Here is a 54,643-nt window from a genome sequence, read left to right on the forward strand (position 1 = left end):
CTCGGCGTGCCCACCAACTGGACCGCTTACGAGGACATCGCCGAGTTCTTCAGCGAGCATGTCGGTGAGATCGACGGTCAAAAGGTTTATGGACACATGGACTATGGACGCCGCGATCCCTCGCTTGGTTGGCGATTCCACGACTCCTGGCTATCCATGGCCGGGATGGGTAGCCCTGGGGTACCGTTCGGCAACCCGGTGGACGACTGGGGCATCCGGGTCGACGAGCAGAGCCGTCCGGTAGGCGCCAGTGTCAGCCGCGGTGGTGCGACCAACTCGCCGGCTGCGGTGTTCGCAGTGACCAAGATGGTCGAATGGTTGCGTGACTATGCGCCCCCCGAAGCCCAGGGTATGACCTTCGGCGAGGCTGGACCTGTGCCGGCGCAGGGCAATATCGCGCAACAGATGTTCTGGTATACCGCATTTACCGCCGATATGGTCAGCCCCGATGTAGCGGTTACCGACGAAGAGGGTAACCCCAAGTGGCGCATGGCGCCGTCGCCGGTTGGCCCCTACTGGGAAGATGGCATGAAGGTCGGCTATCAAGACGTGGGGTCCTGGACCTTCTTCAAATCGACTCCGGAAGATCGCCGTACCGCAGCTTGGTTGTTTGCCCAGTTCACCACAGCCAAGACGGTGTCACTGGAGAAGCTGATCGCTGGCCTGACGCCGATTCGCCGCTCAGACATCTTCTCGGACGAGATGACCGAAATGGCACCCAAGTTGGGCGGATTGGTAGAGTTCTACCGCAGCCCCAACGAGTCCAATTGGACACCCACCGGCACCAACGTGCCTGACTATCCGCGAATGGCACCGCTGTGGTGGCAGAACCTGGCACCTGCCGTTAGCGGTGACATCACTCCCCAAGAAGCACTGGATAACCTGGCCGGCGATCTCGACAACATCATGATGCGCCTGGCCCGGGCCAAGGTCTTCGAAACCTATTCGCCGGCACTCAATGGAGAGGAAAGTGCGGAGTACTGGCTGTCAAAACCCGGAGCACCCAAGGCCAAGCTCGACAACGAGATGCCGCAGGGTACCACCGTTCCCTACGACCAGATGATGGAAGAATGGATGGCTGCCGGTACGCGCTGATGACGACGGGGCGGGTCGTTCGGCCCGCCCCGCATGTCTTCTGCCGTTAACGAAAATACCGGCTGCCCGAACGGGATCGAGGCCCCGCTCGGAATGCACCGAGCGGGGCCTTTGCTTTGGAAGAGGCACACATGCAACTCCGTCAGAACAATCTTCGCAAGCTTTCCGGCAGGACCTTCGATGTCATGATCGTCGGTGGCGGCATCAATGGGGCGGCCTCGGCAGCGGCGCTAGCGGGCAAGGGCGTCAGCGTGGCGTTGATCGACCGCGGCGATTTCGCAAGCTGTACCAGTATGCATTCATCGAACCTGGTTTGGGGCGGCATCAAGTACATGGAAAGCTATGATTTCGCCTTGGTGCGCAAGTTGTGCAAGAGCCGCAATCATCTCATCAAAAGTTATCCCTCCACGGTGCAGGAGATCCGCTTCCTGACCACCGTGAGCAAGGGGTTTCGTTACTCCCCGCGCTATCTATGGGCTGGTACCTGGTTGTATTGGTTGATGGGCGGCGGGTTCACCCGTAGGCCCCGATTCCTATCGCCGTCGCAGATCGAGGCCATGGAAGAGATCGTCGATACCGATGGGTGCGTGGGGGGCTTTGAGTATTCCGACGCTTACCTGCATGACAACGATGCGCGCTTTGTCTTCAACTTCATCCGTAGTGCCCTCGATCACGGTTGCGTAGCCGCCAATTACGTCGAATCCGGGGGTGCGCAGTTTGAAGAGGGCGAATGGGTCACCCAGGCTCGGAATGTGATGGATGGCTCGACCTTCGAGATCCGTTCCAAGGTATTGATCAACGCTGCAGGGCCATACGTGGACGAACACAATGCGCTGACCGGGCAGAGTACCTCGCATCAGCACGTCTACTCCAAGGGCATCCACCTGATCGTACCCCAACTCACCAAGAGCAAGCGAGTACTGGCGTTTTTCGCTGATGATGGGCGCTTGTTCTTCGTCATTCCCATGGGACGCCGCACCTGCATCGGTACCACCGATACTCGCATGGAAGGCCCGGAAGTCCATGTCACCGACGACGATATCCGCTTCGTGCTGGATAACATCAACAAGCGCTTGAGCCTCACTCGACCACTCGGAAAAGAAGACATCATCGCCACCCGTTGCGGTGTCAGACCGTTGGTGGTCAATGCCCGCTCGAGTGAAAATCGCGACTTCCTGCAACTCTCGCGTAAACATGCCATCGATAGGGATGCCGCTTCGGCGCATCTGAGTATTTTTGGTGGCAAACTCACCGACTGTCTCAATGTCGGCGATGAGATCGTTGACGAGGTACGCCGGTTCGGTATCGCCATCCCTTACCCGAACTATCGTTGGCATGGAGAGTCCCCCCGGCAGGTGCGCGATGAATTTTTCCATCAGGCGCACTTGATGGACCTGGACAGCCTGACCTCGGAACACGCCTCCGAAAAGCTAAGTGCCCGATTGTGGCGGCGTTATGGCGCTCGGGCTCTCGATATGCTGGAAGAGATTCGTGAGGACCCGCGCCAGGCGGAAGTGCTGATACGCGGCACTGAATACTTACGTTGCGAGATTCGTCAGGCCGAGCGCCGCGAGATGATCACCAAGCTGGAGGATTTTCTGCGTCGCCGATCGAAAATCGCCCAAGTGGTGCGTCTCGAGGACATTCGCCATTCGCCAGGATTGAGGGAGGCCTGCGATATCCTGTTTGGTGATCTTGCGCGGGACAAGCTGGAAGAGTACTTCGCCACCTTGGGCGAGTCATACGACTCGGATGTTCTCAGTACCACTTCCCATGCCGATAATCCGGCGCATTCCGAGACCTTGAGGTGGGAGTGACGATGCTTGGTGTGATGACTCAGGTGTGCCGGTAGCGGTAGTGGATCGCTTCATCCTTGCGCGGCCCCTCGATATGCCAGTTCAGGTCGAAACCGTTGGTGAGTGGCGTGAGCCGTGCCGAGTAGCGATCATCGCCGCACAAGTGCGCATCGTGGCTTACCAGCGTAGATGAGGCTTCGTCCTCGATGAGGTCGAATAGCCATACCGCGTGCTCGGCGCCGCGACGTTCGTGAAAGAGTCGCAGGCAGTTTGGCTCCACCTCCCAGCGGTAGACATTGGTGAAAGGCACCGCTCGGGAGTGACCTTCGGGAATGAAGTGGCCTCGTTCATGGAAACGTATGGTGTTGCCACGAATGACTGCTTTCACCGTCCCCTTGCCCTGACCCGACCAGGCGCAGCGTGAATTCGGTCCTGACTGGGACGTGAATTCCAGATGCTGAATTGTCGTCAAAAGGGGGACCAAGCGTATAATCGCCGTCAACGTTGCGTCTCTCACTGGAGTTTACCATGGGCTATCTGATTGGCGTCACGGCGCTATGGGCTTTCTCGTTCTCGCTGATCGGTGTCTATTTGTCTGGACAGGTGGATAGCTATTTCGCAGTGCTGATGCGCATTGCCCTGGCGGCGCTGCTGTTCCTGCCCTTCCTGCGCCCAGGGAGGTTGAGTCATGTCCATAAGCTGGCCTTGATGGGGATCGGAGCGATCCAGCTTGGGCTGATGTATGTCTTCTTTTATCAGTCGTTTCTGCTTCTCTCGGTACCCGAGGTGCTGTTGTTCACCATTTTTACCCCGCTCTACGTAACGCTGATCGACGATGCCATGGCGGGTCGCTTCACGCCATTTTACCTGCTAACGGCCGCGATTGCCGTAGGGGGTGCAGCGGTGATTCGTTACCAAGGTGTTGATAGTGGCTTTTGGCTTGGCTTCCTGGTGGTGCAGGGCGCCAATGTCTGTTTCGCTCTCGGCCAGGTCGCCTATCGTTATCTCGCTGCAAGACTGCCCAAGGACCTCCCGCACCGCAGTGTGTTCGGCTGGTTCTATCTGGGTGCCCTGGCGCTGGCGGTCTTTGCTTTCGGTCTGTTCGGCAACCCACATATGCTGCCTACCACCAGTGTGCAGTGGGGGGTCTTGGCTTGGCTGGGGCTAGCGGCCTCTGGCTTGGGATACTTCCTATGGAACAAGGGGGCAACCCAAGTGGATGCCGGAGCGCTGGCGATCATGAACAATGCATTGATTCCGGCAGGGTTGCTGGTCAACCTGTTGATCTGGAACCGCGATGCCGACTTGCCACGATTGGCTTTGGGCGGAGCGATCATTGTCGTTTCATTGCTGGTCAATGAGTGGTGGGCCAAGCGGCGCCAGGTGGCGTCCCCGGTTTGAGCAATCACCCCGTGGTTTGCCCGGAAGCGGGCGACCCCGCATAATGACCAGCCTCGACGGGAAAGGCTGAGTCCATGACATCCTTCAAGAATATCGGGCTGATTGGCCGGTTGGGCAGCGCCAAGGTCGTCGACACGCTCAAGCGGCTGATTCGCTTCCTTGATACGAGTGGCTATCACGTCATCATCGAGGACCGTACTGCCACTGTACTGCTGGACCATGGCCAGCAGGAGGCTAGTCGTCGCATGCTCGGCGAGATTTGCGATCTGGTGGTCGTGGTCGGCGGTGATGGAAGCCTTCTGGGGGCTGCCCGGGCTCTGTGCCGCACCGGTACGCCCGTGCTGGGAGTCAATCGTGGGCGTCTGGGTTTTCTTACCGATATCTCTCCCGATGAGTTGGAAGAGAAGGTCGGTGAGGTATTGGCCGGTCACTACGAAATCGAAGAGCGTTTTCTGCTCGATGCCGAGGTTTTCCGCGATAACGCGCTGGTGGGAACTGCCGAGGCGCTCAACGATGTCGTCGTCCACCCCGGTAAGGCAGTGCGGATGATCGAGTTCGAGCTTTTCATCGACGGACAGTTCGTCTACAGCCAACGCAGCGATGGTCTGATCATCGCTACTCCCACCGGTTCTACCGCTTATGCTCTATCGGGTGGCGGCCCTATCGTGCATCCGCGTATCGACGCCATCACACTAGTGCCAATGTTTCCGCACACCCTCTCGAGCCGGCCTATCGTTGTCGATGCCAGTAGTGAGATTCGTATCCATATTGGAGAGACCAACGAAGCCTATCCGCATGTCAGTTGTGATGGTCAGACCAAAGTGGTATCTAAGCCTGATGATATTCTCTATGTACGTCGCAAGCCCCAGCGCCTGAAGCTGCTGCATCCCTACGGCCACAACTTCTATGAAGTCTGTCGCAGCAAGCTCGGCTGGAGCAGTCGATTGGGAGAGTGAGGTGACGATCCGCTCTGATATCGAAGGCTACGATCTGATAGGCGATGTACACGGCTGCGGTGCCACTCTGGCGACATTGCTCGAGAAACTTGGCTATTACCAGCGTGGAGGGGTATACCAGCACCCTCGTCGCAAGGCGATCTTCCTTGGTGACCTGATCGACCGTGGACCACGCATCCGCTTGGCGGTGACTATCGTCAGGCGCATGGTCGAGTCGGGAGAAGCGCAGATCGTAATGGGCAATCACGAATACAATGCCTTGGCCTATTGCCATCGCGCTGAAAATGACGATGCCCACGAGTGGTTGCGTGACCATACCCCGCGACACAATCGCATTATCAAGGAAACGTTGGAACAGTACCGTGAACATCCCGCCGAATGGGACGAAACACTAGCCTGGTTCATGGAGATACCGCTGTTCATCGAGCAGGATGGCCTGCGGGTGGTGCATGCCTGCTGGGATCAATCGCTGATCGATGAGTTTCGACGCCATTATCCCGATGCGCGCATGACCGAGACCTTTCTACAGCAGTCGGTCGAACCGGGCAGTTTCGCCTTCAAAGTGCTCGACCGCTTGACGCGAGGCAGCCACATTTCATTGCCAGACGATATTGCGATCCATTCCGGTGATGGTTTCACCCGTCGCAGCTTTCGTGCTCACTTCTGGGCACGCAATCCCCGGACTTATGGTGATGTGGTATTCCAGCCCGATAACCTCCCTGGCGATCTGGAACTGCGCCCGTTGAGTGAAACGGAACGTGCCCGGTTGAGCTATTACGGCCCTGACGAGCCGCCGCTGTTCATTGGCCACTACTGGTGTGAGGGGATTCCCGCCTTGCCGGCACCCAATATCGCTTGTCTCGATTACAGTGCCGTCAAGTTCGGGCGCCTGGTGGCGTATCGCTGGCATGGTGAGTCGCGGTTGGATGCCAACCACTTCGTATGGGTTCGTGTGCCGCGGGCGGAACAGGTTAGGCCAAACCCCTGGGAGGTCGATTTCGATTAGACTTTGCGGCTGCGGCTGCGGGTTGCAGTAATGAGTAGGCGCTTCGGTTTGAGGGCCGATGATGGTTGTTTCGTGCAAAGACAAAATATTACATAGTTTTACACATCGCGCATGAACTTGCGGATGCTGTCGCCGTCAGAGTAGGTGTTCCCTTGAATGATCCCTTGCTCTTATCCGGCGGCCCCCTCCGCCGGATTTTTCTTTTCAAGGGACTTTTTTATCTAAGGGAGATGCCATGTACAAGGTGCTCATGCTGCCTCGCGACATCGACACCCGCCCTTTGCGACAGGCGTTGTGGGCACATCGCATTGGCCATCGTTTTACCGAGGATGAAGAGGGCTACACATTATGGCTGGCCGACCCCGGTCAGCATGAGGAACTGTTGCAACTGTTGGAGCGCTGGCAGCGTGGTGAGCCTTTGATGCCAAGGGGGCAGCAGGGTCGCCGCAAGCTGGCGGCATTACCTTTGGCGAAACCCTTCTTAGCTGCACCCGTCACTGCCACGCTGTTGGCGATGTGCCTGGTAGTATTTGCCTTGATAGCGGTATTTGGCGATCTGGTCATTGCCCTTATGACCATCGTACCTATCGCTGTGGTCAATGGCAGCCTAGTGCTCGGTAACTTGGGAGAGGCCATGACCTCCGGTCAAGTATGGCGGTTGTTCACGCCGGCGCTGCTGCATTTTGGCTGGATGCACCTGATTTTCAATATGTTGTGGCTATGGTATTTCGGTCGTCAGATCGAAGCGATCCAAGGCAGCCGTCGCATGCTGTTGATTGTGCTGATTACCGCCGTGGGGGCCAACCTGGCGCAATATACCACTGGCACGGTACTGTTCGGTGGTATGTCCGGCGTCGATTTCGCGCTGCTTGGTTACGTTTGGCTGATGTCCCGCCGGGCCCCGCAAAGCGGCTTCTTCGTACCGCAGATGCTAGTGGTGTTCATGCTTGGCTGGATGGTCTTCACCATGACCGACTTTGCCGGTGTAGTGGGGTTTGGCAATGTCGCCAACGAGGCGCATCTGGGCGGTTTGGTCGTGGGCCTTGCCATGGGCTGGTATTATTCGGGGCGCGAGCGGCGACAACTTTGAGGATCGAGAATGAGTGACATGACCTTCGATAAGATGATCCGGCATATGACGCCGGATATCTACGCAAGCCTCAAGCAGGCAGTGGCGTTGCGCAAGTGGCCGGATGGCCGCATGTTGAACCCCGAGCAGGTTGAGCTGTGCCTGGAGGCCGTGATCAAGTATGAGTTCGAGCATAAGGTGGCACCGGAGCAGCGTGTCGGCTATTTGGAGCAGGCGGGGTGCGGCAGCGAGAGCGATGAGGGAGACAGCATCAAGTGGGTGAACTGATCGGCGTCGCAGCGGAATGCTGTGGCAATCTGCGCAAGATGGCCATCGAGCCCGGTCAAGGCGATGCACCAGCTCACTATACCCTGCTAGCTGGTGAGCACCGATTGGATCTCAATGCGCGCCTGGGGCAATCCCTGGGGTTGACCTGGACCTCCGCGATCGCTTGCACCCACTGTGGCCGCGCTACCAAGAAGAGCTTCGCACAAGGTTATTGCTACCCCTGTTTCAAGACGCTTGCGCAGTGTGATACGTGTATCGTCAAGCCAGAAACCTGCCATTTCTTTGCCGGAACCTGTCGCGAGCCGCAGTGGGCCGAACAGCACTGTTTTCAACCCCATGTGGTTTATCTGGCTAATTCCTCGGGGCTCAAGGTTGGCATCACGCGCAAGAGTCAGCTTCCCACCCGTTGGCTGGATCAGGGCGCTATTCAGGCCCTTCCGATCCTCGAAGTCGATACCCGCCAGCAGTCGGGATTCGTCGAGGTATTGTTCAAGGAAGAGGTTTCCGACCGGACCAACTGGCGTGCGATGCTCAAGGGGGAGGTCGAACCGTTGGATCTGATTGCTGAGCGCAACCGGTTGCTGGCGCGTTTGGAAGGCGGGCTGGCCAGATTGCGCGAGCGCTTCGGTGCCGATGCCATTCACGAACTCGATGCCACCCCGGTTGAGCTCGAATACCCGGTACTGGAGTATCCGCGCAAGATCGTCTCGCACAATTTTGACAAGGCACCGGATGTCACCGGCACCTTGCTGGGTCTCAAGGGTCAATATCTGATCTTCGACTCCGGCGTGATCAACTTGCGCAAATTTACCGGTTACGAAGTCGAAGTGAATTAGGCTATCCAAGCCAGTGAAGACGGTGATCTCCATCCATCGTCAACGTTGGGCTTTCTGGCCCATTCACCTGGTTCAGGGTCTCCTGTAGCCAGCGTGCCTCGTCTTCGCTGGCATACTCCAAAGTGAAGCGCCGTCGACGTAGTGGCGTCATCCACAAGGCGGCCGGTTCATTTCGGTCCAACTGCCAGCGACAGAAGAACATTAGTGCCAGGTCCGCATGGAATGTCTCGTGACCGCTGATGCCCTCGTAGTCGTTGATCAGGTCGCCGCAGCCGTAAAGAATCGGTTTGCCGTGATAGAGCTCCATTCCTTTTGGGTGATGGGATGAGTGGCCATGGATGATATCGGCGCCTGCATCGATCAGCCGTTGAGCCAAGTAGCGGTGGTCGGCGGGGATCTCGTAGCCCCAGTTGCCGCCCCAATGCACAGAGATCAGTGCGATATCGCCATTGTGTTTCTCGGCCGTAATGCGTTGTGCCAGTGCCTCGACATCTTCCTCGGACTCACTGTCCAGTAGGTACACTCCCGCACGGGATGTCTTGGCTCGCCACTCCGGGGGGATACCGCTGTCGGCCAGGCCGAAGCTCCAGACCAGCATCCGACCGCCGCCAGTGAGCGGTAGCTTCGCCGGCCGCGAGGCATCGGCCAAGGTGTTGGCGGCACCGGAATACGCGATGCCATTGTCCTCTAGGGTGGTGAGGGTTTCCTTGAGCCCCCCATAGTGCCAGTCGAGCACATGGTTGTTGGCCAGTGCGCAGCATTGGATGCCCGCTGCCGTCAGACAAGGCGCATTGTTCGGGTGCATGCGGTAATTGATGCCTTTGTTCGGCCAAGGCGTGTCGTGGCGGGTGATAGCGGTTTCCAGATTGATCAAACGTATCTCAGGTTGGAATCGCTCCAGTTCTTCCAGCGCAGCGCCCCAGATATAGTCGAAAGACACATGACGTGAGATCGTGCCGTTGGCATGTTCTGCCAGCCCTACATAGTCACGGGCATCGCGGACATAGGGCTCGTAGAGTTCGGGACTGCTGGTGTGGGGCAGAATCTGGTCGACGCCGCGTCCCATCATGACATCGCCGCACAGCGACAACGTTACACTCTCAGCGATCTCCTTCACATCGACGTTCACGGTGACTCTCCTTGCGGGCAAGGTGACACCCGCATTGACATCACGATCTACCTGTCAGTACAGACGATAGCTTGATCTATCTCATATTCAGTGTGGTATCAGCCGCTATGCTGGAACAACGTATTTCCTAAGCATTTGCTCAACTGGTCGAAATGTGTCGGCGGTCATGCATCGAGGATGTGAGAGATAGCCATGAGTGATGATATGCGGGCGATGCTGTTTGAGAAGGTGGGTTCACCCTTGAGCATGCAGCGAATCCCCCGACCTAGGCCTGGCCCTGGCGAGGTATCGATCCAGGTCGAGGCGTGCGCTGTCTGCCGCACCGACCTACACGTGGTGGATGGCGAACTGCCCGATCCCCGGTTACCGCTAGTGCCGGGGCACGAAATCGTTGGCAAGATCGTGGTGCTAGGCGAGGGCGTGGAGCGCTTTGCAACAGGCGAGCGGGTCGGGGTGCCATGGTTAGGCTGGACCTGCGGTACCTGCGAGCATTGCCTGGCCGGACGTGAGAATCTGTGTGCGCAGGCGCAATTCACTGGTTATACCCGTGACGGTGGCTATGCAGAATATTGCGTCGCTGATGCCCGCTACTGTTTTCCTGTTGTCGGCTATTCCGCCGAGGCGGCCGCTCCCTTGTTGTGTGCCGGCTTGATCGGCTATCGCGCCTACCGTATGGCGGGTGACGGCATTCACCGGTTGGGGCTTTATGGTTTCGGGGCTGCCGCACACATTCTCGCCCAAGTGAGTGTTGCCAATGGGCAGGAACTCTATGCCTTCACACGCCCCGGCGATATCCAGGCCCAGGATTTTGCACGCCGCCTGGGTGCGGTATGGGCGGGTGATGCTGATCAGACACCGCCGGTGAATCTGGATGCCGCCATTATCTTCGCTCCCGTGGGGGAACTGATTCCCACCGCGCTATCGCATGTCCGTCCCGGTGGCGTGGTGGTGTGTGGTGGGATCCACATGTCGGATATCCCGTCCTTTCCCTATCGCTTGCTATGGGAAGAGCGCCGCCTGTGTTCGGTAGCTAATCTGACGCGTCGCGATGGTGTGGAATTCTTGGACCTGGCGCCCCGCGTGCCGGTACGAACGCAGACCCAGCGCTATTCGCTGGAACAGGCCAATCAGGCACTCGAGGACCTGCGTCATGGTCGGCTCATTGGTGCAGCGGTGCTGATTCCATGACGTGTCACTGGACGTCGTGCCAGTCACCAGCAATAGTGTCAGTCCATACCATGGAATAGGGAGGACAACATGTACCGGCTGCATATCGCCAACAAGAACTATTCGTCCTGGTCGCTACGCCCGTGGGTGCTGATGCGCGAACTCGACATCCCTTTCGAGGAGCGTTTGACACCCTTCGAGACAGGTTCCAATGGCTCGCCGTTTCGGGACTTCTCGCCTACAGGACTGGTGCCATGTCTAGTCGATGGCAACAGCGTCATCTGGGAATCGTTGGGTATCGTCGAATATCTCGCCGAGCGTTATGACGGTGTGTGGCCTGAAGATGCCGCTGCCCGTGCATGGGCCCGCTGTGCCAGTGCCGAGATGCATGCCGGTTTCGCCGAATTGCGGCAACGCTGCACCATGAACTGTGGCATTCGCGCGCAACTGACCGAGGTGCCGCCGTCCTTGCAACGCGATCTCACGCGCCTGGACGAATTGTGGAGCGAGGGGATCACTCGCTTCGGTGGTCCTTATCTTGCCGGACCAGAGTTTACCGCCGTCGATGCCTTCTACGCTCCGGTTGCTTTCCGGATCCAGTCCTATGGCCTTGAGCTCGATGAGCTCGCCATGGCGTATACAGAACGTCTCTTGCAGCTTTCTTCGATGCGGCAGTGGTACCGAGACGCCCTGCGTGAACCTTGGCGCGAGCCAGGCCATGAGGCTGAAGTCAGTGAATTTGCCACCTTGTTGGAGGATTATCGAACCCGTGACTAAAGCGTCACGCGGGCGAGACGGGTGATACAAGACAGGAGCTCGATCATGCGTTATGAACTCTATTATTGGCCCGGCATTCCCGGCCGGGGAGAATTCATTCGCTTGGCGCTGGAGGAAGCCGGTGCTGACTATCTCGACATTGGCCAATCGCCTGGCAATGGCGTATCTGCCATTTCCGCCTATCTGGACGACCCGCAGGCGTCACGTCCTCCCTTCGCACCACCTTTCCTGAAAGCGGGGGATATCGTTGTCTCGCATGTGGCCAATATCCTGCAGTTTCTTGGGCCGCGTTTGGGGCTGGTGCCGGACGATGAGTCCACTCGCTTCTGGGTTCAGGGGTTGCAGCTCACGTTATGCGACTGGTTGCTAGAAGTGCACGACGTGCATCATCCGATCGGAGCCTCGCTGTATTACGAGCAGCAACGGGCCGAGGCCAGACGTCGTGCCAGCCTGCTCATCGGTGAACGGCTGCCGAAATTCCTGGGCTATTTCGAGCACGTACTATCTAGCAACCCTCAAGGCGATACTTGGCTGGTGGGCGATTCACTGACTTATGCCGACCTGTCGCTATTCCAGATGGTTGCCGGCCTGCGCTACGCTTTCCCTCAGGCCATGCAACGCCTAGAGCCCGAGATCCCGGAGGTGAGTGCCTTGGCGGTGCGAGTTGCCGAGCGGCCCAATATTGCCGCCTACCTGGCCTCGGGACGGCGGCAATCCTTCAATGAACAGGGTATCTTCCGTCACTACCCTGAACTCGATGGTTAGACGATCGGCGCTCACCTCCGTCGTGTGGTCATGACTAGTGATGGTGGCGGCGCCGGGCCTCCATCCGATCCAGGAACACTCCCATGATCTTGTCATAGAGACGGGGACCCAGCACCGTATCTTCCACCCCAGCATCGACATTGGGATTATCGTTGATCTCGATCACCACTACGCGTTCACCGACCTGCTTGAGATCGACACCATAAAGGCCGTCGCCAATCAGGCGAGTCGCCTTGAGTGCCGCCTTGACCACGGCCTTGGGAGCGTCGCTTGGGGCATGGGTGCTGAAACCACCGCTTTTCACCTTACCCTTGGAATGATCGTAGATTTGCCAGTGACCGCGGGCCATGTAGTAACGGCTAGCGAACAGAGCTTCTCCATCCAGTACGCCGATACGCCAGTCGAATTCGGTGGGTAGCCACTCCTGCATCAGCAACAGGGCGGAGGATTCGAATAACCGGCTGGCCTCGCGCAGTAGCTGCTCGGTAGATTCGATCTTGACGATGCCTCGCGAGAAGGAGCCATCGGGCACCTTGAGTACCATGGGGTAAGTCAACCCGGCTGCCTTCTCTGGCAGCCGCTTCAGGTCATGGCGGTTGAGCAGCAGGCCATCGGGGCATGGAATTCCCTTGGCACGCAGCAAGGCATGCAAATAAACCTTGTTGGTGCAGCGCAGGATCGAGCGTGGATCGTCGATCACCACCAGCCCCTCATGCTCGGCGCGTTTGGCCATGCGGTAAGTATGGTGATCCAGGCTGGTCGTCTCGCGAATGAACAGGCCGTCGAATTCAGCCAGCCGTCCTTCGTCGCGCTTGGTGATCAGCGAAACGTCGATGCCCAGCCGCCGGCCGGCACGAATGAATTGCTTGAGCGCCCCCTTGTTGCTGGGTGGCAATGTTTCCTGTGGATCGATCAGGATCGCCAGATCAAAACGATAGCGCCTGCGTGCCTTGGGAGTGCGCCAGACCTTGCGTGAATGACGGTTCAGGGCAGTGGCGAATAGATCCTGCTCCTTGCCGTGCAGCGCGGAAAGTTTCAGCGGTTTGAGGCGCGAGAGTCGCCACGCTCCCTGGCGTTGAGTGAAGCGTGCTTCCAGCAAAGGGCATGGTAGGCGTTCGAAAAGGTGCCGGGCCAGTTTGGCGAGTTCCGGATGCAGGCATTCACCGAACAGCACACGCAAGGTGAAGGTATCGCCAGCCAGCGAACCGCGCCTGGCCAACTCGCCAAGTAGCGGTGCCAGACTTTCCAACTGCAAGTCGATCAGTGCCTTGCGCGACAATTGATTGAGGGTTTCCACGCTGGGCAACACGCGTTGACCGCGCGCTTGGGCCAGCAGCGATACGTAGTAACCGGTTTCCAGGTAGTCCAGGTCGGCACATAAATTGATCACATGAGTGGTGGCATCCTGGCTGGCGGCTAGCCGCTCATCGGCCAGAAAGTCGCCGGCGGTAATCAGGTCCTCAGTAGGGTAGTAGGGGTGCCAGTCGGAGGGGCGGTCGACGACGATACGCAGAGGACACATGTGCACGAGGTTCCTTTTCTATGCCTGGCCGGAGTGGCCGGAACAATGACGCCTAGATTGCGCTTGCAACGGAGTCGCGACAATACTCTTTCGTGTTGAAATAATTTCATGAATGAGGCGGGTGACAATCACCGGTATCGCGACGACAATTCGCGCAAATTCTTGGAATCCCGACATGACTGTCTCTCTGCGCCTGGCGCACCTCTCCGACCTCGATGCCCTCTGTCGTCTGGAGCTGGACTGTTTCGAGGGGGATCGCTTCAATCGTCGCCAACTGGCGCATCTGCTGCGTGGTGCCAATGCCGTCACATGGCTTGCGGTGGATAGTGATGACCGGCCCGTGGGCTACGGCACGCTGCTATTCCGCCGCAATAGCCGCATGGCACGGTTATATTCCTTTTGCGTGCACCCCGAGGCGCGTGGTGGCGGTTTGGGGCGTCGCCTGCTGAAGGTCCTGGAGCATGAGGCGCATCAGCGTGGTCTGGCCCAGATCATATTGGAAGTGCGTGCCGACAACCGGGTAGCCATGGGGCTCTATCGTCGTATGGGGTATACGATCCAGCGCTGGCTGGATGATTACTATGTCGATGGCTGCGCCGCCTGGCAGATGATCAAGCCGTTGCACGATGTTCCGGAAACGTTGCCTGTGGCAGGTTGAGCGAGCGGCTTGGTGCAACACTCGCGCGGCTGACATAGAATCGACGCCTGATTTCAGCCAAGAGAGTCCGTGCCATGCCTTCTTTCGATATCGTGTCCGAATTCGACAAGCATGAAGCCAGCAATGCGGTGGATCAGGCCAACCGCGAAATCCAGACACGCTTCGACTTCCGGGGTGTCGATGCTAGCTATCGTCTCGACGGCGAAACCGTTTCCCTGGAAGCCGAGGTCGACTTCCAGCTCAAGCAGATGCTGGATGTGCTACGCAACAAGCTGATCGCCCGGGGCATTGATGCACGTTGCATGGAAGAGCAGGATCCGGTACTCAGCGGCGTGAAGGCGCGTCAGGAAGTCAAACTCAAGCAGGGGCTTGAACAACCGGACTGCAAGGCCATCGTCAAGTTGCTCAAGGATTCCAAGCTCAAGGTCCAGTCTCAGATCCAGGGTGACAAGGTGCGTGTCACCGGCAAGAAGCGTGACGATCTGCAGCAGGCGATCGCTCTGCTCAAGGGCGAACAGGGGCCGGATCTGGCGTTGCAGTTCAATAACTTTCGCGACTGATTTTTCAGACGAAACCGTTTCCGTAGGCATCATGCGCCCAAGTATTGACTTGGGTCATTATCTGTGGTTTTGGGGCTTGAAAAGCCGCCTGGCGCCACCAATATTGCATTGCAAGAAAGGTGATGGCATCGCTGTGTGATGCGTCACCATGGCAATGAAGGAGGTGTGGCGTATGAACCTGCAAAAATTCTCTCCGTGGAACTGGTTCAAGAGCGAAGCGCGCGAGAACACCGGGTCTTCCGTTCCGGTTTCACAAGCGGTCGAGCCGCGGAGCACGGCGATTTCACCGCTATGGCAGATGCACCGCGATCTGGACAGGTGGATGGACGATACGTTGCGCCAGTTCGGCATACCGGGCTTTGACGATCGCCTCCCTGGTTTTGGCGATCGCTTCGGTACCTTGAGCGGCTTCTTGCGGCCGAGCGTGGATATCGCTGAGCGTGACAACGAGTACCGCATCAGTGTCGAAGTGCCAGGGGTCGAGGAAAAGGATATCAAGCTCTCCCTGGATGAACATCGCTTGCTAATCGAAGGTGAAAAGCGTCAAGAAAGCAGCAGTGCTCAGGAAGACCGGTATCAGCGTGTCGAGCGCATCTATGGCAGTTTCCGGCGGGTGCTGGATCTGCCTGAGGATGCCAAGGTCGAGGATATCAAGGCGACCTTCAACAATGGGGTATTGACCGTCACGCTGCCACGCGACCCTTCGGTTCAGCCGCGACAGCGTGAGATCCCCATCCAGTCTCAGTGATAGCTATGCTTGAATGATGACGGCCCGCCTATTTGAACTGACCCCCGAAAGTTGGACACCGCTCCAACTGTAGGGGGTTTTGCATGGCGAGGTATTCCAGTGAGTTCAAGTTACAAGTGGTCCTGCACCACGAGAGTCCGGCGGGAGGAAGCAGACGCACAGCGATACAGTTCGGGCTGGATAGAGGTGTTGTCAGGTCATGGGTAGAGGTCTATCGCCAACATGGTGAGGCAGGATTGGCTCGCCGTACACGCCCCCAGGTCTATGATCTGGCCTTCAAGCTGAAAGTCGTGCGTTTTCTCGAAGAAGGCGGCTCTCTTCGTGAGGCCAGTGCTTACTTCAACATCCCAGCGCGTACTACCATTAGAGAATGGCGGCGCCAGTATGCCTCTCATGGGGTTGACGGCTTGTCTGACCGCCGTGGGAGACCTCGTGTGAAAAAGAAGAAACCGCCATCCTCTGGTACCAAGGCACCTGACCAGATGTCGCCAGAAGAAATGGCGGAGGAGTTGGCCTATCTGCGAGCAGAGAACGCCTATCTAAAAAAGCTGAAAGCCTTGGCTCAGTCAAAACGATCAACCGAAGAGAAAAAACGTTGATCATCAATGAGCTAAGGCAAAGCCATGCGCTTGCTTACTTGCTGCGTGCAGCTGGCCTTGCGCGTAGCGTCTATTACTACTGGCGAAAAGTGCTTCAGCGCCCAGATGCTTATGTGTCCGAAAGACAGCTTATCCATCGTATCTTCCATGCCCACAAGGGGCGCTACGGCTATCGCCGCATGACGCTGGCCCTTCGGAGGGAAGGCTGTCATCTCAATCACAAGACCGTCCAGAAGTTGATGATACAGGCAGGACTAAAATCAACAGTGCGACCCAAGCGTTACCGGTCCTTCCGAGGTGACGAAGGTGGTCTCGCCGCCAACCGTCTACAGCGCCATTTCCGAGCAGACCGTCCGCATCAGAAGTGGGTAACAGATATTACAGAGTTCAACATTCGAGGGGAAAAGGTCTTCCTGTCACCGGTCATGGACCTCTATAACCGAGAAATCGTGGCATTCTCTATTGCCCGTACCCCTCGGCTGCCGATGGTCATGGCCATGCTGGGTAAAGCCTTGCAGCAGGTCAAAGATGCCGAAGGGCTGGTTCTTCATTCTGATCAGGGCTGGCAGTATCAGATGCCTGCCTATCACGCGGCGTTGACCGCTAGAGGAGCCGAGGTCAGCATGTCTCGTAGCGGGAACTGCCTGGACAATGCCGTCATCGAGAACTTCTTCGGCCTCTTGAAGAGTGAGTTCTTCCATGGCCAGAAATTTACTGGTGTAGAGAGGTTCATCAGGGAACTCCGGGCCTACATACGCTATTACAACCATGACCGCATCAAGGCCAACCTAAAAGGCCTGAGCCCTGTGGAATACAGGATCCAGGCCTTGGGGACCGCCACTACCTGAATCAACCCGTCCAACTATTGGGGGTCACTTCATATTGGCGGGTCGTTTCTTGTTTGGCTCTTTACGACGTCAGGCCGCTTGTTTCCAGGACGACGCAAGTGAGGCGCTGGCCAGCACTAGCATGCTCAGGTTGCCGAAACTGAAGCTTTCGTGCAGAGCTTGCATCGGTTGTCCACGCATCGCGCCCATACTCATCAATAGCGGCAGGAAATGCTCTGGTGTCGGGTGGGCATAGCGGGCATGGGGCGCCAGGCGTTGCCAGTTGGCGATAGCTTTCAGGTCGCCCGCTTCGGCAGTATCGCGCGCCCAGGCATGGAATTCCCGGGCCCAGGCATCCGGCTCGGCGAATTCTGTTTTGCGATCGCCCAGGTTATGGGTGGCGGCCCCGGAGCCGACCAACCACAAATTCTCACGCTCGGCGTATTCGCCCAGGCGTGCCGCGATCTTCAGTTGTTGATCGGTGTCGAGCGCTATGGGTACGCTGACCGGTAGCAGCGGTACCTTGGCATCGGGCCACAGCAATGAGAGCGGCGACCAGACGCCGTGATCCAAGGGGCGTGACGGGTCAAGCGCTGCGTCGATCCCGTTTTCCTGCAGTGCCTGAGCGAGATCTCTAGCGGTATCCGGCATTCCTGGGGCCGGGTAATGCATCCGATACAAGGCTTCGGGAAAACCGTAGAAATCATGCAGTGTCTCGGGATGTGCTGCCGAACCCAGCGTCAGGTTCGGTGTCTCGAAGTGTGCCGAGATCACCAAGGCGCCTTTTGGCCGTGGTAACCGCTTGCCCAGCGCGACCAGGAAGTCCCGAGCCGGATGGTCGCTGAGCACCAGGCTTGGCGAGCCATGCGAAATGAACAGTGAGTGCAGCATCTTGGGCTCCACGAATATCAGTGAATGGATGCTTTCAGCTTATGCCTTCCCGAGATGCTGTGTAGCCCATATCCAGCGAATGGTCTCTTGCCCGTTCGGCAATAATTCTCGGCCGATGAGATAGCGGGCGACTGCTCTCAGGCACTAGCCGGCTGACCGCCGTCGCGACGCCGATGAGGTCCGAACAGGCAGGCCAGCAATAGGATGAGGCCTGTAAGGCTGGCGATCATACCGGCTGCACTTAGGGAGGCCTCGAAGCCTATCCAGCCGGGACCATAACCGGCTAGCACATAGCCAAGCACGGCGGAGATCAGGGCAAATACTTGGCTCCACGCAACCTGCTTGCCGAGATGGTTGGTCATCAGGCGCGCGGCAGCAGCCGGGCAGATGAACATGGCGATAACGATGATCGAGCCCACCGCGTCAAAGGCGGCGATAGCAGTGATCGCGACCATGATCACCAGTAGCAGGTCGGTGAGGACCGGCCGTGCCTGAATGCTGGCGGCGAAAGCCGAATCGAAGCTGCCGACCACCAGCGGTCGCCAAGCCACGACCACGAAAGTCAGCACCATCAAACCTACCCAGGCGACCCGCGCAAGTTGGGGCGGTAAATCGGCCAGCGCCTTGGGGTCGAACAGTGACGACCAGTGCACGCCCTCGAACCAGATCAGGCTTTCCAGGTTACCGTACAGCGCGTGTTCGACATCGAGATGGACGCCGCTGGCATCGTTCCACTCCAGCATCAGTACGCCAAGGGCAAAGATGGCGGTGAAGACGACCCCCATGGCAGCGCTGGATTCGACACGTCCCAGGTGTTTGATCAATTCGATCATGGCCACAGTGACCAGCGCGGCCACTCCAGCGCCGATCATCATTGCCGAGGCGGCCAGAGTGCCTGTTATCAAGAAGCTGGCCACAATGCCGGGCAAGGCGACATGACTGATGGCATCCCCGATCAGACTCTGGCGACGCAATACCAGGAAATTGCCTAGCAGGGCACAGGTTAGGCTGATGGTCACGGCCACCACCAAGGGCACCAGACTCAGCATCAGGAAATCGGCCATTACGAGGCACTCCTTAGCGGTGAGTGCAGACGCAACTCGAGTAACATCATCATATCCGGAGGCAGGCAGTCACTGATCGGCTCAAGCCCCAAGTGGTCCAGGTGCGCCGCTTCGTCGGGATACAGAGAGCGATACAACGACCACAACTGCTCCTCATGCTCAGCATCGCGAGCGGCGGCCAACCCCGCTGGAGTGGGTACGTGATCGCGGCGAATGAAGTCATGACGGCGCAGTACCCGCAGGGTCAGGGTATCGTAGATGGCTTCCCGGCGCGCCATGGCTAAAAGTCCTTGGCGGAGGTGCACTCTGGTCTTGAAGCGGTAGTGGGCGACCAGCATGGCGATGATGCCACGGCGGGGCGAGATCAAAAGTGATAGCGCGAACAAGGCAAACGTGCTGAGCACGATCAATGGACCGGTGGGTAGACCTGTACGCACGCTCGACAGCGTGACGCCAAGGTAACCGGCCAAGACGCCGCAGATAGCGGCAATGGCCACCATCTGCAGCGGTCGGTCGGTCCAGAAGCGGCCGGTGACGGGGGGGATGATGGTCAAGGCGACGATCAGGATCAGGCCGGTCACCTTCAATCCGATGACAGTCACGGCAAGCAACAGCATCAGCATCAGTGTGTCGATACGCTGTACTGGGATCCCATTGGTGGTGGCATATTCCGCGTCGAAACACACCAGCAGGAACTGCCGGCGCAGCATGAAAATGGCGATCAACAGCACTAGGGCGCACACGCCGATGAGCTGGGCTTCGCCGCTCAGCATACCGGCCGTGGAGCCTACCAGATAATCGGTCAGACCGGCCTGACCGCCGGTATTCATTGCCTGAATCGCGGTAATCAGTACGACTCCCAAGCCGAATAGTGTCGACAGTACGGCGCCGATGGCGGCGTCCTCGCCCAGACGTGTGCGCTCACTGATGTTTTGGACTCCCCATAGCCCGAAGGCGGCGCTGAGCCCTGCCCCTATCATCAGCCCTGGTAGCCAGCGACCGTTATCGAATAGCGCCGCCATGACGATGAAGGCCAGCATCAGTCCCGGCAGTGTGGCATGGCTGATCGCATCGCTGACCAGCGAGCGTTTACGTAGCAGGATGAAGCTGCCGATCATGCCAGCGCTGGCGCCGAGCAGCATGGCCCCTAAGGTGACCAAAGAGGTGTTGTAGCCGGCAGAAAAGGTCAGGGCACGTAACCAGACATCCATGACCTCACGCCTCCTGCGTCGCAGATGACGGTGCCACGATGCGCTCGATCTGCAATGGACTCAGGCGACCGCCGTAGGTCTCCTGAAGGGTCGCCTCGGTGAACATGTCATCCACGGGGCCTGCCGCAATGCGACGCACGTTGAGTAGCAGCACATGATCGAAGTAGTCGCGAACCGTGGACAGGTCGTGGTGCACGCACAGCAAGGTCTTGCCCTGTTGCTTGAGGGCTTTCAAGACTTCGACGATGGCTTTCTCGGTCGCCGCATCGACTCCAGCGAAGGGTTCGTCGAGAATCGTCAGGTCAGCCGACTGAGCCAGAGCCCGGGCCAGAAAGACACGCTGCTGCTGACCACCGGAGAGCTGTCCGATCTGGCGTTTGGCGAAGGACTCCATGCCGACTCGGGAAAGGCACTCCATTGCTTTGTCGCGATGTCGGCGCCGCGTGAGTTGCCACCAGCGCAAATCACGAAATAGCCCCATCACCACGACATCGAGCACAGTGGCGGGGAAGTCCCAATCGACGCTGCTGCGTTGTGGAACATAAGCGACATGGTGGCTTTGCTTCGCATAAGGTTCGCCATAGACCAGCACTTCGCCAGACAGTCGACGCTTGATACCTAGAGCGGCTTTGAGCAGTGTGGACTTGCCAGCCCCATTAGGGCCGACGATGGCACTGAGGCTGCCGGGCGGGATGACGAAGTCCACGGAGTAAATCACAGGTTTCTGGCCATAGCTCACGGTTAGCCCATGTATCGCCAGAGGGCTTTCGGCGATGACGGGATCCTCGATACGACTGGCTTTCACAGGCTGTCCTCGCGGTTGGTGCTCAGCTTGCCACTCATGCCGTCAGACGGGGCGTCGCCGCCAAGGGCGCGGGCGATGGTGGTGACATTATGGTCGATCATGCCGATGTAGGTTCCTTCATAGGTACCCGGGGCTCCCATGGCATCGGAATAGAGTTCTCCCCCAATCTTGACCTCCCAATCCTGTGCCGCTGCACCTTCCACCAAGGCGCGGATATTGCGTTCGGAGACCGAGGATTCGACGAAGATGGCGCCAATCTTTTGTTCCACCAGTAAGTTCACTAGTGTCTCAATGCGCGCCAAGCCAGCTTCACTTTCGGTCGAAAATCCCTGAATACCCTCCACTTCGTAGCCATAGGCATCGCCAAGATAGCCGAAGGCGTCATGTGCCGTGACCAATACCTGAGCCGACTCCGGTACGCTGCCAAGCACTTTCCTGGCGTAGTCCTCCAGTGTCCTCAGGCGCTCGAGAAAGGCGTCGGCATTGGCCTTGAAATCGTCGCGAGCCTCGGGGTTCAGCTCGATCAGTGCATCGCGTGTCGTTGTGACGACGTAGCGCCAGCGTCCGGGATCCATCCAGACGTGAGGATCCCAACGATCGGTGTACTCTTGGTCTGCCCGGCGTCGTTCATCGGGGACGGCTTCTCCTACTGCGAATACCGGCTTACGCTGGGACAGGCGGTCGAGAAATTCCATGAGTTGGGCCTCGAGGTCCAGTCCATTCCAGAACACCGCATCAGCCTGGGTCATGGCCGAGATGTCGTTACGCGTCTGGCGATAGAGGTGAGGATCCACACCAGGTCCCATTAGACTCCGTACCGAGACATGTGCGCCGCCGACCTGGTTCAGGGTGTCGGCAATCATGCCGGTGGTGGCAACAATTTGCAGTGGAGGGGATTGAGCATGGCCAGTGTTCCAGAATATGGCCAACAAGACAGGCAGCGAGATCTTGGCGAAGCGAAGAAACGGCATTCAGTCATCCTGTGTCAGTGATCGATATCCTTGTCAAGCTACACCTGAAAACCGTCTACGCCCGTTGTCTTCTTGAAATGGTTGTCTTCTGGAAATGGCTGTGACGACTTGACAGGCAAATGCTCAACTCCTTTTTCCTTACGCTACACTCTTAGCAGGTAAAGTGTTCATTGAACGATCCTAGCCCGTCGATAGGGCATTCGAATTTCCAATAGCCAAGCATTCGCGCTTCAATGACACAAGCTTAGCCGACATCTGCCTGAACATTTGAGTGGCAGACACAAGGAGAATGCTCGGTGCCACAGTTTCAGCCGATCCACCACTTGCTGCATCCCATGCGCAATACCTTGTACCTGGCACTGGCCGGGTCGAGTTTTGGCCTGGGGGTGGTGGGCGTCTTCCTTCCGTTGATGCCAACCACGTGTTTCATGCTATTGGCTGTATGGGCGGCATCCAAGGGCTCGCCACGTTTTGCCAGTTGGATTCGTTGCCATCCACGCTTTGGCCCGCCGATCGTTGCTTGGGAAAGCGAGCGAGCCATTCCACGCCCTGCCAAGTGGATCGCTCTGATCATGCTGGTATTGTCCATGATATTGCTCGCTTTTACCGTTGATGTTCTGGCGCTCAAAGTGGCATTGCTGGTGTCATTGAGTCTACTGGGAATATGGATCGTCACCCGGCCCGAGCCTCGTCCGGCCACGTCGCTCATGGCCACGTCGCGCTTTCGCCAGCGCTGATACCCTCATTGTCGCTGACATTGTGGCAGATGACGCTGACTTTGAGTCAGTCGCCCCTGGCGCCGTACAATGATCGGCGATTACCGAACAGGAGCGTTCCTCGATGTCAGCACCGCAGCCGATTCATCTGCACGATTATCAGCTTCCCGCTTACCGGGTCACACACACCGAACTCAAGTTCGATCTGTCACCTTCGGCAACCCGTGTCGTGGCACGCCTCCATCTCGAGCGTCATTCAGAGCGCCAAGAGGACAACTTGCCGCTGGTGTTGAACGGCGAGCATCTGAAGCTCCTGCGTGTTGCAATCGATGGCCAAGAGCTGGGAGCCGGAGAATACTCGGTCGATGCCGAGACGCTGACCATATTTGAAGTGCCGCAGAGGTTTCTGCTGGATACCGAGGTGGAGATTGCCCCTGAGTCCAATACGGCGCTTGAAGGCCTCTACCTGTCTAACGGTATGTTCTGTACCCAGTGCGAGGCCGAGGGGTTTCGACGTATCACCTACTATCCGGACCGTCCGGATGTCATGGCGACATTTTCCACTACCGTGATCGGTGACGCAGCGAGCCTGCCGGTGCTGCTCTCCAACGGTAACCCGGTGGAGCGTGGTGAACTACCGAATGGCAGGCACTTCGTCACTTGGGAAGATCCTTTTCCCAAGCCCTGCTATCTGTTCGCCTTGGTGGCTGGCGATCTGGAAAAGGTCGAGGACCGATTCACCACCATGAGCGGGCGCGACGTCACTCTGCAGATCTGGGTCGAGAAGGAGAACCTCGATAAGACCGACCATGCCATGGCGTCGTTGAAGCGTGCGATGAAGTGGGATGAGGACACTTACGGTCGCGAGTATGATCTGGATCTGTTCATGATCGTTGCCGTCAATGATTTCAATATGGGGGCGATGGAGAACAAGGGGCTGAACATTTTCAACTCGGCGGCGGTGCTGACCCATCCGTTGACGGCGACCGATGCCGCCTTTCAGCGTGTCGAAGGTATCGTTGCCCATGAGTATTTCCATAACTGGTCGGGCAACCGGGTAACTTGTCGTGATTGGTTCCAGCTCTCCCTGAAAGAAGGCTTCACCGTCTTCCGTGACCAGAGCTTTTCCGCCGACACCAATTCGGCACCAGTCAAACGCATCGAAGACGTTTCCTTTTTCCGTACCGCCCAGTTCGCCGAAGATGCCGGCCCCACCGCCCATCCCGTACGTCCCGACCATTACATCGAGATCAGCAATTTCTATACCCTCACCATCTACGAGAAAGGGGCGGAAGTGGTACGCATGCTGCGTAACCTGCTGGGTTGGGAGGCTTTCCGCAAAGGTACGGATCTCTACTTTTCACGTTTCGACGGCCAGGCGGTGACCATCGAGGATTTCGTAGGCTGCATGCATGAGGTTTCCGGGCAGGATTTGTCCCAGTTCATGAGCTGGTATTCTCAGGCGGGCACTCCGGAAATCGATGCTAACGGCCATTATGACTACGCCAAGAGCGAATATCATTTGACGCTACGTCAGCGTACGCCAGCCACGCCCGACCAGCACGAGAAGCTGCCATTGCATATTCCTATCCGCCTGGGGTTGGTGGGGACAAAATCCGGCGATGACCTGGAGATGACGTTGGATGGCGAGACACTGGGCAAAGATGCGGTCATCCACCTGCGGGAAGAAGAGCAGAACTTCGTGTTCACCGGCATCGCCGAGGCGCCGGTACCGTCGTTGCTGCGAGGCTTCTCGGCCCCAGTCAAGCTGCGTTTCCCGTACGGACGTGAGGACCTGGCCTTCCTGTTGCAGCATGACTCGGATGGTTTCAATCGCTGGGATGCGGGGCAGCGTTTGGCCATGTTGGCGTTGGACGATCTGATAGCGGCGCATCGCAATGGTGTGGAGAAGGTCATGGACGTGCGCGTGGTCGACGCCTTCCGTACCTTGCTGACAGCCAAGGTCGACGATAAAGCCGTCTTGGCGGAAATGCTGACCCTGCCTTCGGAAGCCTATATTGCCGAGCAGCAGCCAGTGGTCGACGTCGATGCCATCCATGCTGCGCGTACTTTCGTCAAACAGTCGCTGGCGGTTGCCCTACGCGATGAGTTCATGGCCGTATATGGTGACCATCAGTCGGACGTCTCTTATGCTCCGGAACCGGGACAGATTGCCGACCGCGCTCTGAAGAATGTCGCGCTGTCGTACCTGATGAGCATCGAGGACGAAGAGGCAGTGGCCTTGACGCAACAGCAATTCGAGGCCGATCACAACATGACAGATGTGCGGGCTGCCTTGACGTTGCTCACGCACAGTTCTCGTAGTGATCTCGCCGACCCGGCTCTCAAAGCCTTCGGTGAGAAATGGGCTCATGATTCATTGGTCATGGATCAATGGTTCAGTATCCAGGTGACCCGTCCACAACCGGATGTGCTGGAACGGCTCAAGTTCCTGATGCAGCATCCCGCTTTCTCACTGAAGAATCCCAACAAGGTGCGTGCCCTGATCGGAACCTTCGCCAGTCAGAATCGGGTCAACTTCCATCGGATCGATGGTGAGGGCTACCAATTGCTGGCCGACGTGGTCATCGAGCTCAACAAGCTCAACCCCGAGATTGCTGCACGTATCATCACGCCGCTGACTCGTTGGCAGCGTTTCGACGAGACCCGCCAGGCACTGATGAAGGCCGAGCTCGAGCGCATTCGCGCTGAGGAACTTTCCCCCAACGTCTACGAAGTGGTGGAAAAAGCGTTGGCGGCGTGAGGTATCGAACGTCGCCATTCACGCTCCAGGCCGCCTGCGAGGCGGCCTGGTGATGGGGAATGTGCAACGAGACTGGTATGAGTCACTTCTTGTATGGTTGGGCTTGACGCGGGAAGACAATGATGCTTTTAATGGATTGGTATTGGTTCAATTAGCCAATACCAATCTGCAATCGCAACCAAAGGCTCGAGATGATGACTTCGACTTGCTGCGTACCAAGCAATTGGCTGTACACCATGAAACATGGTGTGCGAGCCCATGCTTGCCCGCGAGCCGCCTCTCGACTCTGATCTCATCGGCCGCGGATCTTACCGCGGCCCCGATATCCTCACCGATTTCCCCGTCCCCGATAAGGTCCCTGGCTTCCAACCTGGAAGGGAGACCTCGTTATGACCTTGTTCCGTCGTTTTGCACGCGTTCTTGAACGCCCGATTCGGAAGTACCGCGAACGTCGCAGCTACCAAGCCGTGTCGCATCTCGATGACCACTTGCTGCGCGATATCGGCTTGCGCCGTGAACGGGAAGTGATTGTGCCAATTTATCCCGATGGTGAGCCGCAGGAGCGCGTGCCGGCTTCGACACGGAACAGAGTGGTGAAGCAGAAGGAGAGTGGCGTGACGCGATGCTGTCCACACTGTGGAGCGTCACTGGCTTAGCGGTGCCACGGCTGCAGGAAAGCGGTCGTGGCCAAATGAAGTGTCACAGCTCTGAACCTCGGGAATGAGGTTTGGGGCTGTGAGTCGGCATTGCCGGCGGAAAATGGGATACTGCGCTGACAACCTCTTACTATATGTAAATAACGTTTCGTGAAGCTGGGAGGCGATGACGTCAATGACGGATCACTTGGTGATCGTGGCTTATCTGGGGGCGGCCTGGCTGGCAGGCAGTCTGATCGGACTGGAACGCAGTTATCATGGCCGACCCGCGGGGTTTCGTACCCATGCTTTGGTGTGCTTGGCCTCGGCGCTGCTGATGATGGTGTCCACTCACCAAGGGCAATGGTTTGGAGCCTCCATACCAAGCTCGGCGATCAATACCGACCCCACGCGAATGGCACAGGGGATCATGACCGGTATCGGCTTTTTAGGGGCTGGAGTGATCTTCAAGGAAGGGTTGACGGTACGCGGCCTAACCACGGCAGCCTCGATTTGGGTGACGGCAGCGCTGGGGATTCTCTATGGCATCGGCTTCCTGTTTCCGGCGATTATCGTCACGTTGGTGACTTTGCTGACCCTATCGCTGTTTCGTTGGGCTGAAGCACGTATGCCGAGCCAGCATTTCGCCGATCATGTACTGGCTTTTCCCATCGATTCGACACTCGACGAGGTTCAGATGCGAGCCCTCATCAAGGAGCAAGGCTTTCGCATCAAGTCTCTGAGCTACCGTTTGGTACAACGCGGTACGGTCTTCGAGTACCACATGACGCTGCAGACTCTGGATCGACAGAATCTAAGTCGGTTGGCCGAGCGGCTGCGTCGCGAAGATAACGTGCTGGAATTTCGGCTGTCGCCGCTGGCCGAGTAATGAGAGCTCACTTGTACATCGACAGGCAAAAGGCGAAGCTATACTGGCTACCTTGCTAAAGGATGGCCGAGATGGCGAAGACGTCAGACTCAGCAAGATTGATTCTCAATGGAATGTCAGCCCAGTTGCCCGCCGTCAGGGAAGCCATTTTTTCCCGGCGCCAGCTAGGAAGCAAGCTGGAGGTACAGGTGACCTGGGAGCAGGGCGATGCAGCAAGGTTCGCTCAGCAGGCAGGGCGCGACGGAGTTTCTCGTGTGATTGTCGGCGGCGGAGATGGCACCGTTAACGAGACCGTCAATGGCCTGATGCAGCTTCCAAGGGAACAGCGGCCGCCATTGGCCATTCTGCCCCTGGGTAGTGCCAATGATTTTGCCACCTCCTTGAATTTACCCATGGACCCTGAGTCGGCACTCGATGTTGCCTTCACGGCCTCACCACAACCTGTCGATGTTCCTTGCCTGGGTAATACGTATTACCTGAACATGCTTTCCGCCGGATTCGGAGCCGAGGTTACGTCCTCCACCCCCAAGATGCTCAAGCGCTTATTGGGTGGTGGGGCCTATTCACTGATGGGGCTTGTCAAGGCTTGGCGCTATCAGCCTTACTATGGGCGACTGCGCTGGCCTGAAGGTGAGCGCCGGCTACCTCTTTTTGTGTTAGCCATCGGCAACGGTTCCCACGCCGGTGGCGGGCAATGCTTGACGCCTCAGGCCCATCTCGATGATGGGTTGCTGGATGTGCTGGTCGTGCGCCATTTTTCCTCACTCCACGAGTTGAAGCAGATGCGCGATGAGCTCAAGCGGCTCCCCGAGACCGGGGCGTTCGTTGATTATTTTCAGACCTCACGACTGAGTTTCGACGCGGAAACGCAAGTATCCTTCACGCTTGATGGTGAACTGCAGCAATTTGCCTCTTTCGAGGTGGCCTTGGAGAACGCCGGTTTGGAGCTGCTAGCACCTGCAGAAAGGTGCCAACTGTTCTCCCGCACCTTGCCCTGATCCTGCAACGAGACTGCCGATAAGACTAGCAAGGAGATGAATGATCATGCTGACCCCTTTCTCTGTGGTGAAAAGGCCGTCATGTTCTTTTTCGGTCCCAGTGACAATGCGCCGATGTTCAAGGCATTTCGCGACATCATGGGACAGCTATTCACTACTTGGGGTTGGCCGGAAGGAGTCACACTATGGATGAATTCATGCAGGCCGCTATTGTCGAAGCAAAGAAAGGTGCGGCAGAAGGAGGTGTGCCGATCGGCTCGGTTCTGGTGCATCGGGGGCGTATCATTGGTCGTGGTCATAACCAACGCCAGCAACGAGGCAGTGTGGTGCTGCATGCCGAGATGGACGCGTTGGAGGATGCAGGCCGTCAACCCGCGGTGGTATATCGTGAGTCGGTACTTTATACCACCTTGTCGCCATGCCCGATGTGTAGCGGGGCTATTGTGCTGTATGGCATACCGCGCGTGGTGATAGGAGAGAATCGAACCTTCATGGGAGATGAAGCTCTCTTGCGCTCGAGAGGCGTCACTCTGGAGGTGCTTGATGATTCGGCTTGTCATGCCTTGATGGAGGCTTTCATTCGTGAGCATCCGGATCTTTGGTATGAAGATATCGGTGAATGATTGTTGGCTTGCGAGGTTGTTCGGGCTCTGATGGAATATGCTGCTTGTTTTAGGATGATTTCATGAATCACTGGAGAGGAAGTGATGGCGAATAAACCCTGGATTACGCTCGTTGCGGCGCTGGCTTTGTCTGTGGGTCTGATGGGCTGTGGTGACAATGACGATGATGCCGCTTCCGAGCCGGGCAATGGTGTCGATGAAACCGTTGAGACCCCGCAAGCTCAGGATGCCCCGGAAGAAGAGACACGACCGGAAGGGGGAGAGAGCGGTGACGGTGAGCCTATGGCGGAAGAGCAGGGCGCACCGGCGGAGGACGTGGAGAGTGGCACTGAGCCGATGACCGAAGGGTCCGGTAGTACTGGTGCGGCCTCTTCGACTCAGGATGACAAAACGACCCAGGATGATGCAACGACGCAAAATGACGAAACCACAGCGTCACAGGGCCAAGGACCTGAGCCTACCGAGGAGACCCTTGGCGAAACACCGGATACCATCGACGAACAGTCGGCCATGCCTGGCGAATCCTCAGATGCCGATATCGAGGCGTTCATGGAACAAACCGAGCGGCGTTTCGAGGAGGCAGAGCGTGAGATCGATGAGAAGTTCAAGGAAGCCGAGCGACAGGACCCTGCTGCTGACAACGTCGAGACCGAAGAGCCAGAAAATTGAGAATGACGTTTTCTGACGTATAGGGACGTATAAGCGAAAAAGGTCCACCGAGGTGGACCTTTTCATTACCACTTGCTTAATGCATGAAGCTCTTAGGCAATTGGCGAGTTCAAGACCGTCAACGCTTAGTTGGCGATCTTGATGTTAGCGGCCTGAAGGCCTTTCTTACCTTGAGTGACGTCGAAGGTAACCTTCTGACCGTCCTGCAGGGTCTTGAAGCCTTCAGCCTGAATTTCGGAGAAGTGGGCGAACAGGTCATCACCGCCGTCATCCGGAGAAATGAAGCCGTAACCCTTGGTGTCGTTAAACCACTTGACAGTGCCAGTTGCCATTGTCGATTTCCTTAACTAACTAAATGATGGTGCTGGGCAGGCAAAGGCTTATCCAATGCCCTAGTGCCCGTAGTGCGTGGGTAAGGCAAAGAAGAAGGGCGCACTGGGAGTCTCGAAGGAATCGATCAACAACTGACGACATTCTACTTGCAAACCAACGCAGCGGATGATGCATCAGGGGTAGGGTTGCGTCAAGATAGGCTCCGCCTCCCTTGAACTGATGCCCGCCAAATCACTTTAGATGGAAAAAACAGGCACGTCCAGAAAGTCGATTTGGTAATGTCTCATGTAACGCCTGGCGGGTGGTGGCAGGCAGGAAAGTTCTCGGAATCTATGGGAAGACGTCATGGCGACACTGAGCACGACACCTAGCGGTACTCACAGCAAATTGATCGGCTACCTGTTGTGGCTCTTTGGCTTTCTGGGGGCGCACCGCTTCTACTATGGCAAGCCGGTAACGGGGACCATTTGGTTCTTTACTCTTGGTTTGCTGGGCATTGGCTGGGTAATCGACCTGTTTCTGATCCCTTCCATGGATCGTCAAGCGGATCTGCGCTTTCACGCCGGCCCGATCAATTATTCGCTGGCCTGGGTTCTGCTGACCTTTCTGGGGGTATTCGGTATTCATCGTTTTTACATGGGTAAATGGCTGACTGGCATCCTTTATCTGCTGACGTTAGGGCTGTTGGGACTTGGCGTACTCTACGATTTCTGGACGCTCAACGATCAGATCTCTGTCAGGCATGCCAAGCGTGGCATCTTCAATTGATCGATCGTTCCAGGAGGCATGATGTTTCTGGATGCACAATTTTGGCCTTTCCTCGTTGCCATCACACTGCTGACCATGAGTCCCGGGGTGGACACGCTGCTGGTCATTCGCAATACCACTCGTGGAGGGTTGCATGACGGTGTACTCACCAGCTTGGCGATCTGCAGTGGTTTGTTCGTGCATGCCACGGTATCGGCGCTGGGGATCTCGATCATCCTGCTGCAGTCGGCTTGGGCGTTCGGAGTGCTCAAGCTGGCCGGGGCGGGCTATTTGATCTGGTTGGGAGCGCAGAGTCTACTGAGCGCTCGTCGCAGCAAACCACTGCCGATAGTCGGTGTGTCGGGTTACCGAGCGCGGGTGTCGGTGGGCGTGCCATTGCGCGAGGGGTTTCTGTCCAATGTGCTGAACCCCAAGACGGTGGTTTTCTACATGGCCTTCCTGCCACAATTCATTGCGCCGGGCGATCCAGCGTTAGCCAAGTCTCTTTGGCTGGCTGGAGTGCATTTCGTGATTGCCAATATCTGGCAGATCGCTATCGTCTTGATGGTGGGTAGCGCTGGGAAATGGCTGGCCAAACGTTGGGTGTCGCGTAGCCTGGATGGGGCCACTGGCGCGGTGATGATCGGTTTCGGCTGCAAGCTGGCGTTGGAGCAACGGCCAGCTTGACGCCCTTTAACCTCAGGCCCTCCGTATGCCGAGGGCCTGAACCGTTCACTTTCGAGCTAACAGCGAGGCGTTGTAGCGATTGTTGGTCTCAGCTGCACTCAGCATGGCCACTCCTTGTGGATCTCCTCCGTTGGCCAAACTCTCGAAGATAACACGGTAACTCATGACGGCTTGTACGTAATCGCGCGTCTCGCGATAGGGGATGCTTTCGACGAACAGATCGAACTCATGGTCGGCTTCGCGGAGCCAGCGATCGACACGGCCGGGGCCGGCATTATAGGCAGCGGTTGCGGCCAGGCGATTCCCGCCGTAGCGGTCGAGCATATCGCGAATGTAGGCGCTGCCAAGGCGCACGTTGGTCTCTGGGTCCAGCACGCCATAAGGCCCAGGGTCGGCAATCCCCAGTTGACGGCTCACCAGAGTGGCGGTACCGGGCATCAGTTGCATCAGGCCTCGCGCTCCGGCCGGAGAGAGGGCCTTGGGATTATAAGCACTCTCACGTCGGGCGATGCCCATCAGCAGGTAAGGGTCGACACCGTTGGTACTGCCCCACTTCAGGAAAGTGTCGCGATAGGCTTCGGGAAAACGCCAGTCCAGGGCATTCCACATTTCAGCAGCGATAGTGGTTTGCACCAACATGGCATGCCAGCCTTGGCGGTGCGCATAGTCAGCAAGCGCCTTGGCTTCTTCTTCGCTGGCCTGGGCGGCGGCTGTGTACCACTCGCTGCTGGCCAGCCCCCGCTCACCAATGCGCATCAACGCCTCGGTACGTTGTACCACAGGCCACTGTGCCACCTCGCGCCGATATGCCTCGTTAAAGCCGGCGCGTTCGAGATTCAGGGCATAGGGTTGGCCGAGACGGTCGGCAGCGGCAAAGCCGAAGAAGCTGCGATCATCGGCAGCGGCGGCATAAGCTTGGTTGGCGGTCTGTGTATCTCCGAGCTTCTCGAGAGCACGTCCCAGCCAATATTGCCAACGCGCTTCCTGGCGCGGCTCATCCGGCATCATATGGACCCAGTCGATCACGCCACGCCAGTCGCGCTCGGCAAGGGCTCGGCGAACGCGTAGTTCCAGAAGGTCGGCATCAGCCAAGCGGGGTAGGGCTTCATCGATCCAACCACGGTTGTTGCGAACTTCACGCACCATGGAATAGAAGGCCAGGTCGTGCTCGATACTGTGGCGGTGTTCGGTATCGATCTCCAAGTGAGGGGCGATCTTACGCCAGGCTTCCAAGGCTGCCTCGGTGTCGGCACGCGTGAATCCGTGCATGGCGGCGGCGAACATCGCGCTGCTGCCTTGCCCTTGTGGGCCGACACGGGCCGGAACCTGGGTCACGGCGGCAAAGTCACGCCGCAACCGCTCCACGGCATCGCGTGCATTCTGCCACTCACTACCGAGCATGCGTCCCAGGTAGCTCATGAGCCCCGACTCGCCCTCTTGCCAGGCCAGCATCATACGTTCCCAGACATCCTGATCGCTGATTTCGCCTTTGGCGCGCAAGATGTCGAACAGAGTGTCGCATGCAGAAGGTTGGGAGTGACCGGCATGCCAGAGCTTGCGCCCCCCTGCGGCGGCAGCGGATGGATCGGGCCCCAACAATGCCGTGTAATAGTGACATTGGCGTTCGGTACCACTGGGTTCGCCGTTGCTCACTGCCAATAGACTGTCGTAGCGTCCGCTATTGCCGTAGCGTGAAATGGCTTGCCCACGCATCCACTCGCTCAGAGGAGAGTCGGCATAACGTTCGATGAAGGTCAGTACTTGGCTGGGCTCGACATGGGGCAAGCGCCCGCGTAGACGATGGTATTCCACATAACCCTTCAGGACATGGCCATCGATGGCAGCCTGGTCGACCTTGTCCCACTGTTGATTGCGAGCGGCATTCAGGGCTTCGCGCATGGCGTTGTCATTGGCTTGGACAGTAGCGGTCAACAGTAAGCTGAATGACAGGGTCTGGAACATGGCGCTGAGATAACGGGTGATGGACGGTTGGCGCATGGCGACATGCCTCCGGGGGCTGACGAGTCTCGAATTGGTCCATCCTCGCCGATGATGACACATTTGAGTAGTGTCGCCGTAGCCCGACAGTGGCTTGACTTTCACGGGATCGCGTTACACTGGTGATGCAACGCATTCTGGAGATAGGGACATGGCGAAATGGTTGTTGGGATCCTTGTTTGGCCGTCTCCGCCGACGTGGTTGGGCCGTGCAGCGAATCGGGCGTGCGTTGCGGCTGTTCGTACCCATGACACGTGACGTGGTGATGCGTCGCTATAGGCCGGTGCCTTGGTCGGCGTTTGCCTGGATGGGGCTGGCGTTGGCATATCTGGTCATGCCGTTCGACCTGGTTCCTGATGTCATCCTGTTGACGGGGTGGTTGGACGATGTAGTGATCGTGGGGTGGCTGCTGACGCGAGTCGATCGGCGTTTGACGGCCTATCGTGACTGGAAGGGAGAGGCATCTTGAGTTTTTCTGACCGATGCTTGCCCGTCGTCAGGGAGAAACGTAGAGTTAAACGATCGTTTTGATTTTCGCTTTTGCCGAGGTCCACACTAAGATGGCCATCCCGACAATACCCGACGAGCGCTCCGCCGACAGTTGGAAAGCTGCCATGACGCGGTTTGTACAGGTCATCCCGCATACCCGGGGGTTGGGTCTCGAAGTGTTGGACGTTACACCTCCCACGGTCACCATGCGCTTGCCTTGGCATCGAGATCTGCTTGGAGACGAAACTCGCGATCTGGTGCACGGCGGTGTGCTGAGTATGATGCTGGACACCCTGTGTGGTTCCGCAGTGCTATGTGGTTTGCCAGTGCCGGAAGTCTGCCCGACGCTTGATCTGCGTGTCGACCATTATCGGCCAGGGCTGGCGGGTCATGATCTGCTGGGTGAAGCCCGCGTCGTGAGAGTGACGGAATCAATGGTCTTCATCGAGGGTTGCATCTGGCAACGGGAGGGCCTGCCGATTGCAAGAGGCATTGCCAATTTCGTGCGTTTGGGGCCGCGTAATACCCCAGCCGGCTTTGCGGCGGCCCTGTTCGGTGAAAAGGATAGCCTTGAAAGCGGCCGGGAGATTTGACGATGCAAGAACGTATCTCTTCCCGCGAGTGGCTTGAACGCACTCGTACCAGTGGCGATGTCGACGCCATTCTGGCGCTGGTGCCCTATGCACAACGCATCGGGGTCAGCGCCATGATCGAGCCTCAAGGGCGGCTCTATCGCTTGGCACCGCAACAGGACAACATCGGCAATGTATTGCTGCCGGCTCTACATGGCGGGGTGGTGGCGGCTTTCATGGAAACCGCGGCCTCGCTGGAATTGATGCTGGTGGCAAGAGCCGTGCGGCTACCCAAGGTGATCGACTTTTCTATCGATTACTTGCGAACCGCGAATCTGGTTCCGACTCTGGCGCGTTGTACCGTACTGCGCGAGGGGCGACGCATGGCCAATGTCCAGGTTTGTGCATGGCAGGATGATGCAACGAAACCGATTGCCATGGCACGACTGCACTTGTTGTTAGCCGAACCGCCTGACGTCGATAGTGACGCTATCGCTTCGCATGCTTGAAAAGCGCCTATAGAGCCCCATATTTCCGAACACGTTTCCGAAATACCGACGTGCCGTCCGGTGGCGGACGTCACCCACTGTTTGTGATCGATGAGGGCTCTGTTCCATGACCACTGCTACCCACGAAGAAACACTGGGTTTTCAGACCGAGGTCAAGCAACTGCTTCACCTGATGATTCACTCCCTGTATTCCAACCGGGAGATTTTTCTGCGCGAGCTGATTTCCAACGGCGCCGATGCCTGTGACAAGTTGCGTTATCAGGCGCTCGATAATGATGCGCTCTATGAAGGTGACAGCGAGTTACGTATCGAGATCGAACACGATGCCAAGGCTGGCACTGTCACCGTACGCGACAACGGTATCGGTATGAGCCGCGATGAGGTGATCACCAATCTTGGGACCATCGCCAAGAGCGGTACCGCCGAGTTCCTCAAGCAGCTCTCCGGCGAACAGCAGAAGGACGCCAGGCTGATTGGCCAGTTCGGGGTAGGCTTCTATTCCGGTTTTATTGTGGCGGACGAGGTGACCGTGCGTACCCGGCGCGCTGACCTACCTCATGATGCTGGCGTCGAGTGGCGCTCGAAGGGTGAAGGCGAGTTCACTATTGCCGATATCTCGTACGACGCTCGTGGCACCGAGATCGTGTTGCACTTGAAGAAGGACGCCAAGGAGTTCGCTGACGAATACCGGCTCAAGAGCTTGGTGCGTAAGTACTCCGACCATATCGAGGTACCGGTGCGCATGCCTCGTGTGGACGTTGAGCGAGACGACGACGGCAAGGAGATTCCGGGCACCGAAAAAACGACCTGGGAGACCGTCAATGAGGCCACCGCGTTATGGGTGCGTCCCAAGTCGGAGATCAGCGACGACGAGTACAAAGCATTCTACAAGCACGTGGCTCACGACTTCACCGATCCGCTGACATGGAGCCATAACAAGGTCGAAGGCAAGCTGGAGTACACTAGCCTGCTGTATGTGCCGAGCCGCGCACCTTTCGACCTTTACGAGCGTGATGGTGCCCGAGGCCTCAAGCTATACGTGCAGCGGGTGTTCATCATGGACGATGCCGAGCAGTTCCTGCCGCTCTACTTGCGTTTCATCAAGGGTGTGGTAGACACCAAGGACTTGTCGTTGAACGTGTCCCGCGAGCTGCTGCAGCAGGATCCACAGGTCGACAAGATGAAGGCGGCATTGACCAAGCGTGCGCTCGACATGCTCAAGAAGCTGGCCAAGGACAAGGAGCAGTATCAGAGCTTCTGGAACACCTTCGGTACGGTGCTCAAGGAAGGGCCGGCGGAAGACTACGCCAATCGCGACAAGATCGCCGCTCTGTTGCGCTTCGCCACTTCGCATACCGACACAGCGACTCAGGATCAGTCGCTGGCCGATTACGTGTCGCGCATGAAGGAAGGGCAGCAGAAGATCTACTACATCGTTGCCGACAGTTTCAATGCGGCCAAGCACAGCCCTCACTTGGAGATCTTCCGCAAGAAAGGCATCGAGGTGCTGCTGTTGTCCGATCGTATCGATGAGTGGCTGATGAGCCATCTCACCGAGTTCGAGGGTAAGCACTTCATCGATGTGGCCAAGGGCGAACTCGACCTTGGCGACATCGAGGGCGAGGAAGAAAAGAAGGCGCAGGAAGAGACCGCCAAGGCCAAGGAGGATCTGGTCAAGCGGGTCAAGGAAGCATTGGGTGAGGAGGTGCAGGAGGTCAAGGTCACTCATCGCCTGACTGACTCACCGGCTTGTGTGGTATTGCCAGAGAACGAAATGGGCTTCCAGATGCGGCGCATCATGGAGGCCGCCGGTCAGAAACTGCCAGAGGTCAAGCCAATTCTCGAACTCAATCCCGAGCATGCCCTTATCGGACGCCTCGAGAGCGTCGATGGCCAGGCATTCTCCGACCTGGCAAGAATTCTGCTCGATCAAGCAATCATCGCCGAGGGGGGGCATCTCGATGACCCGGCGGCCTATGTCAAGCGGCTCAATGCATTGCTGACAGCATGATAAGGCGCGATGGCACTACGCCACGATAGCACTATGTGAGATAAGTGCTTGCTAACCCTGCCGGCATGTAGAGCCGGCAGGGTTTATTTTTTTTCGTGGGCAAAAAAACTTAGCGATTGGCACGAATGCTGCTAGTCTTGGGCATTATTTTGTGGAGCGATGGCCCATGCACTCGACCCAACATCGCTGGATCGCACACTTGGCACGACAGCGCCATCGTGCCTTGGCACTCTTGATGGCTGGCCTGATGGTCGGTGTCCTGGCCACTCCGTTGCTGGCCGAAAACTTCGAATCCCATTTGGCGGTGGCTTCCGAGCCCATCGATGGGCTGGAAGTGTACGATGACCTCGATCCCATCAGTGAACTTCCCGACCTGCGCAGTGTGCCAGCCGGTCCCAAACGCAAGGCTGCTTTTTTCGAGTTGCTGGTGCCGATCGTCGAGGCAGAGAATGCTCGTATCCGTGCCGAACGTGATTGGCTCTTGGCAATTGCTGAACGTGGCGCTTCCCTGGATGAATATGAACAGGAACGTCTCATCGAGCTGTGTGAGCGCTATCGTGTGGAGTGCCAAGGAGAGGCAGTGGACAGCCGTCTTTTGAACCGGGTGGACACCTTGCCGCTGGAGTTGGTAGTGATTCAGGCAGTGGAAGAGTCTGGATGGGGTACCTCGCGTTTTGCGCGTCGTGGCAATAACCTGTTCGGCATGCGTTGCTTCACCAACGGCTGTGGCCTTGGACAGCAAGGAAGTGGTCGGCGCTACCAGACCTTTGACAGCGTCCAGGACGCGGTGCGCGCTTATATCCACAATCTCAACACTCACCGCGCCTATGAACGTTTGCGTGTGCGTCGCGCTGAATTGGCTCAGCAAGGGGTGGTTTCGGCCGAAGCCTTGATTGCCACCCTTGACAACTATGCAGTACGGACCGACTACAAGGACGTTCTACTATCGCTATTGCGCACCAATAGTGACTTGATCCGCCGTCATAGCTCCGACGATACAGCGTGATCGAGTGCCATCGCCCAGCGTGTCGTCGAAGCTGCCGAAGAGGGTGACGCCGAGCCTCTGTGCCGGTTTCGTACCTGCCTAACCGCCCCCTTCCGTGAACACCGGGGTTGTCGTCTTGGACGCGACCGCCTTCACGTCACGCCTCTCTCGTGTGCTTGCCCTGGTCATCATAACGAGCAGGCCATGATCTCAGCACCTATGCTGCAAGGATATGACGGCAGGAGGTACACATGGCGAGCCATACTGGCAATGCCCGACTACGCCTCGGCGATGCGCGGGATGAGGGCGCGGCATTGATGATCGTCGATGTGCAGCGGGCCATCGACGATACCCGATACTGGGGAGAGCGCAACAATATCGGAATGGAAGACAATCTGGAGGAATTGCTGGCTTATTGGCGTGGTGGCAATGGGCATATCGTGCATGTGCGGCATTTTTCGCGTACCCCAGGTTCTCCCTACCGTCCCGGCCAGTTCGGGGCCGAGTTCAAGGACTGTGTCATGCCTCGACAAGGGGAGCGGGTGGTGACCAAGCATGTGAGCAGTGCTTTCGTTGGCACCGATCTGGAAAATTGGCTCCGTCATCATGGAGTGTCGCGGCTAGTGGTAGCGGGTGTCGCCACAGCCCACGCTGTCAGCACCACTGTGCGTCATGCTGGGTGCCTGGATTTCGCGGTAACGGTGGCCGCTGACGCATGTGCCTCCTTTGCGGTAAGTGATCGTCGAGGACAGCAATGGGACGCAGAGCAGGTACATGCCTTGAGCTTGGCAGTACTCGATAGCGCCTTTGCCGACATATCCACGACCCACGACATCGTCCAGAATTTCTAAGCTGACATTGGAAGAATTGGCTACTTGGGCGACTTTCACGAAAGGAGTCGTGGGATAAGTGTGACTTGCAAAATGCCAGAATAATGTTTTGTTTATAGGAACTATAACGAAAATCGTGGGTTGGGGGTTCTCATTTATTGAATGTAAATCAAGGGTTTATATGGGTTTTTAGTCATAAGGGGTATGTTATGGAAATTATAACTATCTGTTTATGAAAGTTTTTTTTGCTTATGGACTTGCCTTTTCGATGTTTTATCAAAAAACTGTCGCTCGTTGCCTAGACGATTATGAGAATGGCGTGAACTACAGCGCCAGTGGGATACCTTTTTACCCCAGTTTTGCGGGAAACAAGGAGCAATGGGAAATGCAGAGCATGTTGATGCCGATGAGCGGTGTCGCGGCAATGAGTCGTGACGACCGTCGCCATATGGGGGGTTGGCTGTGAAGATTGGAGCTCCCAAGGAGACGGCTCGGGGCGAGGCGCGAGTCGCGCTGACGCCTGAAAGCGCCCAACATATCAAGAAGCTGGGACATGAGTGCCTGATTGAAACCGGGGCTGGTGAAGCCGCGGGTTTTAATGATGACGCCTATCGGGAGGCGGGGGTTACCGTCGTCGATGCTACCCAGACTCTCTGGGAGGCGGCCGACGTCGTCATCAAGGTGCGCGAACCTTCTGAGGAAGAAGCCGGGTTCTTGCGTCAAGGCCAGACCCTGATCTCCTTCTTCTGGCCGGCCCAGAGCGAGGCGCTACTCGAGCAGTGTCGCGCCAAGGGCGCCACTGTCGTCGCTATGGACATGGTGCCGCGCATCTCCCGCGCTCAGAAGATGGATGCCCTGTCGAGTACCGCTAATATTGCCGGCTATCGCGCGGTGATCGAAGCCGGCAACCAGTTTGGGCGCTTCTTTACCGGTCAGGTCACCGCCGCAGGCAAGGTGCCGCCGGCCAAGGTGCTGGTGGTCGGTGCTGGGGTGGCGGGATTGGCCGCTATTGGCACCGCCGCTAGCCTGGGGGCGGTGGTGCGGGCTTTCGACGTGCGTCCCGAAGTGGCCGAGCAGATCGAATCCATGGGCGCTGAGTTCCTGTTCCTAGACTTCGAGGATACCCAGGACGGTGCGGAAAGCGGCGGCTATGCGGCACCATCCAGCCCGGAGTTCCGCGAGAAGCAGTTGGCGCTGTTCCGTGAGCAGGCCCCGGATGTAGACATCGTCATCACCACCGCCCTGATTCCGGGTAAACCGGCGCCCAAGCTGTGGCTCGAGGACATGGTCAAGGCCATGAAGCCCGGCTCGGTGATCGTCGACCTGGCTGCCGAGAAGGGCGGCAACTGCGACCTCACCGTGCCAGACCAGCGGGTGGTCACAGATAACGGCGTGATCATCGTCGGCTACACTGACTTTCCCTCGCGCATGGCCACCCAGGCCTCGCTACTCTATGCCACCAACGTCCGCCACATGCTGACCGATCTGACGCCGGAGAAGGACGGCGTGATCGTCCACGATATGGAGGACGATGTCATCCGTGGTGCCACGGTGACCCATGAAGGCGAGATCACTTTCCCGCCGCCGCCACCCAAGATAAAGGCCATCGCCTCCGCCAAGCCCAAGGAGAAGATCAAGGAGCCCACGCCGGAGGAGAAGAAGGCGGCCGAGCACGCTGCCTTCATGGCTCAAACCAAGCGCCAGGTTACGCTGCTGGGCGTGGGTGGGGCGTTGATGCTGTTGCTTGGTCAGGTGGCACCTGCTTCCTTCATGCAGCATTTCATCGTTTTCGCCCTGGCTTGTTTCGTGGGCTTCCAGGTGATCTGGGGCGTGAGCCATTCCCTGCATACGCCGCTGATGTCGGTGACCAATGCCATCTCCGGCATCATCGTGCTGGGGGCGGTACTACAGATCGGTTCGGGCAGTTTCCTGGTCGGTCTGCTGGCGGCGCTCTCGGTGCTGATCGCCACTATCAATATCGTGGGTGGCTTCCTGGTGACGCGCCGGATGCTTGCCATGTTCCAGAAATCCTGAGCGGCGGAGACACGACATGTTAGGTCAAGGATTCGTATCTGCCGCGTCGATTGCGGCAAGTGTATTGTTCATCCTCTCGTTAGGAGGGCTGAGTAACCAGGAGAAGGCCAAGCGGGCGGTGTGGTATGGCATCGTTGGCATGGCGGTAGCGGTGTTCTTCACTGCCTTCGGGCCGGGCATCGGCGGTTATTGGTGGATGGTGCCGATGATGATCGTCGGTGCGGTGGTTGGCGTCTATGTGGCCAAGAAGGTCGCCATGACCGAAATGCCCCAGTTGGTGGCGGCACTGCACAGCTTCGTGGGCCTGGCAGCGGTGTTCGTGGGCTTCAACGCCGACCTGGAGCGGCGTCGCGTGTTGGCCTCCCAGCTTGCCGAGGGGGCTACCGAAGGATTCTCTGCCTTCGCTGCTTTGGTGGCCACCAAGACCCCGGCCGAACTTACCTTCCTGCAAATCGAGGTAGTCCTGGGGGTATTCATCGGTGCCGTGACCTTCACAGGCTCGGTGATCGCTTTCGGCAAACTCGCTGGTAAGGTGGATGGCAAGCCCCGTCAGTTGCCGGGCGGCCATCTACTGAATGCTGGCGCGGCGGTGCTGTCGCTGCTGTTGGCCATTCTCTACCTGAATGGTGCGGGCTTCTGGACGCTGCTGCTGCTGGCGGCTTTGGCCTTCTTCATCGGCTATCACCTGATCATGGGCATCGGCGGCGCCGACATGCCGGTGGTGGTGTCGATGCTCAACAGCTACTCCGGCTGGGCGGCGGCGGCCATCGGCTTCACCTTGTCCAATGACCTGCTGATCGTCACGGGTGCCTTGGTAGGCTCCTCCGGTGCCATTCTCTCCTACATCATGTGCAAGGCGATGAACCGCAACTTCATCAACGTGATCTTGGGGGGCTTTGGCGGTAGCAAGGGGCCGGCCGCGGAGATCGAAGGCGAACAGGTGGCCATCGATGTCGCCGGTGTGGCTAGTGCCTTGAACGACGCCGATAGTGTGATCATCGTGCCGGGCTATGGCATGGCGGTGGCCCAGGCGCAGAATGCGGTCAGCGAACTGACTCGCAAGCTGCGCAGCGCCGGCAAGAACGTGCGCTTCGGCATCCACCCGGTGGCGGGTCGCCTGCCGGGACACATGAACGTGTTGCTGGCCGAAGCCCGAGTTCCCTATGATATCGTGCTGGAAATGGACGAGATCAACGGTGACTTCGCCAACACCGATGTGGCGATCATCATCGGCTCCAACGATATCGTCAATCCAGCTGCCGAGGAGGACCCCAATAGCCCCATCGCCGGCATGCCGGTGTTGAAGGTCTGGGAGGCCAAGCAAGTTTTCGTCAGTAAGCGCGGCCAGGGGACAGGCTATTCCGGCATCGAGAATCCGCTGTTCTTCAAGGAGAATACCCGGATGGTCTACGGTGACGCCCGGTCGACCATCGATAGTCTGGTACCGATGATCGAATGAAAGACGTGTCGGGTCGGCTTGGCCGGCTCGACGCGATCAGACCAACGCCCCGACACGGGGCGTTTCAGATTGCTGACAAAGTCCTGGCCCTTCGGCCAGGACTTTGTTGTTATTAGGGAATGCTAAAAGATCCCGGTCCTACCCAACACGAGCTGGAGATGGTCACGCTGGAAGAGCTGGTGCCTTCCGATCATCTGCTCCGGCGCATCGATGCCATCATCGACTTCTCCTTTATCCGCGACGAGACCCGTCACTTGTACTGCGAGGACAACGGTCGCCCCGCGCTGGATCCCGTTCTCCTGTTCAAGGCGCTGTTCATCGGCTACCTGTTCGGCATTCGCAGCGAGCGCCAGCTCGTCCGCGAGCTTCAGGTGAACGTGGCCTATCGCTGGTTCCTGGGCTTGCGTCTGACCGACAAGGTGCCGGACGCCTCGACCTTCAGCCAGAACCGGCGCCGGCGGTTCCGTGACAGCGATATCGCGCAGCGACTGTTCGATCATGTGGTGGAGCAGGCGATGCAACAGGGCCTGGTGGGCGGTCGTGTCCTGTACACCGACAGCACCCACATCAAGGCCAATGCCAATCGCCGTCGTTTCACGATGCAGGAGGTGGAGACGACACCGCAGGCCTATCTGGCAGAGCTGGAAGAGGCGGTGGTCGCCGATCGGGAGGCTCACGGAAAAAAGCCGCTGCCGCCTCGTCGAGAGGCGGAACCCGAGCCCACCGCCAAGAAGATCAGTGATACCGATCCCGACAGCGGCTACATGGTGCGGGAGGGCAAGCCCAAGGGGTTTTTCTACCTGGATCACCGAACGGTGGATGGCAGGCACGCCATCATCACCGATGTGCACATCACGCCCGCGAGCGTGCACGACAGCGTGCCCTACCTGGAGCGGCTGGATCGCCAACGCCGACGCTTTGGATTCGATGTGGCCGCCGTTGGGCTGGACGCCGGTTACTTTACCGCCGCGATTTGCCAAGGGTTGGAGAAGCGCCAACTTTACGGTGTGATCGGTTATTGTCGGCCCAGCAAGCCGAAAGGCATGATGCCGAAACGCCTCTTCGTGTATGACGCCGATCAGGACGGTTACCGCTGTCCAGAAGGCCAGACGCTGCGTTATGCGACTACCAACCGGGAAGGCTATCGTCATTACCACTCGGACCCGGTCTGGTGCCGGGAGTGCCCACGCCTAGCGACTTGCACACGCAATCAACACTACCGCAAGACGGTGACTCGCCACGTCTGGGAAGACGCCAAGGAGCGGGTGGGGAGCCGCCGGCTGGAGCCGGTAGGCAAACGAATTTACGAGCGCCGCAAGGAGACGGTGGAGCGCAGCTTCGCAGATGCCAAGCAACTCCATGGGTACCGCTATGCTCGCATGCGGGGAATCGCTGGAATGCGAGAGCAGGCCTTGCTCTGTGCGGCAGCGCAGAACCTCAAGAAAATGGCCTTGGCGGCCTGAGAGGGGCCCGGTCGTCGAATTTTCCTTCCAGCGACACCTTCAGGAAGCCCCATACTCGCTTGAGAGCGCCATTTTCTGCCTCTCGAGAGATAAATCGTGTTGTAGCGCTCCCTTCCGTCGCGAGCAAAGAACGCGAGCGTAGAAACACAAACCCCGCAAAAAATGCGGGGTTCGTCAGCAGTCTGCAACGCCCCGACACGGGGCGTTTTTCGTTTACAATGACCGGCATCATACTGCAGCTAGGGATCGAGCATGTCTGAGGATCGCCTGAGAGTGGCAGTACTGGGGGGAGGCAGCTTCGGCACCGCCCTGGCCAGTATCGCTGCTGACAACGGTGCTGAGGTTCGCCAGTGGTTGCGCGATGCCGCCTTGGTGGCCGAGATCAATCATGACCACCGCAACTCGCGGTATCTTCCCGATTATGCCATCAACCCGGCAGTGATGGCGTCAGATGATATGCGCGAAGTGCTCGATGGGGCCGAACTGGTATTGATTGCGATTCCCTCCGAAGCTTTCCAGTCGGTGGTACGCCAAGCGCGCCCTTGGCTGAAGAGCGATCAGATTTTGGTCAGTACCACCAAGGGTATCCACGAAGATGGTTTCAAGCTGATGAGCCAGATTCTCGAGGAAGAAACCGGATTCCCACACATCGGCGTGCTTTCCGGCCCCAATCTGGCTTCTGAGATCGCTGACAAACACCTCACCGCCACTGTCATTGCCAGCGATGATCCGTTCACGCGCGCGAGGGTGCAAACCGCATTGGGGTGCGACTATTTTCGAGTTTATGCCAGCAACGACCGTTATGGCGTTGAACTGGGCGGGGCGCTGAAGAACATCTATGCCATTGCCGCCGGCATGGCCGCGGCGCTGGGTATGGGGGAGAACACCCGCAGCATGTTGATGACGCGGGCACTGGCTGAGATGAGTCGATTCGCTGTCGATCAGGGTGCCAACCCGATGACCTTCTTGGGACTGGCAGGTGTTGGGGACTTGATCGTCACCTGCTCGTCGAATCTATCGCGCAATTACCGGGTGGGTTATGCCCTGGGGGAAGGTAAGACACTGGATGAAGCTGTTGACGCCTTGGGGCAGGTGGCTGAAGGCGTCAACACCGTCCGCTTGGTTCGTGACAAGGCGTGTGAAGATGGGGTCTATATGCCGCTGGCTGAAGGGCTCTATCAAGTGCTGTTCAATGGTGTCCCAGCACGACAGATGGCCAAGATGCTGATGCAGGGCGAACAGAGTAGCGACGTAGAGTTTACCTTGTCTCGGGAAGCCGTGTCTCAGGCCAGAAGGCAGGAGAAGGACAATGAGTGATCGGGTGATGATCATGCGTCACGGCAAGGCAAAGCCTGGCCAGCCGGATGCTGACCGGGAGCTGAGCGAACGCGGCTGTCATGATGCCAGTCGCATGGGTGCATGGCTGGCAGCCTCTCTTGACGAGGAGTGGCGTCGCCCATTACGTGTGGTGGCCAGTCCATTCCGGCGCGCTCAACAGACGGCGATACTCGTGGCTGAGCCTCTGGGATTAACGGTGGAAACCCTCGAGTTGATCACCCCCGATGATCCCGTGGAACCTGTCATCGAGTGGTTGCTGAAACATGCCGCTGGCACTCCGTGGCTATTGGTCAGTCATATGCCGTTGGTGGGAGAGCTTACCACCCGGCTAGTCGAGGGAGGCCGTGGCCAGGGCATGCATTTCCCCACGGCAGCGATCGCGAGCCTGGAGGCTGATGTCTGGGCGGCCGGCTGTGCAAGGCTGAGCGGTTTTCACACACCGGCCGATATTTCCTGAGGATCGGGAGTCAATATGAGCTTCATCGTCAATAACCGCGTCTATGTGCAATCCGGCTATGAAGACGAGTTCGAGGCACGCTTCAAGGCCCGTGCCGGCGAAATCGACAAGCAGCCAGGGTTCAAGTCCATGCGAGTGCTGCGACCATTGGGCAACCAGGCTCCCTACGTGGTGGAGACCGAGTGGGAGAGCCAGGACGCTTTCCGCGCCTGGGTAGGGAGCGATGACTTCAAGCGCGCCCATGCCAATCCTATGCCGAAGGAAGCTTTCGCTGAAGGAGGTGGGCTGGAGCAGTTTGAAGTGGTGGTGAGTGCGACTGCCTAGATCAGGTTCATCACCCGTAGCACGAAAACTCCCAAGGTAACGGTAAGGCTCGCCAAAAGTGTGGTGATGGCGATGATGTTGGCGGCCAGCTTGGCATTACCTCCCATTGCCTTGACCATCACGAAACTGGCTGCCGCCGTGGGGCTGGCGAAGTATAGGAACAGCAACCCCAGTTCGCGTCCGGAGAATCCCGCCAGCCAGGCAGCGCCGGTCGCCAGTAGCGGCAACGTTACCATCTTCATGAAGCTGGATCCCATGGCCGTGTCGTGTGATTCGCGCAGAGCGCCGATCGACAGGGTCGCCCCAATGCAGATCAACGCCAGAGGCAGGGTCAGTGAGGCGAAATATTCGCCTGAAGTCATCAGCCATTGCGGCAAGCCGATTTCCAGAATGGTGAACGGCAGGGCAGTGACGACGGCGAGGATCAATGGATTCCTGGCGATATGCTTGGCGATGCTGCGCCAATTGGCACTGCGACCGGGGCGGTAGGCTGACAGTACCACCACCGACAGAATGTTATAGCTGAGAATCACCACCCCCAGCAGGAGCCCGCCGGCGGATAATCCGTATTCCCCATACATGCTGGCGGCCAGCGCCAGGCCGACGATGCCGCAGTTGCCGCGAAATGCCCCCTGTACGTAGACACCTCGATCCGTGTGAGGTACCCGCCAGATAGCCCAGGCCCAGCTCAACAGAAAGGTGGCGAGTGTGGCCAGAGCGAAGAAACCCAGCAGAAAGGGATTGAAGGCGGTGTCGATATCGGCCTTGATCAGGCTCAGGAAGATCAGCACCGGCATGGTGCCCTTGAAAACCAGGTTCGATGCCGTGTTGACGAAGTGGGTATCGATCCAGCCGCTACGTTTCAGGGCGATGCCGATGAACACCATGGCGAAGACTGGCAGGGTAACTTCCAGGGTGCCGAGAAAGACGTCGAGCAGGCTCATCGTCAAGCAGTCCTCGCCAGAGCATTCCGGGGGCGGGGAGTGGCCATCAGGAGTGATGCATCGGTGATGAAGGTACTTTCTCCGCGGGGCTCGGGAACGAGCATTGTTTCTTATATTCCTTGAATATCACTTGGTTATGGGAGGTTTTGTTGGGTCGATGAAGTGTGGCATGGATTGGATTACCGGTCTCGAATGAACTCGACTTTGGTCTAAAACTACCATATTCACCCTTGCCGGTCAGCCAATACCTCGTTAAGTTGCTATTTGTATGATGTATGACAAAAGAGATTTGCCATTGCTGTCTATCAGCAGGCTATCAGCAGAATTGCCGGACCGAGAAGGCCTTCAAACTCTCGGTCGATCAATCAAAGCAGCATAACGAGAGGACCTTCGGGTGAAGTTTTCCAGAGATGAAGTGAGGCGCGCACTGGGCGACGGGCTGCTGTCTTTCCCAATCACCGACTTCGACGAGCAGAGCCGGTTCGATGCCGCAAGCTATCGCCGCCGCCTGGAGTGGTTCATCAGCCATGACATCTCCGCGGTCTTCGTGGCCGGTGGTACCGGTGAGTTCTTCAACCTAAGCCTGGATGAGTATCGCGAGATCGTCCGCCTGGCGGTGGAGACGGTGAACGGCAAGCTGCCGGTGATTGCCAGCGCCGGCCTCAGCGTCGAAAGCGGCAAGGCATTCGCCAAGGTAGCGGAAGAGGCGGGTGCCGACGGCATCCTGCTGATGCCGCCTTACCTGACTGAATGCCCCCAGGATGGCCTGGTGGATTATGCCCGTCAGATCTGTGACGCCACTGACATCAATGTCATCTACTACAACCGTGCCAACGGCACTCTCGAGGTAGAGGCGGTCCAGCAGCTTGCCGATCAGTGTCCCAACCTGATTGGGCTCAAGGATGGCAGTGGCGACATCCAGGCGCTCAACAAGATCATCAAGACCGTCGGCGACCGGCTGGTGTACATCGGTGGCGTACCCACCGCCGAGATATTCGCCGAGGCCTATCTTTCCATTGGCGTGAACACCTATTCATCGGCCGTGTTCAACTTCGTTCCTGACATGGCCGTGACTTTCTACAAGGAACTGCGCAAGGGCAACAGCGAAGTCGTCAAGAAAATTACCAACGACTTCTTCATTCCCTTCGTGAACCTGAGGGATCGGAAGAAAGGTTATGCCGTCAGCCTGATCAAGGCCGGTGCCGAGATCATTGGCCGCCCAGCCGGCAGTGTTCGTGCGCCGCTGACCATGCCGACTTTCGAGGAGTGTCAGCAGCTGGAGAAGCTGGTTGGCATAGCCAATCAATTGTAATTTCCCATAAATCGACAAAGATAATTGAGAGGGCACCCATGAAATTTTCTAAGACAATCTCTGTTTTTGGCTCGGCTGTATTGATGGCATCCCTGGCAGCCGGTGCCAGTATCGCTTCTGCCGCCGATGGTCCCCTGAGGGGGAACATCAGGGTGGTAATCGGTTCCACCTCCACGGGTGGTGATACCTACCAGAACTCGAGCATCGTCGTAGATAAGCTGGCCGAGAGGCTCGATCTCAACATGAAGGTCGATGCTGTGGGTGCCACTGCAGCTTTCCGCGCCTTGGATCGTGATTCACGTGGCAACACCTTGATGATCTTCCACGACCAGTCATATCTTGGCTATCTGTATGGTGTGGAAGGCTATGACAACATTTTCGAGAAATATACGGTTGGGCCAACCGTCGCCATCAACCCGGGAAATGCTTATCTGGTACCGAAAGATTCGCCTTATCAGAACATGACTGACGTCATGGATGCAGTAGGAAATGGTGAAACGGTTCGCGTTGCCATCCAGCCAGGCGGTGTTTCTGAAATCGGCTTTAGTGCGATGAAAAATGCCGTCAGCATCGAGCATCCTGGCATGGAAGACAATCTGGTAGCTGTCAACACTGGCTCCCAGGCCGACAAGAACCAGCAACTCTTCGATGGCCAGGCCGATGTCATCAACGGCTCGGTTCAGGCCAATGAGCAATATACCCGTCTTCCTGAGGACGACCAGAAGGCGATGCGCTTCGTTTGGTTGACTGCACGTAATGGCACCATCGAGCAGGCGCCGGAGGATGGCATGGGCCAGACCGACAGGGAACAGCTACTCGAATTCGTGGAGCCCAACGTGACTGTCACCATGGGAGATAGCGAGAACTTTACCTTCGATAAGGAGTTCTTCTTCCTCTACAACAAGGACATGGATCCCGCCATTGTCGAGCAGATCGATACGGCGCTTGAAGAGATCTATGCGGAGGGTGAAATCCAGGAAATTCAGAAGAACTCCTTCTTCATCCCCAACTTCAAGCCTTCCGACGAGGCGGCAGCTTACCTGAAGGATAAGATGACCCGCTACGAGGGCATCATCAACAATATCCAGTAATGGGCGCAAGCGGGCGTCGGTGGTGGTGCCGCCGACGCCCGATGTGAATGCTACTCCCTTATATCGCGTTAGGCACGCTAGCGTTCCGCCTACCCGGGAGCCACTATGGAATCAGGTCTTTCAACCCTGTTAAGCGTCTCGATCGATTTCGAGACCTCTCATCTGTTCTTCCCTCGAATCATTCACTGGCTATTGGCATGTCTTTTCCTGCTGGTTCTGGTGTTCAGGGTCATACCCTTTCTCGCTGCCGTGAGACGAGGCGAGCATTCCCTCCCCATCATTGGGGAATCCATGGATGTCTTACGTTTCTTCGGTACCCTCGCGCTGATCGCGGCGTACTTCTATTTGATGGCAGCGATAGGAAATCTCTTTCCATACACGGGATATGGCTTCCTGTTCGTGTCGATGGCTTTTGTTCTTTTGATGTCCTTGCTTTATATGCATGAAAGGACTCGGAAGAACCTGGGTATCGCGGTCGTCAATGCCATCGTTGCGCCCAGCCTGGCCTGGTTCGTTCTGGCCAAGCTCTTCAACATCACCTTGCCGTGACCGAGGTAGCTGCCGTTATGGAATTCCTGTCACTTCTCGATATCACTTTCTTCCTGCTGGCGGCTCTTGGGGCGTTGGTGGGGATCATTTTCGGTGCCATTCCCGGCATGACAGCCACCATGGCCGTGGCTGTCTGTTTACCGTTGACCTATGCATTAGGCCTGAATCATGGTCTGGCACTGCTGCTTGGCCTCTACGTTGGGGGCATTTCCGGTGGTATGGTGCCGGCGGTGCTGCTTAATATCCCCGGTACGCCATCCTCGATCACGACCACCTTCGATGGCTATCCCATGGCACAAAAGGGGCAGGGTGAGAGAGCGCTGAAGGTTTGTGTCATCGCTTCCCTCGTCGGTGGTCTCATCAGTGCCATTGTCTTGTTCCTCTTCGCGCCTATCCTGGCGGACTTCTCGATCAAGTTCTCCTATGTCGAAAAGTTTCTGATCATCTTCCTGGCCCTGACGGTGATCGCCTCCCTGTCCAGCAATATGTTGGTCGGTATCTTCAGTGGGGTGATCGGTGTCTGGCTTAGCCTTGTGGGAACCTACAGCATTTCCGATGGCGGTAACGGCAAGACCCGGTTGATGTTCGACTTCATGGAGCCCTACCTGTTCGAGGGTTTTTCACTACTGCCCGTGCTGATCGGCATCTTCGGTATTTCCACCATCCTGCTGGAGGCCGAGAAGGGTGTGAAGAGCGGTCTGACCAATGAGAAGATCAAGATCGGCAAGGGGGCGGGGTTTTCCCTCAGTGTCTTCAAGGGGCGTCTGACCAACCTGGTGCGTTCTTCTTTCATCGGCACCTTCGTCGGAATGCTGCCGGGGGTTGGGGGCAGCGCCGCCTCTGTGCTCGCCTACACCCAAGAGAGGAATCTGTCCCGAGACTCTTCGGAAATGGGCAAGGGAGCTCCCCAGGGCCTGATTGCCTCGGAGTCGGCCAATAATGCCTTGACCGGTGGTGCACTGATTCCACTGCTATCGTTGGGTATTCCCGGAGACTCCACCACCGCCGTGCTGATTGGGGCTTTCACCCTCCAGGGGGTCCAGGTAGGACCGCTGTTCATTCCCGAGAACGCCGACACCTGGTATGTCATGATGACGGCGTTGGTGTTCGCCAACTTCGTGATGTTCTTCCTGATGTTCTACGCCATCAAGTACATCGCCAAAGTGATCATGGTGCCCAAGCACATCCTCTTCCCGATTATCGTGATGATGTGTGTCGTCGGTGCCTATGCCATCAACTACGGCATCATGTTCGATGTCTGGACGCTGCTGATCTTTGGTGTCCTCGGCTATCTGGTCCAGAAGGTCGGCCTTGAGGTCGCACCGCTGATCATTGGCTTCATCCTGGGCAGTTCGGCGGAAGTCTACTTCGTCAAGACCCTCGAATCCTTCGGCACTCTGTCGATCTTCTTCACCAAGAGTCCGATTGCCGTCGTGCTGTGGATATTGATCCTGGCTTCTGTCGCATTCTCCATCGTGATGCGGTTGAAGTCCCGTCGGGAATTGAAAGCCGATCTCCCGGCGAGCCGACTGAATAAGGAGGAGCTGTCATGAGCCAGCCCAGAACTCGGGTCATCAAAGTCCATGCGAATGACAACGTGGCTATCGTCGTCGAGCAGGGAGGCCTCGGGGAAGGCACTGTCCTGGATGACGGTCTCGTCCTGACCGTTCCTATTCCTCAAGGGCACAAGGTGACGCTCGAGGACATCGCGACGGGGGAGGACATCGTTCGTTACGGTGAAGTGATTGGCACCGCCACCGCCCCCATTCCACGCGGTGGTCATGTCAACGAGACCAACGTTCGCCTGCCGCGGGCCCCCGCATTACACGACCTGCCGCTGGCAACGCGCCCGGCACCGAGTGCCGAGCCACTGGAAGGGTATACGTTCGAGGGCTTTCGCAACCCCGACGGTAGCGTCGGCACCAAGAATGTCCTGGGGATCACCACCAGCGTCCAATGCGTCGCCGGTACCGTCGACTACGTGGTGAGTCGCATCAAGCAGGAGCTACTACCGCGCTTTCCTAACGTGGACGACGTGGTGGGGCTCAACCACACCTATGGCTGTGGCGTTGCCATCAATGCCCCGGCGGCCATCGTGCCGATTCGGACTCTCAAGAACATCTCTCTCAATCCGAATTTTGGCAACGAGGTGATGGTCATCGGCCTGGGTTGCGAGAAACTCCAGCCTTCGACCCTGGTCGAGGATCGTCCGGTAAAAATCTACGAGAACACCGAGGCGGCAGACCCCGAGGCCAATGTGCTGAGCCTTCAGGACGAGTCCTTCCAGGGGTTTGGGGACATGATCGAGGGCATCATGGCCATGGCCGAGCGTCATCTGGAGCGCATGAATCGGCGTCGACGCGAGACCTGCCCGGCCTCGGAGCTGGTGGTGGGGATGCAGTGTGGCGGCAGTGATGCCTTCTCAGGGGTGACCGCCAACCCTGCGGTGGGATTCGCCACGGACCTGATCGTGCGAGCCGGCGGTAGCGTGATGTTTTCCGAGGTCACCGAGGTGCGTGACGCCATTCATCTGCTGACGCCTCGCACGGCCGATGAAACCGTGGGACGTGCTCTCATCGAGCAGATGGAGTGGTACGACCGCTACCTGGAAGGAGGGCAAGCCGACCGCAGTGCCAACCCTTCGCCGGGAAACAAGCGTGGTGGTCTGAGCAATGTAGTGGAGAAGGCGTTGGGCTCGGTCATCAAGTCAGGAACGTCGCCCATCGTCGACGTCATCGGCCCCGGCGAGCGTATTCGCCGCAAGGGCCTGACGTTCGCTGCCACACCGGCCAGCGATTTCATTTGCGGCACGCTGCAATTGGCCGCTGGCATGAACCTTCAGGTGTTCACCACGGGGCGTGGTACGCCCTATGGGCTATCCATGGTTCCGGTCATCAAGATGTCGACCAACTCGACACTCGGCCAGCGCTGGCATGACCTGATTGACCTGGATGCCGGTCGTATCGCCACTGGTGAGGCCTCGATCGAGGAGCTCGGCTGGGAGCTTTTCCATCTGATCCTCGATGTGGCCAGTGGCCGCCATCAGGTCGCCGCCGATCGCCTCGGACTTCATAACGATCTGGTGTTGTTCAATCCGGCCCCTGTCACCTAAGGAAGCACTGAATAAATGCCTGCACGGTTCAATCCTATACCCCATAGGCTCCGGTTCCTGTGCTCCGGGCGCCTTGCGCTTGATACCGTTCGTCGATTTATGCAGCGCTTCCCTGATCTCGTTAGATCCACTCGTTCATCGTTATTTCTTTCTTGAAAGGACTGCTTCATGTTCCCCAACGTCAAAAGCATGAGAATCGTTCCGGTGGCCGGTTATGACGGCTTCCTTCTCAACCTGAGTGGCGGTCATGCCCCTTGGTTCATTCGCTGCGTGGTCATCCTGGAAGATGATACCGGCAATCAGGGGGTGGGGGAGATCCCTGCCAGTGCCGGCATTCTCAAAGGGCTGGAGCAGTGTCGCTCGCTGGTGGAAGGCTCGCGTGTCAACGATGTCAAGCAGACACTCAACCGGGTACGTCAACTGCTGGCAAAGGACGGCCGTGAAGAGCGGGGGCGCCAGACCTTCGATCTAAGGGTGGCAGTGCACGTGATCACCGGTATCGAGTCTGCCCTGTTCGATCTCTATGGACAGGCCCTGCAGATGCCAGTAGCGGATCTTCTCGGTCAGTACGGTCGTCAGCGCGATGAAGTGGAAGCGCTAGGCTATCTGTTCCTGCTCGGCGATCCGGACAAGACGGACTTGCCTTACCCGAAGGTGAGCGATCCCCGGGACGCGTGGGATGAGGTCCGTTACCGCGAGGCCCTGACGCCGGATGCCGTGGCCAACCTGGCCAAGGCTGCTTACGAACGTTACGGTTTCAAGGACTTCAAACTCAAGGGCGGGGTATTGCGTGGCGAGGAGGAAGCCGATTGCATTCGCGCCTTGTACGAAGCGTTTCCCGAGGCGCGTCTGACCCTGGACCCCAATGGTGCTTGGACCCTCGATGAGGCGGTGCGCGTACTAACGCCGATCCGCGACCTGCTCAGCTATGCCGAAGATCCCTGTGGTCAGGAAGAGAGTTATTCCGGTCGCGAAACCATGGCCGAGTTCAAGAAACGCACCGGCTTGCCCACCGCAACTAACATGATCGCCACCGACTTCAAGCAACTTCAATATGCCGTGCAACTCAACGCTGTGGATATTCCTCTGGCGGATTGCCACTTCTGGACCATGCAGGGGGCTGTCATGGTCGGCGAATTGTGTAACGAGTGGGGCATGACCTGGGGCTCACACAGTAACAATCACTTCGACATCTCCCTGGCCATGATGACGCATGTGGCGGCGGCATGTTCCGGCAATATCACCGCGATCGATACTCACTGGATCTGGCAGGACGGACAACGCATCACCAAGGAGCCATTCCAGATCCGCGATGGCAAGCTGAAGGTGCCGACGACGCCAGGCCTGGGTGTCGAACTCGATGAAGAAAAACTGATGGAGGCCCATCGTCTTTATCAGAACCTTGATGTGACACAACGCAACGACACCATGGCCATGCAGTTTCTGATTCCCGGCTGGGAATTCGACCCCAAGCGGCCGGCGCTGGTGCGCTGAGCCGAGCCACATTCCACATTCGTAGCGTACGTAAACGACCAGTGTGAAAGTCGTATTGCGTGCGGATTCAAGCGTAGGAGGAGAACCGTGACACTATCTGGCGTCATGCTGATCGGCCAGGAGGCCGTGAGCGGAAATTCCGCTACCATTACTGCCGTTAACCCTGCAACTGGCGAGAGGTTGGAGCCTAGCTACCCAGGCGGTGGCAAGGGGGAAGTCGACCAGGCCTGCGCCCTGGCCGAGGACGCCTTCGCCAGCTATGGCGAGAGCTCGCTCGAGGAGCGCGCAGCGTTCCTGGAAACCATCGCCGACGAGATCGAGGCCATCGGCGATGGCCTGATCGAACGCACCATGGCGGAAACCGGCCTGCCACGAGCGCGGCTGGAGGGCGAACGCGGCCGCACCTGCGGCCAGCTGCGCCTGTTCGCCTCGGTAGTGCGCGCCGGCGAGTGGCTCGACGTGCGCCTCGA

55 protein-coding genes (1 of these 55 running past the window's edge) are annotated in these 54,643 nt (G+C 57.9%); 44 read left to right on the forward strand and 11 right to left on the reverse strand.

The annotated features are described in order from the left end of the window. Both L861_RS17875 and L861_RS17880 read left to right on the forward strand, forming a co-directional pair. Window positions 1–1,095: the 3' portion of an ABC transporter substrate-binding protein gene (locus L861_RS17875; RefSeq protein ID WP_027947865.1), read on the forward strand. 645 nt of this gene lie to the left of the window's left edge; the window shows 1,095 of its 1,740 coding nt (coding positions 646–1,740); its start codon lies beyond the left edge, outside the window; the stop codon is at window positions 1,093–1,095. A gap of 131 nt (window positions 1,096–1,226) precedes the next feature. Then, window positions 1,227–2,912 (forward strand): glycerol-3-phosphate dehydrogenase/oxidase, encoded by a 1,686-nt coding sequence (locus L861_RS17880; protein ID WP_016418052.1) that lies wholly within the window; start codon window positions 1,227–1,229, stop codon window positions 2,910–2,912. 19 nt (window positions 2,913–2,931) lie between these two features. On the opposite strand, the gene L861_RS17885 is transcribed toward L861_RS17880, so the two are convergent. Then, a complete protein-coding gene (locus tag L861_RS17885) occupies window positions 2,932–3,408 on the reverse strand; it encodes a DUF6314 family protein (RefSeq protein ID WP_330217787.1) in 477 nt (158 codons plus the stop codon). 11 nt (window positions 3,409–3,419) lie between these two features. Between L861_RS17885 and L861_RS17890 the strand changes: the two genes are divergently transcribed. The 6 genes from L861_RS17890 (at window position 3,420) to L861_RS17915 (ending at window position 8,447) form a co-directional block, all read left to right on the forward strand. Beyond that, window positions 3,420–4,292 (forward strand): carboxylate/amino acid/amine transporter, encoded by an 873-nt coding sequence (locus L861_RS17890; RefSeq protein ID WP_016418054.1) that lies wholly within the window; start codon window positions 3,420–3,422, stop codon window positions 4,290–4,292. A gap of 74 nt (window positions 4,293–4,366) precedes the next feature. Further along, window positions 4,367–5,248: an NAD(+) kinase gene (locus L861_RS17895; RefSeq protein WP_016418055.1), complete on the forward strand. Its 882-nt coding sequence runs from the start codon at window positions 4,367–4,369 to the stop codon at window positions 5,246–5,248. 19 nt (window positions 5,249–5,267) lie between these two features. Then, on the forward strand, window positions 5,268–6,254 hold the full coding sequence (locus L861_RS17900) for a metallophosphoesterase (protein ID WP_027947864.1): 987 nt from the start codon (window positions 5,268–5,270) through the stop codon (window positions 6,252–6,254). A gap of 235 nt (window positions 6,255–6,489) precedes the next feature. Continuing rightward, on the forward strand, window positions 6,490–7,344 hold the full coding sequence (locus L861_RS17905; RefSeq protein WP_016418057.1) for a rhomboid family intramembrane serine protease: 855 nt from the start codon (window positions 6,490–6,492) through the stop codon (window positions 7,342–7,344). 9 nt (window positions 7,345–7,353) lie between these two features. Beyond that, window positions 7,354–7,611, forward strand: coding sequence for a YeaC family protein (locus tag L861_RS17910; RefSeq protein WP_016418058.1), 258 nt, complete (start codon window positions 7,354–7,356; stop codon window positions 7,609–7,611). A 38-nt stretch (window positions 7,612–7,649) separates the two neighbouring features. Next, a complete protein-coding gene (locus L861_RS17915; RefSeq protein WP_016418059.1) occupies window positions 7,650–8,447 on the forward strand; it encodes a DUF2797 domain-containing protein in 798 nt (265 codons plus the stop codon). Window position 8,448: 1 nt separating this feature from the next. Here the strand turns inward: L861_RS17915 and L861_RS17920 are convergent, their stop codons facing one another. Continuing rightward, the gene (locus tag L861_RS17920) at window positions 8,449–9,576 is read right to left on the reverse strand and encodes a CapA family protein (RefSeq protein WP_016418060.1); all 1,128 of its coding nucleotides are present in this window, start codon (window positions 9,574–9,576) and stop codon (window positions 8,449–8,451) included. Between the two features lie 192 nt (window positions 9,577–9,768). Between L861_RS17920 and L861_RS17925 the strand changes: the two genes are divergently transcribed. The 3 genes from L861_RS17925 to L861_RS17935 all read left to right on the forward strand — a co-directional run bounded on the left by L861_RS17925 (window position 9,769) and on the right by L861_RS17935 (window position 12,285). Further along, window positions 9,769–10,764: a zinc-dependent alcohol dehydrogenase family protein gene (locus L861_RS17925; protein ID WP_236617175.1), complete on the forward strand. Its 996-nt coding sequence runs from the start codon at window positions 9,769–9,771 to the stop codon at window positions 10,762–10,764. Between the two features lie 69 nt (window positions 10,765–10,833). After that, window positions 10,834–11,520 carry a glutathione S-transferase family protein gene (locus L861_RS17930; protein WP_016418062.1) on the forward strand — a complete coding sequence of 229 codons (687 nt, stop codon included), beginning with the start codon at window positions 10,834–10,836 and terminating at the stop codon, window positions 11,518–11,520. Between the two features lie 45 nt (window positions 11,521–11,565). Then, window positions 11,566–12,285, forward strand: coding sequence for a glutathione S-transferase (locus L861_RS17935; RefSeq protein WP_016418063.1), 720 nt, complete (start codon window positions 11,566–11,568; stop codon window positions 12,283–12,285). Between the two features lie 34 nt (window positions 12,286–12,319). Here the strand turns inward: L861_RS17935 and L861_RS17940 are convergent, their stop codons facing one another. Continuing rightward, window positions 12,320–13,807 carry a RimK family ATP-grasp domain-containing protein gene (locus L861_RS17940; RefSeq protein ID WP_016418064.1) on the reverse strand — a complete coding sequence of 496 codons (1,488 nt, stop codon included), beginning with the start codon at window positions 13,805–13,807 and terminating at the stop codon, window positions 12,320–12,322. Between the two features lie 175 nt (window positions 13,808–13,982). Between L861_RS17940 and L861_RS17945 the strand changes: the two genes are divergently transcribed. From L861_RS17945 to L861_RS24295, 4 genes are all read left to right on the forward strand, one after another. Continuing rightward, window positions 13,983–14,465 (forward strand): GNAT family N-acetyltransferase, encoded by a 483-nt coding sequence (locus L861_RS17945; protein WP_016418065.1) that lies wholly within the window; start codon window positions 13,983–13,985, stop codon window positions 14,463–14,465. Window positions 14,466–14,539: 74 nt separating this feature from the next. Beyond that, the gene (locus L861_RS17950; RefSeq protein WP_016418066.1) at window positions 14,540–15,025 is read left to right on the forward strand and encodes a YajQ family cyclic di-GMP-binding protein; all 486 of its coding nucleotides are present in this window, start codon (window positions 14,540–14,542) and stop codon (window positions 15,023–15,025) included. A gap of 172 nt (window positions 15,026–15,197) precedes the next feature. Further along, a complete protein-coding gene (locus L861_RS17955) occupies window positions 15,198–15,773 on the forward strand; it encodes an Hsp20/alpha crystallin family protein (RefSeq protein WP_016418067.1) in 576 nt (191 codons plus the stop codon). 83 nt (window positions 15,774–15,856) lie between these two features. Further along, a protein-coding gene (locus L861_RS24295; protein ID WP_371827890.1) for an IS3 family transposase occupies window positions 15,857–17,220 on the forward strand; the annotation gives its coding sequence in 2 pieces (ribosomal slippage) (window positions 15,857–16,313 and window positions 16,313–17,220; 1,365 coding nt in all). 69 nt (window positions 17,221–17,289) lie between these two features. Here L861_RS24295 and L861_RS17970 read toward each other — a convergent pair. From L861_RS17970 to L861_RS17990, 5 genes are all read right to left on the reverse strand, one after another. Further along, on the reverse strand, window positions 17,290–18,090 hold the full coding sequence (locus L861_RS17970; protein ID WP_016418068.1) for a DODA-type extradiol aromatic ring-opening family dioxygenase: 801 nt from the start codon (window positions 18,088–18,090) through the stop codon (window positions 17,290–17,292). Window positions 18,091–18,227: 137 nt separating this feature from the next. After that, a complete protein-coding gene (locus L861_RS17975; RefSeq protein WP_016418069.1) occupies window positions 18,228–19,154 on the reverse strand; it encodes a metal ABC transporter permease in 927 nt (308 codons plus the stop codon). Continuing rightward, the gene (locus L861_RS17980; RefSeq protein WP_016418070.1) at window positions 19,154–20,365 is read right to left on the reverse strand and encodes a metal ABC transporter permease; all 1,212 of its coding nucleotides are present in this window, start codon (window positions 20,363–20,365) and stop codon (window positions 19,154–19,156) included. Before L861_RS17980 ends, L861_RS17975 begins: the two co-directional genes overlap by 1 nt. A gap of 4 nt (window positions 20,366–20,369) precedes the next feature. Then, window positions 20,370–21,170 (reverse strand): metal ABC transporter ATP-binding protein, encoded by an 801-nt coding sequence (locus L861_RS17985; RefSeq protein WP_016418071.1) that lies wholly within the window; start codon window positions 21,168–21,170, stop codon window positions 20,370–20,372. Further along, the gene (locus L861_RS17990; protein ID WP_016418072.1) at window positions 21,167–22,141 is read right to left on the reverse strand and encodes a metal ABC transporter solute-binding protein, Zn/Mn family; all 975 of its coding nucleotides are present in this window, start codon (window positions 22,139–22,141) and stop codon (window positions 21,167–21,169) included. Before L861_RS17990 ends, L861_RS17985 begins: the two co-directional genes overlap by 4 nt. Window positions 22,142–22,437: 296 nt before the next feature. On the opposite strand from L861_RS17990, the gene L861_RS17995 reads away from it, so the two are divergent. The 7 genes from L861_RS17995 (at window position 22,438) to L861_RS18025 (ending at window position 29,435) form a co-directional block, all read left to right on the forward strand. Further along, window positions 22,438–22,878 (forward strand): YbaN family protein, encoded by a 441-nt coding sequence (locus L861_RS17995; protein ID WP_016418073.1) that lies wholly within the window; start codon window positions 22,438–22,440, stop codon window positions 22,876–22,878. Between the two features lie 103 nt (window positions 22,879–22,981). After that, window positions 22,982–25,621, forward strand: coding sequence for an aminopeptidase N (gene pepN / locus L861_RS18000; RefSeq protein ID WP_016418074.1), 2,640 nt, complete (start codon window positions 22,982–22,984; stop codon window positions 25,619–25,621). 389 nt (window positions 25,622–26,010) lie between these two features. Further along, window positions 26,011–26,277 carry a DUF1127 domain-containing protein gene (locus L861_RS18005; protein ID WP_016418075.1) on the forward strand — a complete coding sequence of 89 codons (267 nt, stop codon included), beginning with the start codon at window positions 26,011–26,013 and terminating at the stop codon, window positions 26,275–26,277. Between the two features lie 175 nt (window positions 26,278–26,452). Further along, window positions 26,453–27,145, forward strand: a complete 693-nt coding sequence (locus L861_RS18010; protein ID WP_016418076.1) for an MgtC/SapB family protein — start codon at window positions 26,453–26,455, stop codon at window positions 27,143–27,145. A 71-nt stretch (window positions 27,146–27,216) separates the two neighbouring features. Continuing rightward, window positions 27,217–28,143 (forward strand): lipid kinase YegS, encoded by a 927-nt coding sequence (gene yegS, locus L861_RS18015; RefSeq protein WP_016418077.1) that lies wholly within the window; start codon window positions 27,217–27,219, stop codon window positions 28,141–28,143. A 185-nt stretch (window positions 28,144–28,328) separates the two neighbouring features. Beyond that, window positions 28,329–28,766, forward strand: coding sequence for a nucleoside deaminase (locus tag L861_RS18020; protein ID WP_016418078.1), 438 nt, complete (start codon window positions 28,329–28,331; stop codon window positions 28,764–28,766). A gap of 84 nt (window positions 28,767–28,850) precedes the next feature. Further along, entirely contained in the window at window positions 28,851–29,435 is a 585-nt protein-coding gene (locus L861_RS18025; protein ID WP_016418079.1) for a prolipoprotein diacylglyceryl transferase, read from the forward strand. A gap of 125 nt (window positions 29,436–29,560) precedes the next feature. On the opposite strand, the gene L861_RS18030 is transcribed toward L861_RS18025, so the two are convergent. Beyond that, window positions 29,561–29,767 (reverse strand): cold-shock protein, encoded by a 207-nt coding sequence (locus L861_RS18030; RefSeq protein WP_016418080.1) that lies wholly within the window; start codon window positions 29,765–29,767, stop codon window positions 29,561–29,563. 346 nt (window positions 29,768–30,113) lie between these two features. Here L861_RS18030 and L861_RS18035 point away from each other — a divergent pair, with 346 nt between their 5' ends. Further along, entirely contained in the window at window positions 30,114–30,536 is a 423-nt protein-coding gene (locus L861_RS18035) for a TM2 domain-containing protein (RefSeq protein WP_016418081.1), read from the forward strand. Between the two features lie 21 nt (window positions 30,537–30,557). Then, a complete protein-coding gene (locus L861_RS18040) occupies window positions 30,558–31,202 on the forward strand; it encodes a LysE family translocator (protein ID WP_016418082.1) in 645 nt (214 codons plus the stop codon). Window positions 31,203–31,247: 45 nt separating this feature from the next. Here L861_RS18040 and L861_RS18045 read toward each other — a convergent pair whose 3' ends face one another. Beyond that, window positions 31,248–33,200 (reverse strand): transglycosylase SLT domain-containing protein, encoded by a 1,953-nt coding sequence (locus tag L861_RS18045; RefSeq protein ID WP_016418083.1) that lies wholly within the window; start codon window positions 33,198–33,200, stop codon window positions 31,248–31,250. Between the two features lie 151 nt (window positions 33,201–33,351). On the opposite strand from L861_RS18045, the gene L861_RS18050 reads away from it, so the two are divergent. The 13 genes from L861_RS18050 to L861_RS18110 all read left to right on the forward strand — a co-directional run bounded on the left by L861_RS18050 (window position 33,352) and on the right by L861_RS18110 (window position 45,671). Beyond that, window positions 33,352–33,669, forward strand: coding sequence for a YkvA family protein (locus tag L861_RS18050; protein WP_016418084.1), 318 nt, complete (start codon window positions 33,352–33,354; stop codon window positions 33,667–33,669). Between the two features lie 145 nt (window positions 33,670–33,814). Beyond that, the gene (locus L861_RS18055) at window positions 33,815–34,282 is read left to right on the forward strand and encodes a PaaI family thioesterase (RefSeq protein WP_016418085.1); all 468 of its coding nucleotides are present in this window, start codon (window positions 33,815–33,817) and stop codon (window positions 34,280–34,282) included. Window positions 34,283–34,284: 2 nt separating this feature from the next. Further along, a complete protein-coding gene (locus L861_RS18060; protein WP_016418086.1) occupies window positions 34,285–34,770 on the forward strand; it encodes a PaaI family thioesterase in 486 nt (161 codons plus the stop codon). A 106-nt stretch (window positions 34,771–34,876) separates the two neighbouring features. Further along, window positions 34,877–36,781, forward strand: a complete 1,905-nt coding sequence (htpG, locus tag L861_RS18065; RefSeq protein WP_016418087.1) for a molecular chaperone HtpG — start codon at window positions 34,877–34,879, stop codon at window positions 36,779–36,781. A gap of 166 nt (window positions 36,782–36,947) precedes the next feature. Further along, window positions 36,948–37,787, forward strand: coding sequence for a glucosaminidase domain-containing protein (locus L861_RS18070; protein ID WP_016418088.1), 840 nt, complete (start codon window positions 36,948–36,950; stop codon window positions 37,785–37,787). A gap of 230 nt (window positions 37,788–38,017) precedes the next feature. After that, on the forward strand, window positions 38,018–38,617 hold the full coding sequence (locus tag L861_RS18075; RefSeq protein ID WP_016418089.1) for a cysteine hydrolase family protein: 600 nt from the start codon (window positions 38,018–38,020) through the stop codon (window positions 38,615–38,617). A 298-nt stretch (window positions 38,618–38,915) separates the two neighbouring features. Next, window positions 38,916–39,062, forward strand: coding sequence for a hypothetical protein (locus L861_RS24730; RefSeq protein ID WP_154658841.1), 147 nt, complete (start codon window positions 38,916–38,918; stop codon window positions 39,060–39,062). Then, the gene (locus L861_RS18085) at window positions 39,059–40,630 is read left to right on the forward strand and encodes a Re/Si-specific NAD(P)(+) transhydrogenase subunit alpha (protein WP_016418091.1); all 1,572 of its coding nucleotides are present in this window, start codon (window positions 39,059–39,061) and stop codon (window positions 40,628–40,630) included. The genes L861_RS24730 and L861_RS18085 overlap by 4 nt, the downstream gene beginning before the upstream one ends. Before the next feature lie 16 nt (window positions 40,631–40,646). Continuing rightward, window positions 40,647–42,089, forward strand: coding sequence for an NAD(P)(+) transhydrogenase (Re/Si-specific) subunit beta (locus tag L861_RS18090; RefSeq protein WP_016418092.1), 1,443 nt, complete (start codon window positions 40,647–40,649; stop codon window positions 42,087–42,089). Window positions 42,090–42,208: 119 nt separating this feature from the next. Beyond that, on the forward strand, window positions 42,209–43,552 hold the full coding sequence (locus L861_RS18095) for an IS1182 family transposase (RefSeq protein WP_027948046.1): 1,344 nt from the start codon (window positions 42,209–42,211) through the stop codon (window positions 43,550–43,552). Window positions 43,553–43,804: 252 nt separating this feature from the next. Further along, a complete protein-coding gene (locus L861_RS18100; protein ID WP_016418094.1) occupies window positions 43,805–44,869 on the forward strand; it encodes an NAD(P)H-dependent glycerol-3-phosphate dehydrogenase in 1,065 nt (354 codons plus the stop codon). Further along, window positions 44,862–45,347 carry a phosphohistidine phosphatase SixA gene (sixA, locus tag L861_RS18105; protein WP_016418095.1) on the forward strand — a complete coding sequence of 162 codons (486 nt, stop codon included), beginning with the start codon at window positions 44,862–44,864 and terminating at the stop codon, window positions 45,345–45,347. Before L861_RS18100 ends, sixA begins: the two co-directional genes overlap by 8 nt. Before the next feature lie 15 nt (window positions 45,348–45,362). Further along, window positions 45,363–45,671, forward strand: a complete 309-nt coding sequence (locus L861_RS18110) for an antibiotic biosynthesis monooxygenase family protein (RefSeq protein ID WP_016418096.1) — start codon at window positions 45,363–45,365, stop codon at window positions 45,669–45,671. On the opposite strand, the gene L861_RS18115 is transcribed toward L861_RS18110, so the two are convergent. Beyond that, window positions 45,668–46,615: an AEC family transporter gene (locus L861_RS18115; protein WP_016418097.1), complete on the reverse strand. Its 948-nt coding sequence runs from the start codon at window positions 46,613–46,615 to the stop codon at window positions 45,668–45,670. The genes L861_RS18110 and L861_RS18115 overlap by 4 nt on opposite strands. 394 nt (window positions 46,616–47,009) lie before the next feature. Between L861_RS18115 and kdgD the strand changes: the two genes are divergently transcribed. The 7 genes from kdgD to L861_RS18150 all read left to right on the forward strand — a co-directional run. Continuing rightward, complete coding sequence (gene kdgD, locus L861_RS18120; RefSeq protein ID WP_016418098.1) at window positions 47,010–47,927, forward strand: 5-dehydro-4-deoxyglucarate dehydratase; 918 nt, start codon at window positions 47,010–47,012, stop codon at window positions 47,925–47,927. A gap of 38 nt (window positions 47,928–47,965) precedes the next feature. Next, window positions 47,966–49,018, forward strand: a complete 1,053-nt coding sequence (locus L861_RS18125; protein WP_016418099.1) for a type 2 periplasmic-binding domain-containing protein — start codon at window positions 47,966–47,968, stop codon at window positions 49,016–49,018. A gap of 105 nt (window positions 49,019–49,123) precedes the next feature. Further along, complete coding sequence (locus L861_RS18130) at window positions 49,124–49,567, forward strand: tripartite tricarboxylate transporter TctB family protein (protein ID WP_016418100.1); 444 nt, start codon at window positions 49,124–49,126, stop codon at window positions 49,565–49,567. 17 nt (window positions 49,568–49,584) lie between these two features. After that, entirely contained in the window at window positions 49,585–51,120 is a 1,536-nt protein-coding gene (locus L861_RS18135; RefSeq protein WP_016418101.1) for a tripartite tricarboxylate transporter permease, read from the forward strand. Further along, on the forward strand, window positions 51,117–52,679 hold the full coding sequence (gene garD / locus L861_RS18140) for a galactarate dehydratase (RefSeq protein ID WP_016418102.1): 1,563 nt from the start codon (window positions 51,117–51,119) through the stop codon (window positions 52,677–52,679). Before L861_RS18135 ends, garD begins: the two co-directional genes overlap by 4 nt. Before the next feature lie 168 nt (window positions 52,680–52,847). Further along, window positions 52,848–54,173: an enolase C-terminal domain-like protein gene (locus L861_RS18145; RefSeq protein ID WP_016418103.1), complete on the forward strand. Its 1,326-nt coding sequence runs from the start codon at window positions 52,848–52,850 to the stop codon at window positions 54,171–54,173. Window positions 54,174–54,260: 87 nt separating this feature from the next. Then, a partial coding sequence (locus L861_RS18150) for an aldehyde dehydrogenase family protein (protein WP_144063074.1) occupies window positions 54,261–54,643 on the forward strand: 383 nt, incomplete at its 3' end.

Origin of the sequence: Litchfieldella anticariensis FP35 = DSM 16096 (assembly GCF_000409775.1) — a bacterium.
In the GTDB taxonomy this organism is placed as follows: Bacteria; Pseudomonadota; Gammaproteobacteria; order Pseudomonadales; family Halomonadaceae; genus Litchfieldella; species Litchfieldella anticariensis.

Coding starts and splice junctions, on each gene's coding strand:
- L861_RS18045 (WP_016418083.1), bottom strand. CDS start 33,200: ATGCGCCAACCGTCCATCACCCGTTATCTCAGCGCCATGTTCCAGACC.
- L861_RS18100 (WP_016418094.1), top strand. CDS start 43,805: ATGTCTGAGGATCGCCTGAGAGTGGCAGTACTGGGGGGAGGCAGCTTC.
- L861_RS18055 (WP_016418085.1), top strand. CDS start 33,815: ATGACGCGGTTTGTACAGGTCATCCCGCATACCCGGGGGTTGGGTCTC.
- yegS (WP_016418077.1), top strand. CDS start 27,217: ATGGCGAAGACGTCAGACTCAGCAAGATTGATTCTCAATGGAATGTCA.
- L861_RS17935 (WP_016418063.1), top strand. CDS start 11,566: ATGCGTTATGAACTCTATTATTGGCCCGGCATTCCCGGCCGGGGAGAA.
- L861_RS17980 (WP_016418070.1), bottom strand. CDS start 20,365: ATGGATGTCTGGTTACGTGCCCTGACCTTTTCTGCCGGCTACAACACC.
- L861_RS17990 (WP_016418072.1), bottom strand. CDS start 22,141: ATGCCGTTTCTTCGCTTCGCCAAGATCTCGCTGCCTGTCTTGTTGGCC.
- L861_RS18110 (WP_016418096.1), top strand. CDS start 45,363: ATGAGCTTCATCGTCAATAACCGCGTCTATGTGCAATCCGGCTATGAA.
- L861_RS18130 (WP_016418100.1), top strand. CDS start 49,124: ATGGAATCAGGTCTTTCAACCCTGTTAAGCGTCTCGATCGATTTCGAG.
- L861_RS18125 (WP_016418099.1), top strand. CDS start 47,966: ATGAAATTTTCTAAGACAATCTCTGTTTTTGGCTCGGCTGTATTGATG.
- htpG (WP_016418087.1), top strand. CDS start 34,877: ATGACCACTGCTACCCACGAAGAAACACTGGGTTTTCAGACCGAGGTC.
- L861_RS18075 (WP_016418089.1), top strand. CDS start 38,018: ATGGCGAGCCATACTGGCAATGCCCGACTACGCCTCGGCGATGCGCGG.
- L861_RS17915 (WP_016418059.1), top strand. CDS start 7,650: ATGGCCATCGAGCCCGGTCAAGGCGATGCACCAGCTCACTATACCCTG.
- L861_RS17925 (WP_236617175.1), top strand. CDS start 9,769: ATGAGTGATGATATGCGGGCGATGCTGTTTGAGAAGGTGGGTTCACCC.
- L861_RS17910 (WP_016418058.1), top strand. CDS start 7,354: ATGAGTGACATGACCTTCGATAAGATGATCCGGCATATGACGCCGGAT.
- L861_RS18025 (WP_016418079.1), top strand. CDS start 28,851: ATGGCGAATAAACCCTGGATTACGCTCGTTGCGGCGCTGGCTTTGTCT.
- pepN (WP_016418074.1), top strand. CDS start 22,982: ATGTCAGCACCGCAGCCGATTCATCTGCACGATTATCAGCTTCCCGCT.
- L861_RS18095 (WP_027948046.1), top strand. CDS start 42,209: ATGCTAAAAGATCCCGGTCCTACCCAACACGAGCTGGAGATGGTCACG.
- L861_RS18010 (WP_016418076.1), top strand. CDS start 26,453: ATGACGGATCACTTGGTGATCGTGGCTTATCTGGGGGCGGCCTGGCTG.
- L861_RS18005 (WP_016418075.1), top strand. CDS start 26,011: ATGACCTTGTTCCGTCGTTTTGCACGCGTTCTTGAACGCCCGATTCGG.
- L861_RS17880 (WP_016418052.1), top strand. CDS start 1,227: ATGCAACTCCGTCAGAACAATCTTCGCAAGCTTTCCGGCAGGACCTTC.
- L861_RS17940 (WP_016418064.1), bottom strand. CDS start 13,807: ATGTGTCCTCTGCGTATCGTCGTCGACCGCCCCTCCGACTGGCACCCC.
- L861_RS18030 (WP_016418080.1), bottom strand. CDS start 29,767: ATGGCAACTGGCACTGTCAAGTGGTTTAACGACACCAAGGGTTACGGC.
- L861_RS18115 (WP_016418097.1), bottom strand. CDS start 46,615: ATGAGCCTGCTCGACGTCTTTCTCGGCACCCTGGAAGTTACCCTGCCA.
- garD (WP_016418102.1), top strand. CDS start 51,117: ATGAGCCAGCCCAGAACTCGGGTCATCAAAGTCCATGCGAATGACAAC.
- L861_RS18145 (WP_016418103.1), top strand. CDS start 52,848: ATGTTCCCCAACGTCAAAAGCATGAGAATCGTTCCGGTGGCCGGTTAT.
- L861_RS18040 (WP_016418082.1), top strand. CDS start 30,558: ATGTTTCTGGATGCACAATTTTGGCCTTTCCTCGTTGCCATCACACTG.
- L861_RS18035 (WP_016418081.1), top strand. CDS start 30,114: ATGGCGACACTGAGCACGACACCTAGCGGTACTCACAGCAAATTGATC.
- L861_RS17895 (WP_016418055.1), top strand. CDS start 4,367: ATGACATCCTTCAAGAATATCGGGCTGATTGGCCGGTTGGGCAGCGCC.
- L861_RS17905 (WP_016418057.1), top strand. CDS start 6,490: ATGTACAAGGTGCTCATGCTGCCTCGCGACATCGACACCCGCCCTTTG.
- L861_RS17970 (WP_016418068.1), bottom strand. CDS start 18,090: ATGCTGCACTCACTGTTCATTTCGCATGGCTCGCCAAGCCTGGTGCTC.
- L861_RS17950 (WP_016418066.1), top strand. CDS start 14,540: ATGCCTTCTTTCGATATCGTGTCCGAATTCGACAAGCATGAAGCCAGC.
- L861_RS18050 (WP_016418084.1), top strand. CDS start 33,352: ATGGCGAAATGGTTGTTGGGATCCTTGTTTGGCCGTCTCCGCCGACGT.
- L861_RS17975 (WP_016418069.1), bottom strand. CDS start 19,154: ATGGCCGATTTCCTGATGCTGAGTCTGGTGCCCTTGGTGGTGGCCGTG.
- L861_RS18020 (WP_016418078.1), top strand. CDS start 28,329: ATGGATGAATTCATGCAGGCCGCTATTGTCGAAGCAAAGAAAGGTGCG.
- L861_RS17930 (WP_016418062.1), top strand. CDS start 10,834: ATGTACCGGCTGCATATCGCCAACAAGAACTATTCGTCCTGGTCGCTA.
- L861_RS18135 (WP_016418101.1), top strand. CDS start 49,585: ATGGAATTCCTGTCACTTCTCGATATCACTTTCTTCCTGCTGGCGGCT.
- L861_RS17890 (WP_016418054.1), top strand. CDS start 3,420: ATGGGCTATCTGATTGGCGTCACGGCGCTATGGGCTTTCTCGTTCTCG.
- L861_RS18060 (WP_016418086.1), top strand. CDS start 34,285: ATGCAAGAACGTATCTCTTCCCGCGAGTGGCTTGAACGCACTCGTACC.
- L861_RS18070 (WP_016418088.1), top strand. CDS start 36,948: ATGCACTCGACCCAACATCGCTGGATCGCACACTTGGCACGACAGCGC.
- sixA (WP_016418095.1), top strand. CDS start 44,862: ATGAGTGATCGGGTGATGATCATGCGTCACGGCAAGGCAAAGCCTGGC.
- L861_RS17945 (WP_016418065.1), top strand. CDS start 13,983: ATGACTGTCTCTCTGCGCCTGGCGCACCTCTCCGACCTCGATGCCCTC.
- L861_RS18090 (WP_016418092.1), top strand. CDS start 40,647: ATGTTAGGTCAAGGATTCGTATCTGCCGCGTCGATTGCGGCAAGTGTA.
- L861_RS17955 (WP_016418067.1), top strand. CDS start 15,198: ATGAACCTGCAAAAATTCTCTCCGTGGAACTGGTTCAAGAGCGAAGCG.